Source organism: Halomonas sp. MES3-P3E, from assembly GCF_002836035.1.
GTDB classification, from domain to species: domain Bacteria; phylum Pseudomonadota; class Gammaproteobacteria; order Pseudomonadales; family Halomonadaceae; genus Vreelandella; species Vreelandella arctica.
In genome coordinates this window covers 114,763-157,717 of the sequence record NZ_PJBT01000183.1, presented here as the reverse complement: position 1 = coordinate 157,717, position 42,955 = coordinate 114,763, and the positions used below count along the sequence as shown (strand labels likewise).

The window sequence follows — 42,955 nt, the reverse complement described above, 5'->3', positions numbered from 1 at the left end:
CACAAAAAACCCAGCCACCCGGCTGGGTTTTTTGTGTGCGTGAAAGAAAATAAGGCATATAAAATCCCAGCCAGTCTCGGCTGGGTTTATATGTGTTTTAATCTCGGCGGTGTTGGCAGATACCGCCTGCCCAGGTTTCATAAATGGCGCGGTCATCGGCCAGCATTATTAGTGCAAACAGTCGCTCGCCAAGGGTAGTACAGCGGCTGATGCGTCTTGCAAGCAGTGTTGTCGACTGAGGGTCGATCACGACAAAATCAGCCTCTAAAGAAGGAGCAAGCTGGCCAATATGGTCATCCAGAGATAGCGCCTTTGCATTACCCATGGTTAAACCATAGAAACCTTGCCATGCGGTAAGGGGTTGCCCTCCTAGCTGACCCACTTGATAAGCGGCTTTCAGCGTTCCAAACCCTGACAAATCGGTACCTGCGCCGATATCACTGGCAAAAGTAAATGCCATACCCGTCTGTTTAGCAGCTTCACGGTCAAATAACCCACTGCCTAGGAAGAGATTGGAGCTGGGACAAAAGGCAATGTTGGCACCTCTATCTGCCAAGCGCTTACGCATACCGTTATCAAGATGGATGCCATGCGCGAAGGTGCTGCGGGGGCCGACAAGGCCTGCTTCTTCGTAAACTGATAAATAGTCACGGCTACCGGGAAATAATTCGGCTACCCAATCCAGTTCACCGCTGTTTTCAGCCAAATGTGTCTGTAGCCAAAGGCTAGGATCATTGTGGAGAAGAGCGCCAGCGGCGTCCATTTGCGTTTTGGTCGATGTAGGCGCAAATCGAGGCGTTACGCTGTAACCTAGTCGGCTCTTGCCGTGCCAATCTTCAATAAGTCGTTCACTATCGGCAATGCCCGTCGCTCCATCCAGCAGCGCCTCTGGCGCGTTACGATCCATCAATACCTTGCCAGCCAACATACGCAAATGCCGTTTATGACAAGCAGAAAAGAAGGCATCCATGGAGCCAGGATGGCTAGAGCCAAACACTTGAGCGGTGGTGGTACCTGCTCGCAGCATTTCATCTAAAAATGCATTTGATAGCGCTTCTGCATGGGCATGATTGGCAAAACGGCACTCTTCAGGAAAGGTATAGTCGTTCAACCAATCAAGCAGTTGGCGGCCATAAGACGCCATGATATCCAGCTGGACATAGTGCACGTGGGTATCGATAAACCCCGGCATAATCAGTTTGTCGCGATAATCGAGAACATCAGCACCTTTGGGTAGTGAAGGTGCGAGTTCGGCGAAATGGCCGACGGCATGAATATGCTGGTCTTTCAACCAAAGCAATCCGTCGCCGTAATGCTCTAAACTGCCCGGTTCGGGCGTATCGCCATCGCCAGGGTTGCGGGCAAAACTAATCAATTCGGCACGAATAAACGTATTGGTAGAAGAATTCATATTAACTCGTGATTGTCGGGGAGTCGGTCATTAGCGTTCGCAATGCCTGGGAGCCCAGGCCACGGTTTTCTTGAGAAGAGGGCGTGTCGGTTAGCCAAAGCAGTTCAGTCACCACTGTTAGCGCAATTGCGTAAGGTGTTTTATTACTCAGCTTAGTGGCGTGAATGCGTCCGATAGGGCTTCGCACGCGCAAAATTTGTTCGGAAGAGTAACCATCACGCTTAAGGCGTCCTTTAAAGCTTGTCCATTTGCTGTCAGAGCCAATCAGTCCAATCGACGCTACGTCATCGCGCTCGATCAGCGCGGCGATTAGGGCATAGTCTTCGTCATGGTTATGCGTTAATACCAACGCATGGGTATCTGCAGGCAAGGCGGCGACACTTTGCTGTGCATCTTGAAGGGGGTAGCACCTCAGTCTCGGCTGTTGCTGATATTGTCCAGAAAACGCATCGCTGCGGCTGTCGTACCAATGCAACTGCCAAGGGAGCGGGGCACTTAGCTTTACAATTTCCTGGCCTACATGACCTGCACCAAATATTGCCAGGTGCGCTTCCGCGCCAGGGAAAGCTTCCAGCAATATATTCACAAAGCCGCCGCAGCACTGTCCGCTTCGGCCACCCAAAGAGAAAGCTTCTAAGCTGAGTCCATAGCGCTGTTCAACTAAGCGTGCTCGTGCTGCGGCAATGGTTTGCCACTCAAATGTACCGCCCCCCAGTGTATCGAAGATAGCGTCGGCGGTGATGACCATACGTGCGCCAGGCTCGCGGGGTGTTGAGCCTGCGCTGGTCACCTGGGTGGCTAATACATGAGGTATCCCATCGCGCTGCAAGCGGTGCAGCACCGCGTGCCAGGTTTCTGAGGTTTGAGTAGGACTCAAAGCGCTTTCTCCCTGATGGCGTTGGCCGCCAGCATGACCCGCTCAGGGGTAGCAGGCGTATCTAAGTGGGGGGAGACTGTATAGTTGGTTAGACTTGATAGAGCATCCCGTAGCGCCGACCACACGCTAATACCTAACATAAACGGAGGTTCGCCGACCGCTTTGGAGCGATAGAGGCTCGCCATGGAGTTGGGGTGACCCTCCAGTAGCGCTACGTTGAAAGTAGGTGGCAAATCACTATAGGTGGGTATTTTATAGGTCGCTGGACCATCACTGATCAGGGCGCCTTTATCGTTCCATTTAAGCTCTTCACTGGTTAACCAACCCATACCCTGAATGAAACCACCTTCTACTTGGCCAATATCAATGGCTGGATTTAGTGAGTCACCCACATCGTGCAAAATGTCGACGCGGTCTACTAAATACTCGCCGCTTAGGGTGTCCACGCTCACTTCAGCCACCGCTGCGCCAAAAGCGTAGTAATAAAAGGGGCGTCCTTGACCGATTGAGCGATCATAGTGAATGAGTGGTGTGGCGTAGAAGCCTTTTTCTGACAACGATATGCGATTGAGATAGGCCGTTTGCACCAACTCACCCCAAGGTATGCGCCGCTCGCTTTCGCCGAACCCTGCTACCAGAGTGCCATCTTCCAGGCGCATACCCTCGCGGTCCAACCCCTCTGCGAAATGCTCAGCAGCAAAGTCAAAGAGGCGCTCACGCAGCTTTCCCGCTGCATCCCGCGCCGCCATACCATTCAAGTCGGCACCGCTAGAAGCCGCGGTAGGTGAGGTATTGGGAACTTTATCGGTTCGCGTAGCGGTAATGCGTACTTTATCCAGATCCAGACCCAACTCGCGAGCCACGACCTGACAAATTTTAGTATGAAGCCCTTGGCCCATCTCGGTACCGCCGTGATTAATCATCACGCTGCCGTCGGTGTAAACATGCAGAAGGGCGCCCGCCTGATTAAGATGCTGGGCGGTAAACGAAATGCCAAATTTAACCGGAGTAAGTGCCAGCCCTTTCTTAATAACAGGGCTAGTGGCGTTGAAGTCGCTCACCGCTTTGCGGCGCGCCCAGTAATCGCTTTCGCTTTCAAGTGTTTCAACGAGTGTATGCAATAGTTGTCGCTGATCGACCTGCTGGCCATAGTGGGTAACCTCGCGACCATCGCGGTAGAAATTGCGCTTACGAATAGTCAGTGGGTCTTCACCAATCTTGCGGGCAATATCGTCCATAGCCGCTTCGATAATCATCATGCCCTGAGGGCCACCGAAGCCCCGAAAAGCTGTATTGGACGCGGTATGCGTTTTTGCACGATGACCCGTGACCTGCGCTTCGCCTAGCGAGTAGGCATTGTCGGCATGAAACATAGCGCGATCAACGATGGCATCGGAAAGGTCAGGCGAGTACCCACAATCACCGATCACGGTGATCTCGCCACCTTGAAGCACGCCCTGAGAGTCAATCGCTAACCGATAGCGGTTATGAAAAGGATGACGTTTGCCTGTTGCGCGCATATCTTCGCTGCGAGGCAAACGGAGTCGAACCGTTTTACCTGTGCGACGGGCAATAATAGCGGCGATGCATGCCCAGGGAGAAGCCTGCGTCTCTTTGCCTCCAAAACCACCGCCCATTCGACGTACCTCTACCGTCACCGCATGAAAGGGAATATCCAGCACCTCCGCCACTAGCTTCTGGGTTTCGCTTGGGTGTTGGTTGGAAGTGTGGACAATAACGCCTTCATCTTCGGTGGGATGAACCACGCACGCCTGGCCTTCCAAATAGAAGTGCTCTTGACCACCGACGAATAGCTCGCCCTCTATTAACTGTTCCGCTTGATCAAGCGCCTGTTGCCAATTACCACGTGTCTGTACATGTGTAGGGCGCACAAATTCTTCGCGCTCGGTCGCAGCCACCGGGTCTAAACTGGCGGGCTTCTCGTCAATACTGACAGCGGCCAACTTGACAGCGCGGCGTGCAGCTTGCAGTGAAATTGCTGCAACGGCGAAGAGGCATTGGCCTGCGTAGCTGATCTCTTGATCGACAAAAATGGGATCGCCCGGAAAGACAGGGCCGATATCGGTGTGCCCCGGTACCTCATGAAAAGTAATCACGTCGACCACGCCTGGCGCCTCTTTCACTCTGCTGAGATCAAGCTGCGTTAAGGTGCCGTGGGCAATGGGCGATAGGCCTAGCGCAACATGCAGAGCGTCGGCAGGCAGTACCAAATCATCAATATAAGCAGCTTTGCCGGTAACGTGTTTTTTGGCGCTCTCGTGAAAGCTGGAACTACCTGCTTGGCGCCGACCAGTGCTATCAACCGTATGGCGTGCCAAGGGGCCAGACCCCTGGATATGATCATGTAATTCACGGCGGGCATGGCTGCTGTCGCCGTCCAGTTTAGTGAGCGTACGCATGGAGCATCACCTCGCGGTCGGGCGCTGAAAGAGAAAGATAGAGGCGTTCAAACAGGTTTTTGGCGGCTTGTTGGCGATAATGTTGACTGCCACGCACATCACTCATGGGTTGAAAGTCTTCATCGAGTGCCTGCTGGGCGGCGCGAAAAGCGTCTGCAGTAATGGCGCTACCTTCCAGTGTCGCTTCCGCTGCTTGCGCGCGCTTGGGAATGGCCGCCATGCCGCCAAAAGCGATCCGTACATCATGCAAGACACCTTGCTCAATGCGGTAGCTAAAAGCGCCGAGCACTGCAGAAATATCGTCTTCCCGGCGCTTGGAAAGCTTCCAGACGCGCAGCTGGCTGCGTTCAATTGCTCGGGGAATAAAAATTCGTGAAACGACCTCATCAGCCGCCATAGCGGTCTGTTTATAATCCAAAAAGAAGTTTTCCAGCGCTAAGCAACGGCTACCTTTTACGCTGGCAAGTTCTACCTGGGCCCCTAAGGCAAGTAGCACGGGTGGCGTATCGCCAATAGGAGAAGCATTGGCAATATTGCCACCTAGCGTTCCCCGGTTACGGATCTGCTGAGAGCCTAATCGGTGCAGCAGATGAGCAAAGGCGGGGAAGTGCTCTTCAAACAGTGGTTCAAGCTGAGTATAGGTGACCCCGGCGCCAATCCACCAGCCAGGTTGTCCTTCAAACGTTGTCGCTTCTACTGTTAACAGCTCGGCAACGCGAGAAACATCAATCAACTGATCAAGCGAAGCCAAGCGCTGAGTGCTTTCCAACCAAAGGTCTGTGCCTCCTGCCACCAAGCGTGCTTGAGGGGCTTCTTGGCGCAGCCGTGTTAGGGCTGCCAAGGAGAGGGGCTGGGAAAAAAAAGGTGTTTTCGCTGTAGGGACTGTTATTTCAGCATCATTTTCTGACGTTGACAGCGCCGCGTCTTGCCATTGGGGGCGCTCATAGGGAATATCATTCATGCGCAGCGCAGCATCCCGGATAGGGCGATAGCCCGTGCAACGGCACAAGTTGCCACCCAGGGCTGCTTCAATGCGTTCTGAGGTTAGCGGAGCAGGCCGCTGGGTAAGGTCGTTATGCAGTGTGAAAAGTGACATGACAATACCCGGCGTGCAAAAACCACACTGGCTACCATGGCATTCGATCATCGCTTCTTGGGCTGGGTGCAGACGTCCCTCTTTAGCTAGCCCTTCAACGGTGACTAAATGCCTACCCTGAAGTTGATGGGCTGGTGTGATACAGGCGTTGGCACTGGTAAACGTGTGGGTGTCAGCGTTTGGCTCGCCAATTGCTACGGTACAAGCACCGCAGTCACCCGATGCGCAGCCCTCTTTGGTGCCTGTTAACGCCAAATGCTCGCGTAATAAGGTTAAAATGCTCGTGTTCGGTGAAACCTCACACTGGTGGGGGGCACCATTGAGCAGGAACGCAATCGTTGCCATGCCAAACTCCACTGTTGTTGTATAGACCGGGATTGTGCTGACCGATCGGTCAATATAAGTTGAGCTTGAGACAAAATGGTCAGCCTTGCAAGTATTTGATCGCTGCACGGGAGTGGGGCAAGCTTATGCGAAATGCCTCTATTTGGGGCAACAAGCCTACCCGCCGACGCTTATTAAGGGACATTGTAAATGACCGCTGTATCCGTCACTCATGAAAGCCCCAGCCGTGAAAAAGTTGAGACAAATATTCTGATGGCCGCTGAAGAAGTGTTTTCTCAGTACGGTTACCGTGGAGCGAGCTTGCAAGTGATCGCTGATCGGGCCGGTCTCCCTAAGGCTAATATTTTGTACTACATGGGAAGTAAGCAGGCGCTTTATGTGCGACTGCTTAACCGTATGATGCATCGCTGGAACAAGGTGCTTGAAGATATTACCCCGGAGAGTGATCCAGCAACTGTGCTGAGTGATTTTATCCGCGCCAAAATGGTGCTTGGTCAGCGCTACCCCGAAGGCTCAAAACTGTTTGCAGCGGAAATTTTAGCCGGCGCTCCCTTCTTGAGTGATTATCTGGCCGGTGAACTGCGTGAGTGGGTGGCTTCTCGTGCCGCGATCATTCGGCAGTGGTCTGCGCAAGGTAAAATGGACGCCGTCGACCCCAAGTGGCTAATCTTCTTAATTTGGTCTGCTACCCAGCACTACACTGAATATAGCGCTCAGGTAAGCGGTATTTTAGGCCGAGATGCATTAACTGAAGAGGATGTTGAATCAATTTCAGCCTTTCTTGAGCACGTTATCCTAAAAGGGTGCGGAATCACTCAGGCGAGTACCAACGCTCACTTGGTGGAAAAGTGAGTGCTAAATGAGCGATTTGCCGATTGATCAGCATCTTGATCACGTTAAAAACGTCCTGGTTACCAACAATCGTCTGATGCTGATTGCCCAGCCAGGCGCTGGCAAAACTACCCGTGTCCCGCTTGCTCTGCTTACGGCCGATTGGGTAGAAGGGCAGAAGCTGCTTTTGCTAGAGCCACGGCGAGTCGCCGCGCGATTGGCGGCTAACTATATGGCTCAGCAGTTAGGCGAAAAGGTCGGTCAGACAGTGGGCTATCGCATGCGCGGCGATAGCTGTGTTAGCGCGCAAACTCGCTTAGAGGTCGTTACTCAAGGGGTGCTTACTCGCATGCTGCAGGATGACCCGCTGCTGGAAGGCGTGGCCGGGATCATCTTTGATGAATTCCATGAGCGAAGTTTAGACGCCGATGTAGGGTTGGCGCTTACGCTGGATGTGCAAAGCAGTATTCGTGACGATTTACGCCTGCTGGTAATGTCGGCAACGCTGGATATCAAGGCGCTCAGGCGAGTGTTAGGGGAGCAGGTGCCCACCATTGAGTGTCATGGTCGTCAGTATCCGGTGACAACGCTTTATCGTCCTTCTTTAAATAGCGAAGAGAGTGTTAGCCATGCTCTGCGCGTAGTCAATGAAGCGCTTTTAATGCCTGATACGCAGGATGTCTTAGTGATCTTGCCGGGCGTGGCCGAGATAAATCGGCTAGTACAAGCGTTGGAAAGGGCGCTACCAGACCTCGCGATACGACCGCTGCACGGTAGGATGAGTATCGCGCAGCAACAAGCGGCATTAGCAGTAAACACATCACAACAGCGTATTATTGTCTCCACTGCGATTACCGAATCTAGCATTACGGTGGATGGCGTCAATGTAGTGATTGACGGTGGCTTAGAGCGAGTGCCGCTTTTTCAGCCGCGCACGGGCCTAACGTGGTTAACCACACGACGAATCAACCGTGCTAGCGCCGACCAGCGGCGGGGTCGCGCAGGTCGGCAAAGGGAGGGCGTCTGTTTTCGGCTCTGGGCTCAAGAGCAGCTGTTAACCGCTTACGGTGAGCCAGAAATTCAGCAAGCGGAACTCTCATCGCTGGTGCTTGAACTGGCGTGTTGGGGGGTTGCGTCGCCCCATGAGCTGAGTTGGGTGACGCCGCCGCCAGAAAGTGCTTGGCGCAGTGGTCAAGCGCTTTTAGTGCAGCTTGGTATATTAGACGAGCAACACAGGCTAACCCCCTTGGGCAGTCGCTGTGCCCAATGGCCAGTCGAACCGCGAATAGCCGTGATGCTGGAGCGTGCTGCAGAATTCAATGCTGTTTCCCTGGCCTGTGGGCTAGCAGCTCTACTGGAGGAGCGGGACAGCTCAGAGCGCTCGCTGCATGATGCGTTAGCACTCCGGCTCAGTCAGCCTAAACGTTTTCCTCAATGGCAGCGCGAAGCCCTTAGGCTTGCTAGGAAAGCAGGGGCCGTGCTTGATGAAGCTATGATGCAACCGCTTGGGCCGCTCTTGGCACTGGCATACCCAGAGCGCATCGGCCAGTTAATAGAGCCAGGTAAGTTTCGACTAGCAAATGGCAAAACCGCTATGCTGCCGTTAAATGAGCCATTGGCACATCAATCTTTTTTAGTGGCCGCCGTGTTAAACAGCGCAGCAGGGGACCAAGTGCGCATTATTGCTGGCGAGCAACTACCCCTTGCCTCACTGCTTTCTCTATATCCTGGGATTAGCCTCTGGCAGCCACGCGTAACATGGTCGCAAGAGCAGGGCCGTTTAATCGGTGAAGAGGTGCAGGCGCACGCTAGCCTTATTATTGCCAAACGGGCATTGGCGCATTTGCCGGGAGAAACCGTAAAAGAGGCGCTATTGGATGCTTTACGTCAGCAGCCCAGGCGGTTGTTCGGCAAGAAGCATCAACAGTTGCTCGGGCGCATGACGCTGTTACGCGCCAACCTGGGGGAGCAATGGCCCGATTGGTCGGAGCAGGTACTGTTAGCCACATTAGAGAGCTGGTTAGCTCCCTACTTGATCGGTATAAATCGACTGAGCGAAATTGAAGCATTGCCCGTAGAGTGTTACTTGCTTGATTCACTCTCCTGGGAACAGAAAAGCCAGTTTGATCAATTGGCACCTCAAGCGCTTAAAGTACCCAGTGGAAAAGTGATTATGTTGGATTATGTGCCTTGCCTTTCCCAATGCCCACCCGTTTTAGCTATGAAGCTGCAAGAGGCCTTTGGTTGGCAGGTAACCCCTACCGTCGTTAATGGCGGCGTTGCCGTAATGATTCATCTGCTTTCACCCGCGCGTAGGCCGCTACAAGTCACCCAAGATTTAATGAGTTTCTGGCAAAATGGCTACCCAGAGGTACGTAAAGAAATGCGCGGTCGCTACCCTCGGCATCCTTGGCCAGAAGACCCTTTGACCGCAACGGCGACTGCGCATACCAAACGGAAGATGGATAAATAGTCTGACCGTCTTTTGCCGTCATGCTTATTCGCTGCGCTTTTCTGGGATCTCGTTCGGAATACGATAGCGTACCCCTTCTACCTGTTCTTCTTCGTAGCGTTTATTTTCTTCTTCTGGCACCACACCGATTACGGTTTCCTGTGAGCCGTCGGGCCAGGTATACGTCGTACAACCTGTTAGCAGCAGTAATGGGAAAATAGCCAATAGGCTTTTAGCTGGTAGGCTTGGAAGGTGCTTGAACATTAGTCACTCCATTGGGTGGCGCTTGATCCTGGGGGAAATTAGTATCGCATAATCGGAACTATAGATTGCCATTTACCTGCCTGTAAATGCTTAGATTTTTTCCGTTTATCCAAACGTAATACCTTTGTCTGTCTATGATAATGAATGTTAACCATGAATCCTCAATGTGCGTTGTCACACCAGCCCTAATCGGAGGTTTTATGTGGTCAGTGGTGAAGTCAGTATTAGCGGCCTTACTTGGGGTCCAGAGTAACCAAAAGCGACAGGAAGACTTTAGTAGTGGCAAGCCTGCAGCGTACATTGTTACTGGGATAGTCATTACATTGCTGTTCGTTTTGGTGCTTATCGTTTTGGCAACGTTTGCTGCCCGCTGAAAAGCGTTGATAGCGTTAAGTAAGCAAAGCGTGACGAATGGCACATATTTTCTATACTGCTAATATCTCATTTAGTTCTGCCCTCATCTAAAGGCAGGAGATAACAACAATAAGTCTGGAGGTTTCTATGCGATCAGCGTGGCGGTGGCTGTTAGTCATTACCCTTTCTGCGAGCGGGTCGCAGGCTAATGCCAATGATTGGAATATGCCTGTTGGTGTAACCGATGTTAGCGCCGATATCTTTGGCCTTCACATGACGATTTTTTGGATATGTGTCGTCATCGGCCTCGTGGTGTTTGGTGCTATGTTTTACTCCCTGTTTCGCTACCGCCACTCCAAAGGCGCCAAAGCCGCCAACTTTCATGAGCACACCAGTGTAGAAGTGCTTTGGACGGCTATCCCTGTCTTGATTCTGGTTGGCATGGCTGTCCCTGCTACCGCAACGCTAAAAAATATGTACGACTCTTCAGATGCAGAGTTAGACGTTATGATTACAGGACAGCAGTGGCGCTGGCGCTATGAGTATCTAGGCGAGGACGTCGCGTTTACTTCTAATATGAGCACTCCACGGACACAGATCAGCGGGGCTGAAACGCGGGGAGAGCATTACTTATTAGAAGTGGATGAGCCGCTTGTTTTACCCATCAATCGCAAAGTGCGCTTTTTGATGACCTCTGATGATGTTATTCACTCATGGTGGGTGCCCGACTTAGCAGTCAAACAAGACACGATTCCCGGCTTTATCAATGAAAATTGGGTAACGATCAATGAGCCAGGTATCTACCGTGGGCAGTGCACTGAGCTATGTGGTGTCAATCACGGGTTTATGCCCGTCGTGGTTCATGCGATGGAAGAAGATGAGTTTGATAGTTGGCTCGCCGAGCGTAAAGAAGCGGCTGCCGAAGAGGCCATGGGCGTTGATCGTGAATGGGCTATGGAGGAGCTAGTAGCACGCGGCCAGGAAATTTATCAATCGATCTGCTCTTCTTGCCATCAAGCCGAAGGCCAGGGCTCGCCGCCTGCTTTTCCTGCACTGGCAAATAACGAACAGCTTATTAGTGATGTGGATTGGCATCTCAATAAAGTAATCAACGGTGTTTCGGGTGCTGCAATGCCAGCTTTTCGTAGCACCTTAAATCCAGTAGAAATTGCCGCTGTAGTAACTTATACGCGAAATGCTTGGGGTAACGATACGGGAGAGGTGGTGCAGCCTTCAGAAGTAGCTGAGTTAATTGCCCAATAATGCTGATGCGCCACTTATTTAGACAACTACAATATTTCGGAGAGTATCATGTCGCCCAAACTACCCCCTCAGCCTCATTTGCAGCATAGCAGTACGGCCGTCGCCGATGGGCAAAGCCAAAGTCATGATGCGCCGCCGAAAGGTATTTTGCGCTGGTTATTGACCACAAATCATAAAGAGATAGGTTCTCTTTATCTGATTTTTTCGCTGACTATGTTTTTCGTTGGCGGCATATTTGCTTTAGTAGTGAGGGCCGAACTTTTCCAGCCTGGACTCCAGTTGGTCGAACCTGAGTTTTTCAACCAGATGACCACTATGCATGGGTTGATTATGGTGTTTGCCGCCGTAATGCCAGCCTTCACAGGGTTAGCTAACTGGATGATACCGTTGCAAATTGGAGCGCCAGATATGGCGTTACCACGATTGAATAACTTCAGCTTTTGGCTGCTTCCTGTTGCTTTTACATTATTGCTTTCAACCCTTCTTATGCCTGGTGGCGGACCAAATTTTGGTTGGACTTTTTATGCGCCGCTATCGACCAACTATGCGCCTCCCTCTACGACCTTTTTTATACTTTCATTACACCTTGCGGGTATCAGTTCGATATTAGGGGCAATTAATATCATCGCAACTATTTTAAATATGCGTGCACCGGGCATGCGTTTAATGGATATGCCACTCTTTGTCTGGACCTGGTTAATTACGGCCTTTCTGCTGATCGCGGTAATGCCGGTTTTAGCGGCAGTTATCACCATGATGCTTATGGATATTAACTTTGGCACAAGTTTCTTTAACGCGGCGGGTGGGGGCGACCCGGTTCTGTTTCAGCATCTTTTCTGGACGTTTGGTCATCCTGAAGTGTACATCATGATTTTGCCCGCCTTTGGTATTGTCTCCGCGATCATACCTACGTTTGCAAGAAAACCGCTGTTTGGTTATGCATCGATGGTTTATGCCACTGCGGCGATTGCGTTTCTATCGTTTTTGGTCTGGGCTCATCATATGTTTGTGGTAGGGATGCCTTTAGTAGCAGAGTTGTTTTTTATGTATACAACGATGCTGATCGCCGTGCCTACTGGGGTGAAGGTATTTAACTGGGTCACTACGCTGTTTCGTGGCTCAATCAGTTTTGAATCGCCGATGCTGTTTGCCCTTGCCTTTGTCGTGCTGTTCACTATTGGTGGTTTTTCAGGGCTAATGTTGGCGATCGCCCCTGCGGATTTTCAATATCATGATACTTACTTCGTCGTTGCCCACTTTCACTATGTGTTAGTCCCTGGGGCGATCTTTGCCATCATGGCAGGGGTTTATTATTGGTTGCCGAAATGGACGGGGCATTACCCTAATGAACGGCTTGCCCAGTGGCATTTCTGGTTTTCGATTATCGGTGTCAACCTAACCTTCTTCCCCATGCATTTCGCTGGGTTAGCCGGTATGCCGCGCCGTATTCCCGATTATGCTCTTCAGTTTGCCGACTTTAACTTACTTTCAAGTATTGGTGCTTTCTTCTTTGGCGCCTCACAGTTGCTATTTGTTTTAGGCATCATCCTGTGCGTTCGCGGAGGTAAAAAAGCGCCAGCAAAAGCTTGGGAGGGCGCGGAAGATTTAGAGTGGACAGTTCCCTGTCCTGCACCCTTGCACACCTTTGAAACGCCGCCGGTTTTTCATCGTACTTCCCATTAAAAATGGCATAAACCACACAGGCCAGTAGGCCCAAGAGGTGTTATGGACAGTCGAGAGCAAAACCAGGCAGGCGTGCGTCAAACGGTTATTAGAACAATGGCTGTGCTAGTGGGTATGTTCGCCTTTGCTTTTGCGTTGGTGCCGTTGTATGACGTGTTTTGTCAAATTACCGGCATCAATGGCAAGGTTGATGCTACGGCACAAAGTATCGTGCACGAAGAGGTAGATGAGTCCCGTTACATTAATGTGCAATTTATAACGCGGGGCAGCCCAGGATTACCGTGGCAGATGAGCGTTGAAATGCATCAAATGAGCGTGCATCCGGGGCAAACGGCAGAAGTCGACTTTACGTTTACTAATAATAGTCAAAACGAAAGCTGGGGGCAGGCAGTACCTAGCGTTTCCCCTTCAAATGCAACGCGCCATTTACGCAAAGTAAGCTGTTTCTGTTTTGAAGAGCAACAGTTGCAGGGTAATGAGCGCTTGACGATCCCGTTAGTGTTTCAGTTGGCGCGAGATCTTCCAGCAGATATTAATACCATCACGCTGGTGTATACCCTGTATCCCATTGAACGTGCGATACAGACCGCCTCACTGAATACCATGATTAATCACGACGTTAAGAACGATCCCAAAAACGAAGCTAAGAACAATAACGCGGCGGGAGAAACGATATGAGCAGTGGTAGCTATTACGTTCCAGCGAGTAGTCGGTGGCCTGTTCTCGGTTCGGTGGCACTCGGTGCAATGATGGTTGGAATCGGCATTAAGCTCGTTTACGACACTGGGCTGCCGCTGGTTTTAATAGGCGTGGTGGGCATAGTGTCTGTGATGGGGCTATGGTTTCGGGATGTGATCAGTGAGTCTCGTGGTGGGCTGTATGATGCTCAAATGGATCGTTCGTTTCGCTGGGGCATGGGCTGGTTTATTTTTTCAGAAGTCATGTTTTTTGCCGCTTTTTTTGGGGCGTTGTTTTACGTAAGGATGTTCACCCTTCCTTGGCTGGGTGGTGAGGGCGCTAAAGGGGTTTCAGCGTTACTGTGGCCAGATTTTGTTGCTACATGGCCCCTATTGAACCCACCCGATGCTTCCATTTCTGGCCCTCAACAAGTTTTTAGCCCTTGGCAACTTCCTCTCGTTAATACGCTAATTTTGATCACCTCAAGTATCACGCTAACAGTTTCCCATGAGGCTTTAAAAGTCGGTTACCGGCGGACATGTCGTAACTGGCTAACCGGTACCGTGCTATTAGGATGCTGCTTTATAATGATTCAAGGCATTGAATATTATGAGGCTTATGCGCATTACGGTATTACATTGGAAGCCGGTATTTTTGGCGCAACGTTCTTTATCTTGACCGGCTTTCATGGGTTGCACGTGATTATCGGCACGATCATTCTTGCCACCATGTTAGTACGAATAGTGAAAGGCCATTTTGCCGATGAAAATCATTTTGGTTTTGAAGCCTCATGTTGGTATTGGCATTTCGTTGATGTGGTATGGGTTGGTCTCTTTATTTTCGTTTACGTTTTATAAATTGCTTAGCCTAGCTGGCCGGACCAAAAGCCAAATATGATGAGAATCATTAATAAACAAGCTAGTCCGATACGCCATTTAAGAGACACAAGCAAGCGGCGAGACGAGGAGTCATCACGCAGCAAAAAGCCAGCTCCCATGGCTAGGCTGATAACCATCGCAACGAATACAGCGGCAATGAGTAGTTGTAACCACATGATGAAAACCTCTCGACAATGGCGTTTTTACAGCTGGTGTTTTTTCTGGAGTTTGGTGGTGGCCTTAGGCGCCTACTTAGGACTATGGCAGTGGGAGCGGGCAAATGACAAGCGATTAGCATTGGCCGTTCGCGAAACGGCAACTGCATTGGTGCAGCCTACCGTGCAGCCAGCCCAAGGAGCAGAGGTAACCCTACAGGGTGAGTATTTGGCAGAGCATACCCTCTATTTAGATAATCGGATTGTAGAGGGAAAGTTAGGGGTAGCAGTACTAACGCCTCTGCGTGATAGCTTCGGTCAGCTTTGGTTAGTGCAGCGAGGCTTTTTAGCAACGGGACCTCATCGTGAGCCGCCCCAAGCCACTACTCCAAGTGGCAGTGTTGAGTTGACCGGCGAGTGGCAGGAAGTACAAGCGGGCGGGCCACTATATGGAGAAAATAGAGAAGGTGTCAGGTTGCAGCAGTTAAGTCTTGAACCTTGGCGAGCTTCACTAGGTTCGTTTAGCTATGCGGGCTGGTTGCATGCTAGTGAGGGTGATGGTGTTCTGATTCCTTGGTGGGAGGCCAGTGTTATGCCCCCCAGCCGACATATAGGGTATGCGTTTCAGTGGTGGGGGCTGGCCCTGGCGGCCCTGGTGGTAATGTTTTTTGGGGGGCGAAAATTGCGTTTTGATGCAACTCAAGAAGAGTCGTTACTGAATAAAAATAAGCAGGGTGAATAATATGCAGGATGCTAAACACACTCGCCGCCAGCGGCTAAAATTAATGCTGATCTTTGTGATATTCGCGTCTCCCATGCTTGCCGCCTGGGGTATGGTCGAGTTTCGTATTGGTATTCCTGATCGCCATACGGCACATGGTGATGTGGACCTGGCGTTACCCGCTCTTCATGAATGGCCATTAACAACGCCTGCCGTGAGTGAAGAGGACAAGTGGATTCTGGCATTTGACTGCACCCTGCAGTGTGAAGCACGCCAAGATGAATTGTGGCGCCTACATCGTGCTTTAGGACGCGAAGCGCCGAGATTAACGCGTTTGCGCATCGGCGGAGAGCTTGAACCATTACCGGGCGAAGTGACCAGTGAATGGCAGCGCTTTCCCTCATGGCGGAAAGAAAACTCAGTGTGGTTGCTCGATCCTTCAGGGCGTCCGGCGCTAGCATTTGATGAAAACGTCGCGACCAAATACGTGCTTGACGATATACAGCATCTTTTTAAAGTAAACCCCCTATGAAGCGCACTAATCCCTGTTGTTAAGGAAGCATCATGACCGATTCCTATGAGCGCCGCTTGCGTTGGTTAGTGCGATTAACGTTAATAGGCACCCTGTTTACCGCAGTGGTAATGCTGGTTGGTGCATGGACACGGTTAGTCGATGCTGGTTTAGGCTGCCCTGATTGGCCAGGTTGCTATGGAAAGCTACTGGTCCCCGATAGCGATCATGCCACCCTGCGCCATCCCGATGTGCCATTAGAACCGTTTAAAGCGTGGGTGGAAATGGCCCATCGCTACATCGCTAGCTTGCTAGGGCTGGTGGTAATAAGTGTTGTCGCGATGGGTTGGCCATTGCGACAACGGTCAGGTTACCCATGGCGGCTAAGTTTGACGCTCTTAGTAGTTATTATATTGCAGGGTGCCTTCGGTGCTTTCACGGTTACGCTACAGCTCTGGCCGCAAGTCGTCACTCTCCACCTGTTGGGTGGGCTGAGTGTATTACTACTGTTCTTTTGGTTACACCTACGCTTACGTCGTGCTCGTAAAAAATCCATCACTGAGCCGCGCCTAGCCAATGCCTGGTGGGGTATTGCGGCATGTTTGCTGGTGGTGCAGTTAGCGTTGGGTGGGTGGGTGACTAGCAACTATGCAGGCATCGCTTGCCAAGGATTCCCTACCTGTAATGGTCAGTGGTGGCCTGAGTTGGATGTAAGCGAGGGTTTTCATTTTACCCAAACTGTTGGCCCTAATTATTTACATGGGCAGCTACATGCTGATGCACGCACTGCTATCCATGTTGTTCATCGCTTAGGCGCACTCATGTTAGGAGCCGGGTTGGTTGCGCTTTGGTTACGATATCGGCATTGGCAGAATGTCGCTAAACCTCTAGCGATTGTGGTTTCTCTATACATGCTGCAAGCTATTTTAGGTGTCGCTAACATATTGTTATGGCTGCCTTTATGGCTTGCGTTGTTACATACGGCAGGGGCCATTGCACTATCTGTTGGTCTAGTGTGGGCTTGGTGGTGCTGGCGTTACAATGAAGCTGGGGCTTGTTCAAAGAATTCTAATCCGTTTTATCGCAACGTTATTGCTGACTAAAGAAGGGGGGCGCATGCGAAATATAACAATGACACTACCTTCGGCCTTGCCTTCAATGGTGTGGGGGTGGAGGGAGTTACTTGGGCTCTGCAAAATTAAAGTAGTGGTTGTTATGTTGGTATGTGCCGCTGTGGGGATGGCATTAGCGACCCCAGGCTTGCCACCACTAACGAAAGTAATCCTTGGTTTGGCTGGTATCGGCTTAGCCTCTTGTGGTGCAGCTGCTTTTAATCATGTCATTGACCGCCATTTGGATGCGGTAATGACGCGAACTTCTCGTCGTCCAGTGGCGAGTAAACGGCTACCCGTGACAATCGCGTTGGCTTGGGCGTGCTTGCTTTCTGTTGCCGGTGTTACGCTATTAGCTTGGCAGATTAACGTCTTAACGGCTGTGCTAACCTCTGCTTCTTTGATCGGTTATGCATTGATTTATACTGCTTTTTTAAAGCGGGCTACGCCCCAAAATATTGTTATTGGTGGCGTGGCTGGCGCGGCACCACCATTGCTAGGTTGGGTTGCCATTACTGGTCAAGTATCTTCTGAGCCGCTGTTGCTAATGCTGATTATTTTTGCTTGGACGCCGCCACACTTTTGGGCACTGGCGATTCATAAATGTGATGATTATGCACGAGCAGGCATCCCAATGTTGCCTGTTACCCATGGTCTTCCGTTTACACGGCTACAAATTTGGTTGTATGGCTGGCTAACGGTTTTAACCACTCTACTACCGGTAATGATCGGGATGAGTGGGGTGCTTTATTTAGTCATTGTGATAAGCCTGAATGCGCGCTTTATGTTTTGGAACTGGCAGGTTTGGCGCGGTCACGATGCTACTGCACCTATCGGCGCTTTCTGGTTCTCAATTCGCTACTTATTAGGCGTTTTCAGTGCGCTATTACTTGATCACTACGCTGCGGCGCTTGCTTGGTGATCCGAAGACGAGATGGGCAGGTATGCAGTAAGAGGAGAAGCAAGCCTAGGTGCTATTGGCAAAATAGTGGTATAAAGGTGTACAATTTTCGTCAAGCAATTTATTCGCTTAATGAGGGGGGTCATGAACTCAACAGTAGCGCTGGTATTACTCGCCTTGGCGATTGCAGTCATTGTGGGGCTGTGTTTCTACGCATGGTCGCTGCGCAAAGAGGTAAGTCGTCGAGAAGCTTATCGGCGCGATGAAGATGCTCGTGCCCAACAAAACAGTTTAGAAAACCTCGATTATGTCGCGAGTGCTTTGGTTCAGGAGCAGGTCGATATCACGGAGGGGGCTTGGCGTTGTAAGGTTCTACTTGAGATTATCGATCCTAGTTTAACGGAACGAACTGAATTTAAGGCTTTTGCCGAGCACTATCGTCGCACTCAACATTTGAATACGCATTCCGCCCGGCAGCAGTTGACTGCTCGAGAGCGTATGCAGGAAGACAAAGAACGGTTGATGGCAGAAAATGACATGCGCGAAGCCGTATTGAAAGCTGCTCAAGCAGTATTAAAATGGCGTGCCAAAGGCAAAAGTGCGTTGCATTAACTATTAATTTTGAGCGGTATTAACCGCCAAAATGCATAGCAAGCTAATTTTTAGTGCCCATCGTGGCAATTTTGCTATGCTAAATGATGTCGGTATTGGCAAGAAGTTGATATCTTGGCATTGTTGCCTTCTAGCGCTTAAGCGTTAATGATAGGCACAATGTTCTGTAGTGGCTGGGTACTGAGTTATGGGTATGTCGTCATAAATACTGAGGGCTTGGTTATTCAGCTTAATACAGAACAGGCGAAAAATGGATGCTCTCGCAATAAGAAGCATTGGATAGATTTGGTCACTTATGACCATTTCAGCATTGGATCAAGAAGGAGTCTTGCATGAAAAAATCAACGACTGGATTGCTAATCGGTTCCGCACTGGTAGTCGGTCTTTCTGGCTGTGCCAGCTCGGCCTCACAGTCTTCCGGCCAATCAAGCGCTAGCAGCGACAGCAACTGGTATCAGCACCCGGCAGTATGTGGTCTGGCTGGGAGCGTTATCGGTGGCAGTATTGGCTATGCTACCAGCAGTAATTCTGACGAAGAAAACGGTGCCGCTATAGGTGCCACTGCTGGTGCTGCTATCGGCGGTTTGCTATGCGCTGACCGCACGCCTGAGCCGGTTGCACCGCAGTGCCCAAGCTATGGCGAAGTGCCGGCTGGTGTTGCTGTTGATGCCGAAGGTTGCCCGCTAGATTCTGACGGTGACGGCGTGCCTGACTACCGTGATCAGTGCCCAGGTACTCCTGCTGGCGTAGAAGTTAACGCTAACGGTTGCCCGCTTGATTCCGATAATGACGGTGTTCCAGATTACCGTGATCAGTGCCCGAACACCCCTGCAGGCGTAGAAGTTAACGCACTGGGTTGCCCGGATAGCGTCGTTCTGCAAGATGTTAACTTCGAGTTTGATTCTGCTCAGTTAACTTCCAACGCTCAGAATGTACTTAACGGTGTTGCTGAGCGTTTGGTCAGTAACCCTGATGTTCGCGTAAGCATCGAAGGCCACACTGATTCACGCGGTTCTGACGAGTACAACAAAAACTTGTCACAAGAGCGTGCTCAATCAGTTGCTAACTACTTGGCAAGCCGTGGCGTAGAAGCTAACCGTATGCGTGCAGTAGGTTACGGTGAAGAGCAGCCGATCGCGTCTAACGAGACTGAAGAAGGTCGCTTCCAGAACCGTCGCGTTGAATTGGATGAGTGGAACTAAGTTCACTTATCTTCTGAGGTTTGTAGACGACTTATAAACGGTTAACTGCAATCCACAGGTACAGAAACGGGAGGCATATGCCTCCCGTTTTTATTTTAAGCGGTAGGTAACTCTGCTAATCTTGTCGCTGTTTTTAGTGGGGCTTTTGCACCCTCCAAGACCATTGATAGCGAAATGTGATCCTTGGTATGGATCACCACTGCGCTCAAGGAACATGAATGCCTATTGTTACTCTGCCTGACGGCAGTCAAAAAACATTTGAAGCACCGCTGACCATTATGCAGCTCGCAGAATCCATTGGCCCTGGTTTGGCTAAGGCCTGTATCGCTGGGAAGATTGATGGTTTGCTGGTAGATGCCGCTGATTTAATCGAGCAAGATGCGAGCGTTGCTATTATCACAGCGCGTGACGCTGAGGGGTTGGAAATAATTCGTCACTCCTGCGCTCACCTAATTGGTCATGCGGTTAAGCAAATGTATCCCGATGCCAAGATGGCGATTGGGCCAGTCATTGAAGATGGCTTTTATTACGATATTGAATTCGGTCAGTCGGTCACGCCGGAAGACCTGGAGGCGATAGAGACGCGCATGCAATCATTGATTGAGCGCGAGTACGATGTGGTTCGCGAATACGTTGATCGCGACAAGGCAATGTTGACCTTTTTGCATCGTGATGAGCCTTACAAGCAGGAAATTGTTCGCGATATCCCTGATGATGCGACCATCAGGCTTTATCATCACGAAGAGTACACCGACATGTGCCGCGGCCCGCACGTGCCTAACACCCGCCACTTAAAAGCTTTCAAGCTCACTAAGTTGGCAGGGGCCTATTGGCGTGGCGATGCTGCAAACACCATGCTGACGCGTATCTACGGCACCGCATGGGGCGATAAAAAACAGCTTAAGGCTTACGTAAAACGGCTTGAAGAGGCAGAGAAGCGCGATCACCGTAAATTGGCGCGCCGACTGGACCTTTTTCACATGCAGGAAGAAGCGCCGGGAATGATATTTTGGCACCCTAACGGCTGGGCGCTATGGCAGCAGATCGAACAATATATGCGAGGCGTTTATAAAGAGGGTGGCTACCAAGAAATTCGCTGCCCCCAGATAATGGATGTATCGCTTTGGAAAAAGTCAGGGCACTGGGACAACTACGCAGACGGCATGTTCTTTACCGAGTCAGAAAAGCGTGAGTATGCCCTCAAGCCTATGAATTGCCCTGGTCATGTTCAGGTATTTAATTCTGGCTTACGTAGCTATCGCGAGCTCCCCGTTCGTTTTGGTGAGTTTGGCGGTTGCCACCGGAACGAGCCTTCAGGCGCTTTACACGGTATCATGCGCGTTCGTGCATTTACTCAAGACGATGGTCATGTTTTTTGTACCGAAGCTCAAGTTGAGCCAGAAGTAACTGACTTTCATCGTCAAGCGTTGAAGGTGTATAGCGACTTCGGCTTTGAAGATATTGCTATTAAAATTGCTCTTCGCCCCGAAAAACGCATTGGTAGTGATGAGGTTTGGGATCGGGCAGAAGATGCACTGCGTAGTGCGTTAAAAACTTGCGATGTAGAATGGCAGGAACTTCCTGGCGAAGGCGCGTTCTATGGCCCCAAGATTGAATACCATATGAAAGATTGCCTGGGACGCGAGTGGCAAGTGGGTACTATGCAGGTAGACTTTATGATGCCAGAGCGACTTGGTGCTCAATATGTGACAGAAGAGGGGCATCGGAAGCCGCCAGTAATGTTGCATCGTGCTATCGTTGGCTCTATGGAGCGTTTCATTGGCATCTTGATTGAACATTATGCAGGCGCTATGCCATTATGGCTTGCGCCACAGCAGGCAGTCGTCATGACTATCACCGATTCACAGCGTGAATATGCGCTTGATTTGGAGAGCCGTCTGCAAAAAAGTGGCTTACGTGTTAAAGCGGACTTGAGGAACGAGAAGATCGGCTTTAAAATCCGTGAGCATACGTTACAGAAAGTTCCCTATCTCCTTGTGGTAGGAGATAAGGAAGTCGAAGCTGACTCAGTGGCCGTGCGAACACGCAGCGGCGAAAACCTCGGTACAATGACGGTCGATGAATTTATTGAACGCCATACTGCCGAGAGAGCAGCCCTGGCGACATCGTCAATTGCCTAAGGAGACGGAACGATCAAGAGAAGCAACCAGCGAGGGCGTCCAGCAGATAAACGCCCACCAATGAACGAGCGAATTGTCGAAGAAGAAGTACGTCTTATTGGTAGCGACGGTGAGCAGTTGGGTGTTGTGCCCACCACCGAAGCGCTAGAGCGTGCAGAATCTGAAAGCTTAGATCTCGTGCAAATTTCGAATGCCGATCCCATCGTCTGTAAGATTATGGATTACGGCAAGTTCGTTTTTGAGACCAAGAAGCAGAAAGCGGCTCAAAAGAAGAAGCAGAAGCAAATCCAGGTTAAGGAAGTTAAATTCCGTCCTGGCACCGACGAAGGCGATTATCAGGTCAAGCTTAAAAACCTGACGCGCTTTTTGGAAGGTGGTGACAAGGGCAAAGTCACACTGCGCTTCCGTGGTCGTGAAATGGCGCACCAGGACATCGGTCGTAAGCTGATGGAAAGGATTGCGGCAGACCTGGAAGAGATCGGAGCGGTAGAGTCTTTCCCGAAAATGGAAGGGCGCCAGATGATCATGATTATTGCCCCGAAAAAGAAGTGATCCAACGGCGATGTCAACGGGCCACCGTTAAACAGGTGGTCGGCCCTGGGTTTTCTAAAAAATATCGAGCGGAGTTTTCCTCATGCCGAAAATCAAAAGCAACAGCGGCGCTGCCAAGCGCTTCAAAAAGACTGCTAATGGCTTTAAGCACAAGCAGTCTCACCGTAGCCACATCTTGACCAAGAAAACGACCAAGCGTAAGCGTCAACTGCGTGGAATGAAGCAAATCCATGCGTCTGATAAAGCGCTTATCCAGCGTATGCTGCCGAATCTATAAGTCGGGTTTTCGTTTTTCTGAGTGCAAAATTTTTTCGCCTCAGCCTTAAAGTCAGGAGTGTGTTATGACTCGAGTTAAACGTGGCGTAGTAGCGCGTCGTCGCCATAAAAAAGTATTAAAGCTTGCTAAAGGTTACTACGGTGCCCGTTCACGCGTTTTCCGCGTTGCCAAGCAAGCCGTTATCAAAGCTGGTCAGTATGCTTACCGTGACCGTCGCAACCGTAAGCGTCAGTTCCGTGCGCTATGGATCCAGCGTATCAACGCTGGTGCACGCGTCAACGGCATGTCTTACAGCCGTTTTGTTGGTGGCCTCAAGAAAGCCGGTATCGAAATCGACCGTAAAGTATTGGCCGATTTGGCAGTACACGAGAAGGCCGCATTTGCTGCCATCGTGGAAAAAGCCAAGGCTGCCCAATAAGGTAGTTTGCATTGGGTGATTGCCCATGCAATGTGCCTGAGGTCATTTCAGAGTGACCCATCCAGGGGAAGAGCAGCCGCTCTTCCCCTGTTTTTTTGCCACCTTCAACGTGCCACGCCATCCTTAGGGGTGGACACCGCTTAATTCGGAGTGAAACGGATGGATCACCTTCCTACTCTGGTATCTGAGGCTCGCGACGCCATTCAGGCTGCGCAGAGTGTCGCTGCACTAGACGAATTACGAGTACGCTACTTAGGTAAGAAAGGTGAGGTAACTGCCTTGCTGAAAGGCCTGGGGAGGCTGTCAGCAGAAGAGCGCCCTGCGGCGGGTGAACGTATTAATCAGGCCAAGCAAACGCTGGCCGACGAAATTGATACTAAGCGAGCGCAACTTGAAAGTGTTGCGCTCAATGCCCGTTTGGCCGCTGAAAGTATCGATGTCACGTTGCCAGGGCGTGGCCAGGTCGAGGGTGGTCTACATCCGGTGACGCGTACGCTTGAGCGTATAGAGGGGCTGTTCACGCGTATTGGTTATGATGTGGCAGTAGGGCCTGAAATTGAAGACGATTATCACAATTTTGAAGCGCTCAATATTCCTGCCCACCACCCTGCCCGTGGCATGGCGGATACCTTCTATTTTGATGCCACCCGCCTTTTGAGGACTCACACCTCACCCGTGCAGGTGCGCACCATGAAAAGCAGTGAGCCACCCATCCGTATTGTTTGTCCAGGGCGTGTTTATCGCAGCGACTCGGATTTAACCCACACGCCAATGTTCCATCAAGTGGAAGGGCTGTTGGTTGATGAGGGTATTAGCTTTGCTGATCTAAAAGGGACGATCGAAGACTTTTTGCAGGCATTTTTTGAACGTGACGACCTATCCGTCCGTTTCCGTCCTTCCTACTTTCCATTCACAGAGCCATCAGCCGAAGTCGATATTCAGTGTGTGATGTGTAGTGGTGCGGGGTGTCGTGTATGTTCCCATAGTGGCTGGTTGGAAGTGATGGGTTGCGGCATGGTACATCCTGAAGTCTTCCGCCACTCGGGTATTGATACCGAGCGCTATACCGGGTTTGCCTTCGGAATGGGGGCTGAGCGTTTGGCAATGCTGCGCTACGGCGTGAACGATTTACGCCTGTTCTTTGAAAACGATCTGCGTTTTTTACGTCAATTCGCTTAAGACCGCCGCCGAATACAGGATCAACGATGAAATTTTCAGAACAGTGGTTGCGTGAATGGGTTTCGCCGCAGCTTGATACACAGGCCATGGCCGACCAAATCACCATGGCGGGCTTGGAAGTTGACGCTGTTGAGGCAGTTGCTGCCGAATTCAGTGGAGTGGTGGTGGCAGAGGTGCTGAGTAAAGAGAAGCACCCTGACGCAGATAAGCTCAGTGTGTGTACCGTTGATGATGGCAGTGGTGAGCCTGTCCAGGTTGTCTGCGGGGCGCCTAATGTCGATGTTGGCCAGAAAGTGCCCTTTGCCCAGGTGGGCGGTGTCTTGCCGGGCGACTTTAAAATCAAAAAAGCCAAACTGCGTGGCGTTGAGTCACGGGGTATGATTTGTTCGGCATCTGAATTGGGGCTTGCAGAAGAGACGTCACCAGGCATTCTGGTGTTGTCAGCAAGTGCTCCAGTGGGTGCTGATTTTAGAGAATTCATGCACCTGAATGACATGACCATTGAGGTCGACCTGACGCCCAATCGTGGTGATTGCTTAAGCATTAAAGGGTTGTCGCGTGAAGTGGGAGTGCTTAATCGGCTGGCGGTGATCGGCCCTGTAATAGCGTCGGTGTCCACTGAGGTTGACGATAGCTTTGCGATTAGTGTCGAGGCGCCAGAGCAATGCCCTCGCTATATGGGCCGGATTATTAAAGGTGTCAATGTTAAGGCTGAGACGCCTCTATGGATGGTTGAGCGGCTGCGTCGTAGCGGCGTACGTTCTATTGATCCTGTCGTAGATGTCACTAACTACGTGATGCTTGAGTTGGGCCAGCCGCTACATGCTTTTGACCGCGATAATCTTCAGGGTGGCATGGTTATTCGCATGGCCACGCCGGGTGAGCGTTTAACGCTGCTTGATGGTCATGAGGTGTCGCTACGCCCTGAAACGCTGGTCATTGCCGACCATTCTGGCCCGCTAGCGATGGCAGGCGTCATGGGTGGTGAAAACTCAGGCGTTAACGAAAACACTCAGACTATTTTCCTTGAATCTGCGTTCTTTACGCCGCTTGCTATTGCTGGCCAAGCGCGCTCTTACGGTCTGCATACTGATGCATCGCACCGTTTTGAGCGTGGAGTTGATCCACAGTTAACGCCCATTGCAGTCGAGCGGGCTACACAGTTACTCATTGAAATTTGCGGTGGCCAAGCCGGGCCTGTTGTTGAAGCGCTAAGCGTTAAGCATATGCCCGAAGAGCGCTCAATCTTATTGCGCAGTGCCCGTTTAGAGCAGGCGCTATCCAAGACGCTAGATAGCGATGATGTGACCGATATTCTTCAGCGTCTGGGGCTTGATGTCAGCATCCAGGGTGCCGATTGGGCCGTCACCGCGCCTACTTGGCGCTTTGATTTGGCCATTGAAGAGGATCTGATCGAAGAGGTGGCACGTATCCATGGCTATAATAATTTGCCGGTACGTCGTCCTGCAGCACGCTTGGCGCTTCGCTCTTCGGACGAGGCGACGCTGACTCAGTCGCAGTTGCGTCGTCAGATGGTCGCACGTGGCTTTCAAGAGGCGATCACCTACAGCTTTGTAGCACCTGAGCTGCAAGCGACGCTGTTACCAGACGCCATAACGCCTGTGCTTGCTAACCCTATCTCGGCTGATTTGTCGGTGATGCGGGCCAGCTTGTTTCCTGGCCTGGTTCGTGCCATGGAGTACAACCTCAATCGTCAGCAAGCCCGCGTGCGTTTATTTGAAACCGGGCTAGTATTTAACGGTGAGCTGGATGCTTTGTCACAGGTGCCGATGCTGGGTGCGTTAGTGTGTGGCCCGCGTGAAGCGGAAGGGTGGAGTGGTGCTAAGGATCGCGTCGATTTTTATGATCTTAAAGGTGATCTAGAAAGCGTCATCGCCTTGGGTGGCGAAGCCGATGCTTGGCGGTTTGAGCCCGCTGAGCACCCAGCGCTCCATCCTGGTCAAAGTGCCCAGCTATTGCATAACGGTGAGCCTGCAGGCTGGATTGGTACTCTGCACCCACAAGTACGAGCAACGCTGGGCTTAAAAATGGATGCCGTGTTGTTTGAGGTGCGCTTAGATGCACTTAGCCAAGGCCGAGTTCCTGCGTTTGAGCCGCTGTCACGCTTTCCTGAGGTGCGCCGTGATTTGGCGTTTATACTCAATGAGTCGACACCTGTGCAGGCATTGCTCGATTGCGCCAAGCAGCAAGCGGGGGAGTATCTGCAGGATATCAAGCTATTCGATGTCTATTCAGGTAAAGGTGTAGCCGAAGGGCATAAGAGTATTGCGTTGGGCTTGACCTGGCAGCATCCATCGCGCACGCTAAACGACGAAGAAATCAACCAGTTGGTCGATTCAATTGTGACACAAGTGCGTGTCAAGCTGGATGCGGAGCTGCGCGGCTAATAAAAATCGAAGAGATTAATTAGGCCTCGCCACGATGCTTATCACGTTCTTGGCAATGCGTTTTGCTACTGTATGGTTGATACAGTGTGATTGTTGCTGTATCTGCTTAAAGGATAAGGAGAAGCCTTATGGGTGCGTTGACCAAAGCAGAACTGGCTGAGCATTTACATGCTGAGCTAGCCCTGTCCAAGCGAGAAGCGAAGGCCATGGTCGAAGCTTTTTTTGAAGAGATTCGAGCCTGTCTTCGTGAGAACGAACAGGTGAAGTTATCGGGGTTTGGTAACTTTGACCTGCGTGATAAGCGCGAGCGGCCAGGGCGAAACCCGAAAACCGGTGAAGAAATTCCGATTTCTGCCCGGCGGGTAGTCACGTTTCGCCCAGGGCAGAAGCTTAAACAGCAGGTAGAGCATTATGTGGGCGGTGAGTAGCATTTTGGGTTCTAGGTGTATGGGCATCTGATTCATAAGCTTTAGGTTCACAACACTAGATCATCTCATGCCCTTTACAAGGAGTGCCTATGGGCGCTCCTTTTCTTGTTATAGCGTCGAGTCTCAAGTCATGAGGGGTATCTTGCGACTACATGCCACCACCTTCTATTAACCACGTAATCACCACCTTGATAACGTAACCCAGCATGCCTGCTCCCAACACGACAAACAGCATGATGGTGCCAAATTTGCCAGCGTTGGATTTTTTAGCCAAATCCCAGATAATAAAACACATAAATATAATTAATCCCCCGATCATTATCGGGGTGATCCACGTCTCAAAGGTTTGCTGCATAGTGACTCCTGGTTGACGGTAATGAGCTGGCCATGACGTTTTGTGTTTCATTCTAACCAGCCATGTTAATATTTGAGCAAATTCATCGGGTATTTGTCGACTTGCGGGTTGGCACTGTGACACTTTGACAGGGGAGTGACGATGCCGAAGCTTAATATTTTGGTGGGTACCATGTACGGCGGTGCCCTTGATGTGGCAGAGCAAGTGAAGCCCCTATTTGAACAGGCCGGTTACGCTGTAGAGGTTGTTGAGCAGCCATCTGTCGATGATATTGTCAGTGGTGACGCCGATTTGGCGCTGTTTTGTGTCTCGACCACTGGCAGTGGAGATTTTCCCGGCAGTTTTGTGCCCTTTGTCCGGCAGTTGCGTGATCAAAGTCCCGCGCTTACCACGCTTCGCTACGGGCTCATTGCACTCGGTGATAGCTCGTATGGGGATACTTTTTGCGGCGCAGGCCGCGCGCTAGACGAGTTGCTGGCGGATTATGGCGCGACTCGCTTAGGGGAGCGCCTAGAAATCGACGCCATGGAGACCTTTATGGCCGACGATGCTGCTGTGCCCTGGGTGGAAGAGTGGATCGTTAACCAGCAGTTAAAGGTGGCTTGAGCGATGCAGCGAACGCCCACCTCACCTGAGCGCATCAGTGTTGCGCTGGGCTTATGTGTCGTTATGCTGGCAACCCTGCCACGCTACATGGCAGGCGGGCATGAAACCCGCCAGACGCTGATTTTCTTCGCCTTAGCACTGGTGGCTTTCGCGACTATTATTCAGTGGCGCTTATTGGCGGTGGAGGCGCGTCGCCGCTTGCCACAACTATGCAAACGGTTAGCCGTTATGTTACTGCTAGGAATGGTCGTAATGGGTGGTTGGCACGCGCTGTTTACGGAGTGGATTAGTTGGCAGGTGTTCATTTCCCATGGTGCAACGCTTGGCGTACTGATGCACACAGTAGGTCTATGGTGGGCTGGCGAGCGCCAAGCTCACTAGTGTTTTGGTATAGCGATTGAAAAAGTCGCCGCAAGACGTACAAAGCAGTAGAATGGTATAAATTACGCAGCATGGGGCTAATAATGAAGCTAAACACGCCTTAAAGCGGTTAATTGCTCGCTTATTCCCTTGTTTTTAACATCACTGCCCCCATGTTGCGAGCATGGCGCTTGCCACTATGCGTTGGGGTTCTTAAAATTACCCCCTTGAACTTATTACATGCAATCAACACAACGCCCAGCCGTTAGAGGACAATTCATGCAAGTTTCTGTCGAGACGACCTCCCAGATCGAACGCCGCATTACTATTCAAGTGCCGGCTGCCGAAATTGACGAGGCCGTTAGTGCTCGCTTGAAAGACACCGCGAAGAATGTTCGCTTGAATGGTTTTCGCCAGGGCCGGGTGCCAATGGCAGTAGTCCAGCAGCGCTACGGCCAAGATGTACGTAACGAGGTAGTTAGCGAAGTAATGCGTGAGCGTTACGTACGCGCTATTACTGATGAAGGTCTCAACCCGGCGGGTTTTCCGCAAATTGAACCTTCCGTTAATGAATCAGGCAAAGACCTTGAATTCGTGGCGGTAATGGAAATCTACCCGCAGGTAGAGCTGGCTTCAATTGAAGGCACTGATATAGAACGCCCGGTGGTGTCCGTTAGCGATGCAGATGTCGATGAGATGATCGATACACTGCGTAAGCAAAATGCCACATGGGAAGAAGTTGATGCCGCCGCCGCCGATGGTGACCAAGTCACTATCGACTTCCAGGGCTATATTGGTGATGAACCGTTCGAAGGCGGTAGTGCCGAAGGTCACACACTGGTCATTGGCTCCAATAGCTTTATTCCAGGTTTTGAAGAGCAGTTAATTGGTGCTAAAGCGGGCGAAGAGAAGACCCTTAACGTCACGTTCCCTGATGACTACCAGGCTGAGCACTTGGCTGGCAAAGAAGCTACTTTCAAGGTGACGGTTCACAAAGTCAGCAGCCAGAAACTGCCCGAAGTTGACGCTGAGTTTATCGAGCGTTTTGGCGTTGAAGGCGGCGATCAGGAAAAATTCCGCGCCGAAATCAAGAAGAACATGACCCGCGAAGCATCACAAGCCGTTGATAACCGGGTTAAGCAGCAAGTACTTGATGCGCTTAAAAAGGTGAATGAAATTCCTGTGCCGAGCGCACTGGTTCAGCAAGAAACAGATGGCATGAAGCGTCAGGCGGCTCAACAGTTTGGTTTAGGCGAAGATTTTGATGTTAGCCAGCTGCCCAATGAACTTTTCGAAGAGCAGGCTAAAGGCCGAGTTCAGGTTGGTTTGTTACTGGCAGAAGTCATCAAGGCAAACGAACTTGATGCCGACGATGATGCTATCAAGGCAAAAGTAGCCGAGCTGGCTGAGCAGTATCAAGATCCTGATGAAGTGGTTAGCTACTACATGGGTAACGAACAGCTGAAAACCCAGGTGAAATCTGCCATTCTCGAAGAGAAGGCGGTGGCTAAGTTACTTGAGCAAACGAACATTAAAGACGTTGAAATGTCTTATCAGCAAGCCCTTGCCGCTGCGCAACAGCAGGCTGAGCAAGATGAGGGTGCTGAAGAAGGCGAGCAAGCTAGCGCCTAACACCCTGGAACGTGGCGCACCTTTATGTCGGTGCGCCTTTCCCTTCCCGGACGCAAGGAATCACCTGAATGAGTGAGTTTGATATTCAAAACGCCGGCGGTTTAGTGCCCATGGTGGTTGAGCAGAGCGCCAAAGGGGAAAGAGCCTACGACATCTACTCACGCCTTTTGAAAGAGCGTGTGATCTTTTTGGTAGGCCCTGTAGAAGACTACATGGCTAATCTGGTCGTCGCTCAGTTACTGTTTCTGGAGTCAGAAAATCCAGATAAAGATATTCACCTGTATATTAACTCGCCAGGTGGTTCGGTCACCGCGGGGATGTCGATTTACGACACTATGCAGTTTGTGAAGCCGGACGTGTCTACGGTATGTATTGGCCAAGCGGCCAGCATGGGTGCGCTGTTATTGACAGCAGGTGCTGCTGGTAAACGTTACTGCCTGCCCAATTCACGGGTGATGATTCATCAGCCGCTGGGTGGTTACCAAGGCCAGGCTTCTGACATTGAAATTCATACCCGTGAAATTCTGGGTATTCGCGAAAAGCTGAATCAAATCCTTGCCCACCATACGGGTCAAGATATTGAAACTGTCTCGCGTGATACAGATCGGGATAATTTCATGAGCGCCAATAAAGCCAAAACGTATGGCTTGATTGACGCAGTGCTGGATAAGCGGCCTACATCCTGATAGCGTAATAGGATTCTGCTTTTCTAACGAGCTTTTCCGGCGGCGTAAGCCGCCGCAGTGATAGAGGTATGCGAATGGCCGACGGCAAAGGCAAGGACGAAGGTGGCAAGCTGCTCTACTGCTCGTTTTGTGGAAAGAATCAAAACGAAGTACGTAAGCTGATTGCGGGCCCGTCCGTTTATATCTGCGATGAGTGTGTCGACTTATGTAATGACATCATTCGCGAGGAAGTTCTCGAAGCCGATGCCGAGAGCGATGAGGAGCGTTTACCTACGCCTCGCGAAATACGTCATACGCTTGATGACTACGTCATCGGACAAGATCGCGCCAAAATGGTGCTTTCTGTAGCGGTGTATAACCACTACAAGCGCCTGAAAACAGACGTGCGCGACGGCGATGTAGAATTAGGTAAATCAAACATTCTGCTGATTGGCCCTACTGGTAGCGGTAAAACGCTGTTAGCGGAAACGATGGCGCGGTTACTGAATGTACCTTTTACCATTGCGGATGCAACCACACTGACGGAAGCTGGCTATGTCGGTGAAGATGTCGAAAACATCATCCAGAAGTTGTTGCAGAAGTGCGATTACGACGTTGAGAAAGCCGAGCGCGGGATTGTTTATATTGATGAAATCGACAAGATTTCACGCAAATCGGATAATCCTTCAATTACGCGTGATGTCTCGGGTGAAGGCGTCCAGCAAGCATTGCTGAAGCTGATTGAAGGCACGACGGCTTCTGTGCCACCTCAGGGTGGACGCAAACATCCCCAGCAGGAATTTGTCCAAGTTAACACAGGCAATATTCTGTTCATTGTTGGCGGTGCGTTTGCGGGACTGGATAAAGTTATTCGTGACCGTGCTGAGAAGGGCGGTATCGGCTTCAATGCAGCGGTGAAAAGCAAGGAGTCCTCCCGCGGGGTGGGTGAGCTGCTGGCTGACGTAGAGCCTGATGATCTGGTGAAATTTGGCTTGATTCCAGAATTTGTGGGGCGTTTGCCTATCATCGCGACGCTGATGGAGCTTACCGAAGATGCACTGGTGCAGATTCTGACCGAGCCTAAGAATTCCCTGGTTAAACAGTACGCTAAGCTGTTTGAAATGGAAGATGTAACGCTTGAGTTCAGAGATGAAGCGCTACGTGCTGTGGCTGAAAAAGCGATGGAGCGTAAGACTGGCGCCCGTGGCTTGCGCTCTATTCTAGAGTCAGTGCTGCTTGACACCATGTACGAAATTCCATCGCTTGAAGGAGTCAGTAAAGTTGTTATTGACGGTTCAGTGATTGCCGGTGAGAGCGAGCCTCTTTTGATCTATTCTCAGCAAGAAGAAGCGCTAGTCGACGGCACTGATGGTTAGTAGCTAGTTGACCAGTCGGCCCAGCTTTAACCGCTTGCGCTAAAACCAAGGGGTCGCTTAGGCGACCCCTTGTTGTTGAAGAGCCCTGCCGCTAAAGAGCTGTGCTGTTGAAAAGCTTTGTTGTGAAGTGTTACTGCCTAGTCCGCTCAATGCTAATGTGGTTAAAAATCGCTTACTGACGACTGCGCAGTACTTTTCCAAGTACTCTTTTTTAAGTACTCATCCGATTTGCCGAGGAACGTCTGCGATGCAGCAGAACGCCGAACAGACACAATGTCTACCCCTTTTACCGTTGCGCGATGTGGTCGTTTATCCGCAAATGGTAATACCCCTTTTTGTTGGTCGTGAAAAATCTATCCAGGCGCTTGAAGCAGCGATGGAGGCTGATAAGCGTGTATTGCTGGTGGCTCAACGTGAAGCGTCTCAGGATGAGCCGGATAACGCTGATCTTTATTCTATGGGTACCGTGGCTGACATTATGCAGCTGCTCAAGCTTCCTGATGGCACGGTTAAAGTACTCATTGAGGGTAATTTTCGAGCGGATGTACTAAGTGTCGATGAGAATGAAGCTGGCTACACGCAGGCACACTTAACACCCCGAGAGAGTGAGCCGCTTACCAGTCGTGAACAAGAAGCGCTGGTTCGCGTATTACTCAATCAGTTTGAGCAGTACGTCAAGCTGTCTAAGAAAGTCCCTAACGAGGTACTTAACTCGTTATCAGGGATTGAAGACCCAAGCCGCTTGGTGGACACCATTTGTGCTCATCTGTCGCTGAAGATTGGTGATAAGCAGGAATTGCTTGAGATGGATCGTGTGCGCGATCGTATTGAGCACCTGATGGCGCTGATTGAGTCTGAAATCGATCTGTTGCAAGTGGAGAAGCGCATCCGCTCGCGGGTTAAAGAGCAGATGGAGAAAACCCAGCGCGAGTACTATCTCAATGAGCAGATGAAAGCCATCCAGAAGGAAATGGGTGAGCTGGATAATGTGCCCAACGAGGCTGAAAAGTACGAGCTGGCGATTAAAGAGTCCGGTATGCCCAAAGAGGCATCTGAGAAAGCCACGCAAGAGCTTAACAAGCTCAAAATGATGGCTTCAAATTCCGCTGAAGCAACCGTTGTGCGATCTTATCTGGATTGGCTAGTCGCGGTGCCCTGGAAGAAGCGCACACGTGTGAAGCATGATCTCGTCAAAGCTCAGCAAGTGCTGGATGAAGATCATTACGGCCTCGAAGAGGTAAAAGCGCGCATCCTAGAGTATCTTGCCGTGCAGAAGCGGGTGCGCAAGATGAAAGGGCCTGTATTATGTTTAGTGGGCCCGCCTGGGGTGGGTAAAACCTCTCTCGGCCAATCTATCGCCCGTGCCACCAATCGTAAGTATGTGCGTTTGGCCCTAGGTGGCGTTCGCGATGAGTCAGAAATTCGCGGCCATCGCCGCACCTATATCGGGTCGCTGCCCGGTAAATTGATGCAGCGGATGAGCCGTGCTGGGGTTAAAAATCCCCTGTTCTTGCTTGATGAGGTCGACAAGCTTGGCATGGATCATCGCGGCGATCCTGCCTCTGCGTTACTTGAAGTGCTTGATCCTGAGCAAAATAACAGCTTTAGCGATCACTATCTGGAGCTCGATTACGATCTTTCAGAAACACTATTCATCTGTACGGCTAATTCGATGAATATTCCTAGCGCGCTTCTAGACCGTATGGAGATTATTCGTCTGCCGGGTTACACGGAAGATGAAAAACTGGCCATCGCTAAGCGGTACTTGTTGCCCAAGCAGTTAGCAGCAAACGGTTTGAAGAGCGATGAGTTAACGCTGGAAGATAGCGCACTTTTAGAGCTTATTCGCTATTACACTCGTGAAGCAGGTGTGCGTGAGCTTGAACGTCAGATCGCCAAAGTGTCGCGTAAAGTGCTACGTGAACGCCTTGAAAATGAGCGTGACCCTACATCTGATCAAGATGGTCAGAGCTTAACGGCTGAACAGATAGAGCACTATGCAGGGGTGCGTCGCTATAGTTACGGTCTGGCTGAGCAAGAAGATCAAATTGGCCGAGTCACTGGGCTTGCCTGGACATCGGTCGGTGGCGAATTGCTTAATATTGAGTCAGTGGTTACGCCGGGTAAGGGGCGAATTAACAAAACTGGCTCGCTCGGCGATGTCATGAAAGAGTCGGTAAGCGCTGCACACACCGTGGTTAGAGCTAGAGCACAAGCGTATGGTATTGATCCTGAGCGGTTCGAAAAAGAGGATCTGCATATCCACGTACCCGAAGGCGCCACACCGAAGGATGGCCCCAGTGCGGGTATTGCCATGGTGACCGCTATCGTTTCTGCTTACACCCAGCGGGCGGTACGTTGTGATGTGGCAATGACCGGTGAGGTCAATCTGCGCGGTGAAGTGTTGCCCATCGGCGGTCTGAAGGAGAAATTGCTGGCAGCACGCCGCGGTGGTATAAAGACAGTGTTAATTCCTGAAGAAAACCGTCGTGATCTCAAGGAGGTACCTGACAATATCAAAGGTGCACTTGATATTCGTCCGGTACGTTGGATAGATGATGTCTTAGCCGTAGCGCTAGCTGATAAGGTAGAAGAGGGTGCACCGTTGAAAAGCACCGACGCATCGTATAGTAATACCGTAGTTGCTAGTACTCATTAAGCTGTTAAAGCCCTCTTTGGTCTTTAATTTTACTTAATATTTTGTGTCCGCTGCTTTGTGTGGCGGGTATCTTACAGCATGGTTGCTTGACAGGTGTTTCAAGGCGTTGCTATAAAACGCAGCTATGCTTTGATCGTTGTACCTATCGGTGACCGTGCCGTTCAGAGCCATTTTTTGAAACAGTCAAGGGGTGAAGAGTGAATAAGTCCGAGCTGATTGAAGCCATTGCCGCGTCTGCAGATATTCCGAAAGCAGCGGCAACCCGCGCATTGGATGCCATGGTGGAGTCTGTCACCGATAGCCTTAAGAAGGGCGAAAGCGTATCACTAGTAGGCTTTGGTACCTTCGCAATCAAAGAACGTGCTGCACGCACTGGCCGCAACCCGCAAACGGGACAGCCAATCCAGATCAGTGCCGCCAAAGTACCCAGCTTCAAAGCAGGTAAAGCGCTGAAAGACGCCGTCAACTAATTTGACCGCGTTTGCTGTAACCTAATGGGCGCATCGCATAGGCGATGCGCCCATGTTATTTTCTGGCCCTCTATTTGTTAGGATTTAGCGGGTCGATGTATTTGGCTGTGACTATCTGAGGCTAGTATGCTGCAAAGTATTCGAGATGGCTCCAGGAGCTGGGGTGCCAAAATTATTATCGGTGTTATGGTCGCGGCCATGGCGCTTTTCGGGATTGAATCACTGTTCGGGCTTTTTGGCAGCGATCCAGACGAAGTTGCAAGTGTCAACGGGCAGCCAATTATGCGTCAGCAGGTTGAGCTCGGGGTGCAGCGCGCTTTACGCTCAGGGCAGGTGCCGCCTGAACAAGAGCGAGCCCTACGCAGCGACATGCTTGACCAGCTCATCACCCAGGAGCTGTTATCCCAGTACGCAGAAGAGGGTGGTTTTGCTGTTTCAGAAGAGCAACTTGATCAACTGATAGTCAGTCTGCCTGAGTTCCATGATCAGGATGGTCGTTTTTCTGCTGAAGTTTTTCGTAACCGCTTAGCGGGCGCGGGCTATACGCCATTATCTTTTCGTGAAGAATTGCGCGTCGATATCCAGCGACAGCATTTACAGCAGGGCCTAGCCTTCAGCGATTTTAGCTTACCCAATGAGCAAGAGCGCCTAGCAGAGTTGCAGCGTCAGGAGCGGAGCTTACGCTATGTGGTGCTAGATGGTGACGACGTCGAGGCTGATGTCACTATCAGTGAAGACGACCTGCAAGCCTATTATGATGCCCACCAAGAGCGCTATGAGCGCCCAGAACAGGTACGTCTTGAGTATGTGGTAGTTGATCGTCAGGCAATGGCAGAAGGCCGCGATGTTGATGAAGAGGCGCTACGCGATGCATGGCGCGAACAGAATCGTGACGCTGATCGCCAAGTCTCGCATATCATGATCACCTTTGGTGACGAACGTACTCGTGACGAAGCTCAGGAAATGGCCGAAACAGCTAGGCAAGCATTGGATAGCGGTGAATCGTTTGCCGATACCGCTCTGCGCTACTCTGATGATACGGCCAGTGCCGAAGAGGGTGGGGATCTTGGGGTAATCAGCCGTGGCTTCTTTGGGGATAGCTTTGATGAAGCAGCATTCTCTTTAGAAGAGGGTGATGTATCCCAGCCGGTTGAACTGGATAATGCTTTTCACATTATTCAGGTGGCGGATATTCAAGGCCCAACATTTGAAGAGCAGCGCGATGAGTTGGCGCGGGAAGTGGCGCTGAGCGATGTTGATGATGAATTTAATCAGCGAGTTCAGCAGCTAATTGATGAAAGCTTCGCAGCTGATGATTTGCAAAGCGTTGCTGAAAGCATTGGTCTTACCCTTAATGAGAGCGATTGGCTTGCCCGTGATGATGAAGTTGAAGGCGTTTTATCCGAGCCTGGTGTGATGTCAGCGGCGTTCAGCAACGACGTGCTGGAAGAGGGTTATAACAGTGAAGTTATCGAGTTAGACCAAGATCGTCGGATGGTGCTGCGTGTTGCTGAACAGCGCGATGCAACGTTACTGCCTCTGGATGAGGTCCGCGAGGAGGTCGAAATATCCGTCGCCGCTGAGCAGCAGCAGCAAGCATTGCGTGAAGAGGCGCAATCACTGCTTTCAGAACTGCAGGCAGGTGAGGAGTTGGATATCAATTGGCTCGAAGCTAACAACGTTAGTCGCCAAGCCGATACCACCGTACCTCAAACCATTGTTCAAGAAGCTTTCCGCATGCCACGGCCTGATGAGGGTGAGAGCGTTTATCATGCCGTTGAACTGCCTCAAGGCGTTGCCATTGTAGCGTTGGATAGCGTTACTGACGGTGAAATTGATGAGCAGATGGAAACGTTTGTCTCACAAATGGCAGAACAACTGCGTGCTCAATCGATCCTGCAGGGATTGATTGATGATTTGCGCAGTGACGCAGACATAGAGCGGTAGAATCTTTTAAGCAAGCCCAAAAAAGCCGATCGCGAGATCGGCTTTTTTTATACCCGTAAACTGCGGTTAGGTGTCAGGTAATTCGGTGAAAGAGAACTGACGCAAGCTTGGCGCGGTGTGATCTGAGCGCTCAACCACGATATCCCAGCCACGTTGGCTATCCCAATCACCTAACACATAACGTTTGGCGGGTACTTCTTCAACCGTCAGGTCATGTACGTGGGGGCGGTGAGTGTGACCATGAATCATAGTGGCAACACCAAACCGCTCCATCAACAAAATGACTTCCTGCTGTGTCACATCCATGATTGCCTCAGCTTTATTGGCGTTAGCCTCGCCCGACTGCATACGTAGGCTTTTGGCCAGCTCTAGACGTTGTTCCAGCGGTAGAGCCAATATCTGAGTTTGCCACTCTGGGTTGCGCGACTGCTGACGGAAAGCCATGTAGGCTTCATCTTGGGTGCATAAACTATCGCCATGAAGAAGTACCACGGGCACCCCCTGAATCTCGACTTCCTCAATGTCAGATAGCAGCATCGCCTGGCAAGCGTTAACAAAGCGCTCGCCGAGTAAAAAGTCACGGTTGCCATGCATCAAATAAACAGTGGTACCGTCACTGCTAAGCTTGTGCAACCGCTTGATAACCTCTTGAGCCACAATGCTGAGCGGATGGTCCGTGGCATCCAGAAGGTCATCACCCATCCAGGCATCAAAAAGGTCGCCCAGAATATAAAGAGCATCGGCTCCTGGGGCAGTATGTTCTAGGTAGCGGTAAAACCCCTGATTAATCTCAGGGGTGTCGCTACTTAGATGCAGGTCGGCAACAAGCAATGTGCGCATAAAGCTCCCAGTGTCATTCCGCTTCCTTCACATAAGCGCGTTCGATGATCACGTCTTCAGCGGGTACATCGGCATGCATGCCACGGCGTGTAGTGGCCACGTTTTTAATCTCGTTGACCACCTCCATACCGCCAACGACTTCGCCAAACACCGCATAGCCCCAGCCTTGAAGACTTTTACCGCTGTGATCCAGAAAGCTATTGTCGCCCACATTAATGAAAAACTGCGCAGTGGCAGAATGCGGGTCTTGGGTGCGAGCCATGGCTAGCGTACCGATAGTGTTTTTTAAGCCGTTGTCAGCTTCGTTATCGATCGGGTCACGGGTTGGCTTCTGCTCAAAGTCTTTATCAAAACCGCCGCCTTGGACCATGAATCCGTCAATCACCCGATGAAATAGGGTGCCGTCATAAAATCCGTCGCGAACGTACTGCTCAAAATTCGCCGCGCTAATCGGCGCTTTTTCATGGTTAAGCTCGATGGTGATGTCACCGTGGTTCGTCTGTAATACGATCATTGATAAATTCCTGTTCAATAAAGGCGTTCGCCTTGGCGCTGTGCATCGGCGTCACGTTATAATAACGGTTTTGCCCTGCACCGCGAAGTGCCATAGGAGTATCCTATGTTCTCACGGCTCAGTACGCCATCCACCACGAGGTTATCAACACCACCATGACCAACGAGACCACCCCAGCGCCGAACTTCATTCGCAACCAAGTACGCGACGAAATCGAGGGCGGCCAGGTCACTAAAATCGTGACACGCTTCCCCCCCGAGCCCAACGGCTTTTTGCACATCGGCCATGCAAAGTCGATCTGTCTCAATTTCGGGCTGGCGGAGCAAATGGGTGGCGAATGTCATCTACGTTTTGATGATACCAATCCGGCGAAAGAAGAACAGGCATACATCGATGCCATCAAAGAGGATGTCACTTGGCTAGGCTTTGAATGGGCAGGTCCTGTGCGTTTTGCTTCCGACTACTTCGACCAACTCTATGCTTGGGCGCAGCACTTGATGCGAGAAGGAAAAGCCTACGTGGACGACCTTTCGCCGGATGAAATTCGCGAGTACCGCGGCACACTAACGGCGCCGGGTACCCCTAGCCCTTACCGTGAGCGCAGCGCCGAAGAGAACCTTGATCTGCTTGCGCGAATGCGCGAAGGCGAGTTTGGTGAAAGTGAAAAGGTCGTGCGCGCTAAAATCGATATGGCGTCACCTAATATCAACCTACGCGACCCCATCCTTTACCGCATCCGACATGCCAGCCATCACCAAACGGGCGATAAGTGGAAAATCTACCCCTCGTACGATTTCACCCATGGTCAGTCGGATGCCATTGAAGGGGTTACGCACTCGATCTGTACCCTGGAATTTGAAGATCACCGCCCACTGTATGAGTGGTTTTTAAACAACCTTCCTGTGCCCGCCAAGCCGCGCCAAATTGAATTTTCCCGTCTCAATCTTGATTACACGTTAACCTCCAAGCGCAAGTTGAAGCTGTTGGTAGACGAAAAGATTGTCGATGGATGGGATGATCCGCGGATGCCGACGATCTCCGGTATGCGTCGCCGCGGCTACACACCAGCCTCTATCCGCAAATTCTGCGAGATGATCGGCGTCACCCGTGCCGACGGTGGCTTGGTCGATATCGCCATGTTGACCCACGCGATTCGCTCGGATCTTGAAGACAATGCGCCGCGCGCCATGTGTGTGTTAAAGCCGCTGAAAGTCGTGCTCACCAATGTGCCGGAAGATCACGAAGAGATGTATGAAGTGCCGGGGCATCCTGCACGTGAAGATATGACGATGCGCAAGGTGCCCTTTACTCGGGAGCTTTACATCGATCAAGACGACTTTATGGAAGATGCTCCTAAGAAGTTCTTCCGCCTCGCGCCAGGTAAAGAAGTACGTCTACGCAATAGCTATGTGATTCGCTGTGACGAGGTAATTAAGGACGCGGCCGGTGACATCAGAGAGCTGCATTGTTCAGTGGATTTCGATACGCTGGGCAAAAATCCTGAAGGTCGCAAGGTGAAAGGGGTTATTCATTGGGTAAGCGCTGCCCACGGCGTGCCGGTGGAAGTGCGCCTGTATGACAACCTGTTCACCGTTGAGCAGCCAGATCGTGACAAAGATGTCGACTTCCTAGAGCACTTAAATCCGGAATCGCTGGTCGTTTGTCAGGCAATTGGCGAGCCAAGCCTTGCGGAGGCCACGCCCGAGTCACGCTTCCAGTTCGAGCGCGTTGGTTACTTCTGTGCAGATCGTCATGATTCCACACCAGAGCATTTAGTGTTTAACCGCACCGTGGGATTAAAAGATAGCTGGGCAAAAATCAAGCAGAAGGGCTAAAGGCCAGGAAAAACATGGATAGCCATATGCATATTTACAATACGCTGACGCGTCGCAAAGAACTTTTCACCCCGCTTGAAGCGGGAAAAGTCAGTATGTATGTCTGCGGCATGACGGTGTATGACTATTGCCATCTTGGTCATGCCCGCGTCATGGTCGCCTTTGACGTCATCACCCGCTACCTGCGTGAGCGTGGCTACGATGTTAACTATGTGCGCAACATTACCGATATTGATGACAAGATACTCAAGCGCGCCGACGAAAATGGTGAAAGCATCACCGCGCTAACCGAGCGCATGATTGCCGCCATGCACGAAGATGAAGCGCGTCTGTTTGTTTTGCCACCGACTCATGAGCCCCGCGCCACCGGTCATATCGACGATATCGTGGCAATGATTGAAACGCTGATTGCAAAAGGCTTTGCCTATGCGGCCGATAACGGCGATGTTTACTACCGTGTACGCAAGTTTGCCAATTACGGCAAGCTCAATAATCGCCAGCTAGACGATATGCGCTCTGGTGCTCGGGTGGATGTTGATGTTCATAAAGAAGATCCACTCGACTTTGTACTTTGGAAGGCTGCAAAACCGGGTGAGGCCCACTGGTCGTCGCCGTGGGGTAATGGGCGTCCCGGCTGGCACATCGAGTGCTCGGCGATGTCGACCTGCTGCTTGGGTGACACCTTCGATATTCACGGTGGCGGGCCGGATCTAACCTTTCCGCATCATGAAAATGAGATTGCGCAAAGCGAAGCGGCCACCGGCAAGACCTACGTCAACACCTGGATGCACGCTGGGGCAGTGCGGGTGAACAAGGAGAAGATGTCCAAATCTCTGGGCAACTTCTTCACCATTCGCGATGTACTGGCCGAACACGACCCTGAAGTGGTGCGCTTTCTGCTGGTGGCCAGTCACTACCGTAGCCCGATCAACTATTCGGTGGACTCACTGACCGAAGCACGCAAATCGCTGACACGTTTATACACAGCGCTAGAAGGCGTCGACACTGACGCTATTGCCAGCAGTGAAGCATCCCCTTACCGAGAGCGTTTTACTCAGGTCATGGACGATGACTTCAACACGCCTGAAGCGTTGGCAGTCATGTTTGAGCTGGCGCGTGAAGTCAATCGCGCCAAGCAGGAGCAGCCCGACGAGGCCGCTAGGCTTGGGGGCGAGCTCAAGCAGCTAGGGGCTATTTTGGGGCTGCTTCAGCAGGCGCCGCAAATTTTCCTGAAAGGCACGCAGCAACAGGGTATGCCGCTTAGCGAAAGCGAGATTGAAGCGAAAATTGCTCAACGTATTGAGGCGAAAGCGAATAAGGACTTCGCTCAGGCGGATGCGATTCGCGATGAGCTCTCGGCCCTAGGGATTATTCTTAAAGACTCACGCGAAGGTACTTCTTGGGTGTTAGAAGCACCTTAAACGCCGATGGCTTTATCTTAGGCTCTGACTTAAACGCTGATGGCTCTTATACTTCATAAGAGCCTCAGTAAAAAAAGCCCACTTCAAAAGGAATTCCAAGATGCGCTTTTCAGCTAATCCTATCATTGCTAAGCCCCTAATCGTTGCTTGCGCCGTATCCGTTATTTCCCTTTCCCAGGCCAGCGCCAATGAGCCGGTAGTGGTGTCCTCCAAGATCGACACGGAAGGGTCGGTGTTGGGTGAGCTGATCATTCAGACCTTGGAACGCAACGATATTGCTACCGAAAACCGCTTGCAGCTTGGTGGTACTAGTGTTGTGCGGTCGGCATTAGAAGCTGGCGAAATTGATGTGTACCCTGAGTACACGGGCAATGGTGCCTTCTTTTTTGATATGGCCGACAGTCCAGTGTGGAACGATGCGGATCAAGCGTTTGAAACCGTTAAAGAGCGTGACGCGGAACAAGACTTGGTCTGGCTGCAGCCAGCTAGCGCTAACAACACCTGGGCAATGAGTGTCCGCGAAGACGTAGCCACTGAAAATGAATTGGTCAGTTTAGAAGACCTCGCGGCCTATCTGGCGGAAGGGGGGGAGTTCAAATTCGCCGCCAGCGCTGAATTTGTGGAATCCGCACAGGCGTTACCTGCGTTTCAGGAAGCCTACGGTTTTGAATTGAGCGATGAGCAACTGCTAGTGCTGTCGGGTGGCAATACTGCTGCCACCATGCGTGCCGCCGCCCAGCAAACCAGTGGCGTTAACGCCGCCATGACTTATGGCACCGACGGTGGCTTAAGTGCACTGGGTCTGGTCGTACTGGAAGATACTAAAGGTGTGCAGCCCGTATACCAGCCTGCCCCCGTGGTGCGTGAAAGCGTGCTGGAAACGTATCCCGAAATGGAAGCGCTGCTCAACGAGGTCTTTGCCACCCTTGATCTGGTCACTCTCCAAACGCTAAATGCAGATGTCGCCGTTAACGGGCTGTCACCGACCCAAGTGGCCAGCGACTATCTGGATGCGCTAGCTGATTAATGTGTTTATGCCTGGGATAACTAATTAATGTCGTTATTGGATGCATTGCCCACCCCTCGGCTTCGCTGGGATGGGCGGC

Annotated in this window: 42 protein-coding genes (1 of these 42 cut by a window edge); 32 read left to right on the top strand and 10 right to left on the bottom strand. The window is 51.2% G+C overall.

The features are described from left to right. Window positions 1–97: 97 nt before the first annotated feature. Genes guaD through xdhA form a run of 4 tightly spaced genes read right to left on the bottom strand, consistent with a single transcriptional unit; the run spans window position 98 to window position 6,149 of the window. Window positions 98–1,411 (bottom strand): guanine deaminase, encoded by a 1,314-nt coding sequence (guaD, locus tag CXF87_RS14130; RefSeq protein WP_101147048.1) that lies wholly within the window; start codon window positions 1,409–1,411, stop codon window positions 98–100. A 1-nt stretch (window position 1,412) separates the two neighbouring features. After that, window positions 1,413–2,288 (bottom strand): xanthine dehydrogenase accessory protein XdhC, encoded by an 876-nt coding sequence (xdhC, locus tag CXF87_RS14125; RefSeq protein WP_101147047.1) that lies wholly within the window; start codon window positions 2,286–2,288, stop codon window positions 1,413–1,415. Next, complete coding sequence (gene xdhB, locus CXF87_RS14120; RefSeq protein WP_101147046.1) at window positions 2,285–4,708, bottom strand: xanthine dehydrogenase molybdopterin binding subunit; 2,424 nt, start codon at window positions 4,706–4,708, stop codon at window positions 2,285–2,287. The genes xdhC and xdhB overlap by 4 nt, the downstream gene beginning before the upstream one ends. Then, entirely contained in the window at window positions 4,692–6,149 is a 1,458-nt protein-coding gene (xdhA, locus tag CXF87_RS14115) for a xanthine dehydrogenase small subunit (protein ID WP_101147045.1), read from the bottom strand. The genes xdhB and xdhA overlap by 17 nt, the downstream gene beginning before the upstream one ends. Window positions 6,150–6,338: 189 nt before the next feature. On the opposite strand from xdhA, the gene CXF87_RS14110 reads away from it, so the two are divergent. Together CXF87_RS14110 and hrpB are read left to right on the top strand one after the other, a co-directional pair. Then, window positions 6,339–7,001: a TetR family transcriptional regulator C-terminal domain-containing protein gene (locus CXF87_RS14110; protein ID WP_101147044.1), complete on the top strand. Its 663-nt coding sequence runs from the start codon at window positions 6,339–6,341 to the stop codon at window positions 6,999–7,001. A gap of 7 nt (window positions 7,002–7,008) precedes the next feature. After that, window positions 7,009–9,453: an ATP-dependent helicase HrpB gene (gene hrpB / locus CXF87_RS14105; RefSeq protein WP_101147043.1), complete on the top strand. Its 2,445-nt coding sequence runs from the start codon at window positions 7,009–7,011 to the stop codon at window positions 9,451–9,453. A 24-nt stretch (window positions 9,454–9,477) separates the two neighbouring features. Here hrpB and CXF87_RS14100 read toward each other — a convergent pair whose 3' ends face one another. Further along, the gene (locus CXF87_RS14100) at window positions 9,478–9,696 is read right to left on the bottom strand and encodes a hypothetical protein (RefSeq protein WP_008957484.1); all 219 of its coding nucleotides are present in this window, start codon (window positions 9,694–9,696) and stop codon (window positions 9,478–9,480) included. Window positions 9,697–9,830: 134 nt separating this feature from the next. Between CXF87_RS14100 and CXF87_RS14095 the strand changes: the two genes are divergently transcribed. From CXF87_RS14095 to CXF87_RS14075, 5 genes are all read left to right on the top strand, one after another. After that, window positions 9,831–10,070 (top strand): DUF2970 domain-containing protein, encoded by a 240-nt coding sequence (locus CXF87_RS14095; RefSeq protein WP_332870658.1) that lies wholly within the window; start codon window positions 9,831–9,833, stop codon window positions 10,068–10,070. A gap of 127 nt (window positions 10,071–10,197) precedes the next feature. Next, the gene (gene coxB, locus CXF87_RS14090) at window positions 10,198–11,313 is read left to right on the top strand and encodes a cytochrome c oxidase subunit II (RefSeq protein ID WP_101147042.1); all 1,116 of its coding nucleotides are present in this window, start codon (window positions 10,198–10,200) and stop codon (window positions 11,311–11,313) included. A gap of 48 nt (window positions 11,314–11,361) precedes the next feature. Continuing rightward, window positions 11,362–12,996 carry a cytochrome c oxidase subunit I gene (ctaD, locus tag CXF87_RS14085; protein ID WP_101147041.1) on the top strand — a complete coding sequence of 545 codons (1,635 nt, stop codon included), beginning with the start codon at window positions 11,362–11,364 and terminating at the stop codon, window positions 12,994–12,996. A gap of 42 nt (window positions 12,997–13,038) precedes the next feature. Further along, window positions 13,039–13,674, top strand: coding sequence for a cytochrome c oxidase assembly protein (locus CXF87_RS14080; RefSeq protein ID WP_101147040.1), 636 nt, complete (start codon window positions 13,039–13,041; stop codon window positions 13,672–13,674). Next, window positions 13,671–14,531 carry a cytochrome c oxidase subunit 3 gene (locus tag CXF87_RS14075; protein WP_101147039.1) on the top strand — a complete coding sequence of 287 codons (861 nt, stop codon included), beginning with the start codon at window positions 13,671–13,673 and terminating at the stop codon, window positions 14,529–14,531. Before CXF87_RS14080 ends, CXF87_RS14075 begins: the two co-directional genes overlap by 4 nt. A gap of 5 nt (window positions 14,532–14,536) precedes the next feature. On the opposite strand, the gene CXF87_RS14070 is transcribed toward CXF87_RS14075, so the two are convergent. Next, entirely contained in the window at window positions 14,537–14,728 is a 192-nt protein-coding gene (locus CXF87_RS14070) for a DUF2909 domain-containing protein (protein WP_008957478.1), read from the bottom strand. On the opposite strand from CXF87_RS14070, the gene CXF87_RS14065 reads away from it, so the two are divergent. From CXF87_RS14065 to CXF87_RS14005, 13 genes are all read left to right on the top strand, one after another. Further along, the gene (locus CXF87_RS14065; protein ID WP_101147038.1) at window positions 14,727–15,449 is read left to right on the top strand and encodes an SURF1 family protein; all 723 of its coding nucleotides are present in this window, start codon (window positions 14,727–14,729) and stop codon (window positions 15,447–15,449) included. The genes CXF87_RS14070 and CXF87_RS14065 overlap by 2 nt on opposite strands. Window position 15,450: 1 nt before the next feature. Next, window positions 15,451–15,960: a hypothetical protein gene (locus CXF87_RS14060; RefSeq protein ID WP_008957476.1), complete on the top strand. Its 510-nt coding sequence runs from the start codon at window positions 15,451–15,453 to the stop codon at window positions 15,958–15,960. 32 nt (window positions 15,961–15,992) lie between these two features. Then, a complete protein-coding gene (locus tag CXF87_RS14055; RefSeq protein WP_008957475.1) occupies window positions 15,993–17,042 on the top strand; it encodes a COX15/CtaA family protein in 1,050 nt (349 codons plus the stop codon). A 13-nt stretch (window positions 17,043–17,055) separates the two neighbouring features. Beyond that, window positions 17,056–17,973 (top strand): heme o synthase, encoded by a 918-nt coding sequence (gene cyoE / locus CXF87_RS14050; RefSeq protein ID WP_035586677.1) that lies wholly within the window; start codon window positions 17,056–17,058, stop codon window positions 17,971–17,973. 123 nt (window positions 17,974–18,096) lie between these two features. Further along, window positions 18,097–18,564 (top strand): DUF2489 domain-containing protein, encoded by a 468-nt coding sequence (locus tag CXF87_RS14045; protein WP_101147037.1) that lies wholly within the window; start codon window positions 18,097–18,099, stop codon window positions 18,562–18,564. 332 nt (window positions 18,565–18,896) lie between these two features. Next, window positions 18,897–19,766: an OmpA family protein gene (locus tag CXF87_RS14040; protein WP_101147036.1), complete on the top strand. Its 870-nt coding sequence runs from the start codon at window positions 18,897–18,899 to the stop codon at window positions 19,764–19,766. A gap of 218 nt (window positions 19,767–19,984) precedes the next feature. Next, window positions 19,985–21,907: a threonine--tRNA ligase gene (gene thrS, locus CXF87_RS14035; protein WP_101147035.1), complete on the top strand. Its 1,923-nt coding sequence runs from the start codon at window positions 19,985–19,987 to the stop codon at window positions 21,905–21,907. A 60-nt stretch (window positions 21,908–21,967) separates the two neighbouring features. Then, window positions 21,968–22,459 carry a translation initiation factor IF-3 gene (gene infC / locus CXF87_RS14030; protein WP_008957470.1) on the top strand — a complete coding sequence of 164 codons (492 nt, stop codon included), beginning with the start codon at window positions 21,968–21,970 and terminating at the stop codon, window positions 22,457–22,459. Between the two features lie 82 nt (window positions 22,460–22,541). Further along, window positions 22,542–22,736 carry a 50S ribosomal protein L35 gene (gene rpmI, locus CXF87_RS14025; protein WP_007114345.1) on the top strand — a complete coding sequence of 65 codons (195 nt, stop codon included), beginning with the start codon at window positions 22,542–22,544 and terminating at the stop codon, window positions 22,734–22,736. A 64-nt stretch (window positions 22,737–22,800) separates the two neighbouring features. Further along, on the top strand, window positions 22,801–23,154 hold the full coding sequence (gene rplT, locus CXF87_RS14020) for a 50S ribosomal protein L20 (RefSeq protein ID WP_007114344.1): 354 nt from the start codon (window positions 22,801–22,803) through the stop codon (window positions 23,152–23,154). Between the two features lie 159 nt (window positions 23,155–23,313). Beyond that, window positions 23,314–24,333 (top strand): phenylalanine--tRNA ligase subunit alpha, encoded by a 1,020-nt coding sequence (gene pheS / locus CXF87_RS14015; RefSeq protein ID WP_101147034.1) that lies wholly within the window; start codon window positions 23,314–23,316, stop codon window positions 24,331–24,333. Between the two features lie 26 nt (window positions 24,334–24,359). Then, window positions 24,360–26,741 carry a phenylalanine--tRNA ligase subunit beta gene (gene pheT, locus CXF87_RS14010; RefSeq protein WP_101147033.1) on the top strand — a complete coding sequence of 794 codons (2,382 nt, stop codon included), beginning with the start codon at window positions 24,360–24,362 and terminating at the stop codon, window positions 26,739–26,741. A 128-nt stretch (window positions 26,742–26,869) separates the two neighbouring features. After that, complete coding sequence (locus CXF87_RS14005; protein WP_035579533.1) at window positions 26,870–27,169, top strand: integration host factor subunit alpha; 300 nt, start codon at window positions 26,870–26,872, stop codon at window positions 27,167–27,169. A gap of 148 nt (window positions 27,170–27,317) precedes the next feature. Here the strand turns inward: CXF87_RS14005 and CXF87_RS14000 are convergent, their stop codons facing one another. Beyond that, a complete protein-coding gene (locus CXF87_RS14000; RefSeq protein WP_008956864.1) occupies window positions 27,318–27,524 on the bottom strand; it encodes a DUF2788 domain-containing protein in 207 nt (68 codons plus the stop codon). Window positions 27,525–27,665: 141 nt separating this feature from the next. On the opposite strand from CXF87_RS14000, the gene CXF87_RS13995 reads away from it, so the two are divergent. The 8 genes from CXF87_RS13995 to CXF87_RS13960 all read left to right on the top strand — a co-directional run bounded on the left by CXF87_RS13995 (window position 27,666) and on the right by CXF87_RS13960 (window position 37,239). Further along, on the top strand, window positions 27,666–28,130 hold the full coding sequence (locus CXF87_RS13995; protein WP_101147032.1) for a flavodoxin: 465 nt from the start codon (window positions 27,666–27,668) through the stop codon (window positions 28,128–28,130). 3 nt (window positions 28,131–28,133) lie between these two features. Further along, complete coding sequence (locus CXF87_RS13990) at window positions 28,134–28,511, top strand: hypothetical protein (protein WP_101147031.1); 378 nt, start codon at window positions 28,134–28,136, stop codon at window positions 28,509–28,511. A 258-nt stretch (window positions 28,512–28,769) separates the two neighbouring features. Next, window positions 28,770–30,122, top strand: a complete 1,353-nt coding sequence (tig, locus tag CXF87_RS13985; protein WP_101147030.1) for a trigger factor — start codon at window positions 28,770–28,772, stop codon at window positions 30,120–30,122. Window positions 30,123–30,190: 68 nt separating this feature from the next. Then, on the top strand, window positions 30,191–30,808 hold the full coding sequence (gene clpP, locus CXF87_RS13980; protein ID WP_101147029.1) for an ATP-dependent Clp endopeptidase proteolytic subunit ClpP: 618 nt from the start codon (window positions 30,191–30,193) through the stop codon (window positions 30,806–30,808). Between the two features lie 74 nt (window positions 30,809–30,882). Continuing rightward, on the top strand, window positions 30,883–32,163 hold the full coding sequence (clpX, locus tag CXF87_RS13975) for an ATP-dependent Clp protease ATP-binding subunit ClpX (protein ID WP_101147028.1): 1,281 nt from the start codon (window positions 30,883–30,885) through the stop codon (window positions 32,161–32,163). 247 nt (window positions 32,164–32,410) lie between these two features. Next, on the top strand, window positions 32,411–34,822 hold the full coding sequence (gene lon, locus CXF87_RS13970) for an endopeptidase La (protein WP_101147027.1): 2,412 nt from the start codon (window positions 32,411–32,413) through the stop codon (window positions 34,820–34,822). 197 nt (window positions 34,823–35,019) lie between these two features. After that, a complete protein-coding gene (locus CXF87_RS13965) occupies window positions 35,020–35,292 on the top strand; it encodes an HU family DNA-binding protein (protein WP_007114333.1) in 273 nt (90 codons plus the stop codon). Between the two features lie 126 nt (window positions 35,293–35,418). Further along, the gene (locus tag CXF87_RS13960; RefSeq protein WP_101147026.1) at window positions 35,419–37,239 is read left to right on the top strand and encodes a SurA N-terminal domain-containing protein; all 1,821 of its coding nucleotides are present in this window, start codon (window positions 35,419–35,421) and stop codon (window positions 37,237–37,239) included. A 66-nt stretch (window positions 37,240–37,305) separates the two neighbouring features. Here the strand turns inward: CXF87_RS13960 and CXF87_RS13955 are convergent, their stop codons facing one another. From CXF87_RS13955 to CXF87_RS22295, 3 genes are read right to left on the bottom strand one after another with little or no spacing between them, the layout of a single operon-like run. Next, the gene (locus CXF87_RS13955; protein ID WP_101147025.1) at window positions 37,306–38,079 is read right to left on the bottom strand and encodes a UDP-2,3-diacylglucosamine diphosphatase; all 774 of its coding nucleotides are present in this window, start codon (window positions 38,077–38,079) and stop codon (window positions 37,306–37,308) included. A 13-nt stretch (window positions 38,080–38,092) separates the two neighbouring features. Then, window positions 38,093–38,593 (bottom strand): peptidylprolyl isomerase, encoded by a 501-nt coding sequence (locus CXF87_RS13950; RefSeq protein WP_101147024.1) that lies wholly within the window; start codon window positions 38,591–38,593, stop codon window positions 38,093–38,095. Then, the gene (locus tag CXF87_RS22295; RefSeq protein WP_008956874.1) at window positions 38,565–38,687 is read right to left on the bottom strand and encodes a hypothetical protein; all 123 of its coding nucleotides are present in this window, start codon (window positions 38,685–38,687) and stop codon (window positions 38,565–38,567) included. The genes CXF87_RS13950 and CXF87_RS22295 overlap by 29 nt, the downstream gene beginning before the upstream one ends. A 61-nt stretch (window positions 38,688–38,748) precedes the next feature. Here CXF87_RS22295 and CXF87_RS13945 point away from each other — a divergent pair, with 61 nt between their 5' ends. From CXF87_RS13945 to CXF87_RS13930, 4 genes are all read left to right on the top strand, one after another. Next, window positions 38,749–40,428 carry a glutamine--tRNA ligase/YqeY domain fusion protein gene (locus tag CXF87_RS13945; protein WP_101147023.1) on the top strand — a complete coding sequence of 560 codons (1,680 nt, stop codon included), beginning with the start codon at window positions 38,749–38,751 and terminating at the stop codon, window positions 40,426–40,428. A gap of 26 nt (window positions 40,429–40,454) precedes the next feature. After that, the gene (cysS, locus tag CXF87_RS13940; protein WP_198556111.1) at window positions 40,455–41,849 is read left to right on the top strand and encodes a cysteine--tRNA ligase; all 1,395 of its coding nucleotides are present in this window, start codon (window positions 40,455–40,457) and stop codon (window positions 41,847–41,849) included. A gap of 100 nt (window positions 41,850–41,949) precedes the next feature. Continuing rightward, complete coding sequence (gene osmF / locus CXF87_RS13935; RefSeq protein WP_008956877.1) at window positions 41,950–42,876, top strand: glycine betaine ABC transporter substrate-binding protein OsmF; 927 nt, start codon at window positions 41,950–41,952, stop codon at window positions 42,874–42,876. 27 nt (window positions 42,877–42,903) lie between these two features. Then, a protein-coding gene (locus tag CXF87_RS13930) for an ABC transporter permease (RefSeq protein WP_101147021.1) crosses the window boundary here: on the top strand, window positions 42,904–42,955 show its 5' end (the start). Its footprint extends 1,148 nt past the window's final position; 52 of the gene's 1,200 nt are visible here — the first part of the coding sequence; its start codon is at window positions 42,904–42,906; its stop codon lies off the right edge, out of view.

What these genes read in the sequence shown, in the direction of transcription:
- CXF87_RS13950 (WP_101147024.1), bottom strand. Translation starts at nt 38,593, where the DNA reads ATGATCGTATTACAGACGAACCACGGTGACATCACCATCGAGCTTAAC.
- tig (WP_101147030.1), top strand. Translation starts at nt 28,770, where the DNA reads ATGCAAGTTTCTGTCGAGACGACCTCCCAGATCGAACGCCGCATTACT.
- CXF87_RS14045 (WP_101147037.1), top strand. Translation starts at nt 18,097, where the DNA reads ATGAACTCAACAGTAGCGCTGGTATTACTCGCCTTGGCGATTGCAGTC.
- coxB (WP_101147042.1), top strand. Translation starts at nt 10,198, where the DNA reads ATGCGATCAGCGTGGCGGTGGCTGTTAGTCATTACCCTTTCTGCGAGC.
- lon (WP_101147027.1), top strand. Translation starts at nt 32,411, where the DNA reads ATGCAGCAGAACGCCGAACAGACACAATGTCTACCCCTTTTACCGTTG.
- hrpB (WP_101147043.1), top strand. Translation starts at nt 7,009, where the DNA reads ATGAGCGATTTGCCGATTGATCAGCATCTTGATCACGTTAAAAACGTC.
- cysS (WP_198556111.1), top strand. Translation starts at nt 40,455, where the DNA reads ATGCATATTTACAATACGCTGACGCGTCGCAAAGAACTTTTCACCCCG.
- CXF87_RS14040 (WP_101147036.1), top strand. Translation starts at nt 18,897, where the DNA reads ATGAAAAAATCAACGACTGGATTGCTAATCGGTTCCGCACTGGTAGTC.
- CXF87_RS14000 (WP_008956864.1), bottom strand. Translation starts at nt 27,524, where the DNA reads ATGCAGCAAACCTTTGAGACGTGGATCACCCCGATAATGATCGGGGGA.
- thrS (WP_101147035.1), top strand. Translation starts at nt 19,985, where the DNA reads ATGCCTATTGTTACTCTGCCTGACGGCAGTCAAAAAACATTTGAAGCA.
- CXF87_RS14080 (WP_101147040.1), top strand. Translation starts at nt 13,039, where the DNA reads ATGGACAGTCGAGAGCAAAACCAGGCAGGCGTGCGTCAAACGGTTATT.
- clpP (WP_101147029.1), top strand. Translation starts at nt 30,191, where the DNA reads ATGAGTGAGTTTGATATTCAAAACGCCGGCGGTTTAGTGCCCATGGTG.
- CXF87_RS13990 (WP_101147031.1), top strand. Translation starts at nt 28,134, where the DNA reads ATGCAGCGAACGCCCACCTCACCTGAGCGCATCAGTGTTGCGCTGGGC.
- rpmI (WP_007114345.1), top strand. Translation starts at nt 22,542, where the DNA reads ATGCCGAAAATCAAAAGCAACAGCGGCGCTGCCAAGCGCTTCAAAAAG.
- ctaD (WP_101147041.1), top strand. Translation starts at nt 11,362, where the DNA reads ATGTCGCCCAAACTACCCCCTCAGCCTCATTTGCAGCATAGCAGTACG.
- CXF87_RS13960 (WP_101147026.1), top strand. Translation starts at nt 35,419, where the DNA reads ATGCTGCAAAGTATTCGAGATGGCTCCAGGAGCTGGGGTGCCAAAATT.
- CXF87_RS13995 (WP_101147032.1), top strand. Translation starts at nt 27,666, where the DNA reads ATGCCGAAGCTTAATATTTTGGTGGGTACCATGTACGGCGGTGCCCTT.
- xdhA (WP_101147045.1), bottom strand. Translation starts at nt 6,149, where the DNA reads ATGGCAACGATTGCGTTCCTGCTCAATGGTGCCCCCCACCAGTGTGAG.
- CXF87_RS14055 (WP_008957475.1), top strand. Translation starts at nt 15,993, where the DNA reads ATGACCGATTCCTATGAGCGCCGCTTGCGTTGGTTAGTGCGATTAACG.
- CXF87_RS14005 (WP_035579533.1), top strand. Translation starts at nt 26,870, where the DNA reads ATGGGTGCGTTGACCAAAGCAGAACTGGCTGAGCATTTACATGCTGAG.
- CXF87_RS13945 (WP_101147023.1), top strand. Translation starts at nt 38,749, where the DNA reads ATGACCAACGAGACCACCCCAGCGCCGAACTTCATTCGCAACCAAGTA.
- cyoE (WP_035586677.1), top strand. Translation starts at nt 17,056, where the DNA reads ATGCGAAATATAACAATGACACTACCTTCGGCCTTGCCTTCAATGGTG.
- rplT (WP_007114344.1), top strand. Translation starts at nt 22,801, where the DNA reads ATGACTCGAGTTAAACGTGGCGTAGTAGCGCGTCGTCGCCATAAAAAA.
- pheS (WP_101147034.1), top strand. Translation starts at nt 23,314, where the DNA reads ATGGATCACCTTCCTACTCTGGTATCTGAGGCTCGCGACGCCATTCAG.
- pheT (WP_101147033.1), top strand. Translation starts at nt 24,360, where the DNA reads ATGAAATTTTCAGAACAGTGGTTGCGTGAATGGGTTTCGCCGCAGCTT.
- CXF87_RS14065 (WP_101147038.1), top strand. Translation starts at nt 14,727, where the DNA reads ATGATGAAAACCTCTCGACAATGGCGTTTTTACAGCTGGTGTTTTTTC.
- osmF (WP_008956877.1), top strand. Translation starts at nt 41,950, where the DNA reads ATGCGCTTTTCAGCTAATCCTATCATTGCTAAGCCCCTAATCGTTGCT.
- CXF87_RS14110 (WP_101147044.1), top strand. Translation starts at nt 6,339, where the DNA reads ATGACCGCTGTATCCGTCACTCATGAAAGCCCCAGCCGTGAAAAAGTT.
- infC (WP_008957470.1), top strand. Translation starts at nt 21,968, where the DNA reads ATGAACGAGCGAATTGTCGAAGAAGAAGTACGTCTTATTGGTAGCGAC.
- guaD (WP_101147048.1), bottom strand. Translation starts at nt 1,411, where the DNA reads ATGAATTCTTCTACCAATACGTTTATTCGTGCCGAATTGATTAGTTTT.
- clpX (WP_101147028.1), top strand. Translation starts at nt 30,883, where the DNA reads ATGGCCGACGGCAAAGGCAAGGACGAAGGTGGCAAGCTGCTCTACTGC.
- CXF87_RS14075 (WP_101147039.1), top strand. Translation starts at nt 13,671, where the DNA reads ATGAGCAGTGGTAGCTATTACGTTCCAGCGAGTAGTCGGTGGCCTGTT.
- xdhB (WP_101147046.1), bottom strand. Translation starts at nt 4,708, where the DNA reads ATGCGTACGCTCACTAAACTGGACGGCGACAGCAGCCATGCCCGCCGT.
- CXF87_RS13955 (WP_101147025.1), bottom strand. Translation starts at nt 38,079, where the DNA reads ATGCGCACATTGCTTGTTGCCGACCTGCATCTAAGTAGCGACACCCCT.
- CXF87_RS14100 (WP_008957484.1), bottom strand. Translation starts at nt 9,696, where the DNA reads ATGTTCAAGCACCTTCCAAGCCTACCAGCTAAAAGCCTATTGGCTATT.
- CXF87_RS14095 (WP_332870658.1), top strand. Translation starts at nt 9,831, where the DNA reads ATGATAATGAATGTTAACCATGAATCCTCAATGTGCGTTGTCACACCA.
- CXF87_RS14070 (WP_008957478.1), bottom strand. Translation starts at nt 14,728, where the DNA reads ATGTGGTTACAACTACTCATTGCCGCTGTATTCGTTGCGATGGTTATC.
- CXF87_RS14060 (WP_008957476.1), top strand. Translation starts at nt 15,451, where the DNA reads ATGCAGGATGCTAAACACACTCGCCGCCAGCGGCTAAAATTAATGCTG.
- CXF87_RS22295 (WP_008956874.1), bottom strand. Translation starts at nt 38,687, where the DNA reads ATGGCACTTCGCGGTGCAGGGCAAAACCGTTATTATAACGTGACGCCG.